The organism is Pseudomonas karstica (assembly GCF_009707515.1).
In the GTDB taxonomy this organism is placed as follows: Bacteria; Pseudomonadota; Gammaproteobacteria; order Pseudomonadales; family Pseudomonadaceae; genus Aquipseudomonas; species Aquipseudomonas karstica.
In genome coordinates, this window is sequence record NZ_WLYI01000041.1 from 1 (window position 1) to 43064 (window position 43064).

General features: G+C 58.0%; 37 protein-coding genes, 4 tRNA genes, 1 pseudogene and 1 riboswitch. Of the genes and pseudogenes, 33 read left to right on the top strand and 9 right to left on the bottom strand.

Annotated features, from left to right (window positions below; genetic code table 11):
• The first annotated feature begins 622 nt into the window (after positions 1-622).
• Entirely contained in the window at positions 623-778 is a 156-nt protein-coding gene (locus tag GIR22_RS26805) for a PIN domain-containing protein (protein ID WP_425502942.1), read from the top strand.
• A 176-nt stretch (positions 779-954) separates the two neighbouring features.
• Here GIR22_RS26805 and GIR22_RS22910 read toward each other — a convergent pair whose 3' ends face one another.
• Entirely contained in the window at positions 955-1224 is a 270-nt protein-coding gene (locus GIR22_RS22910; protein ID WP_154745552.1) for a DUF2790 domain-containing protein, read from the bottom strand.
• Positions 1225-1619: 395 nt separating this feature from the next.
• Between GIR22_RS22910 and acs the strand changes: the two genes are divergently transcribed.
• From acs to argR, 7 genes are all read left to right on the top strand, one after another.
• Complete coding sequence (gene acs / locus GIR22_RS22915) at positions 1620-3575, top strand: acetate--CoA ligase (protein WP_154745553.1); 1956 nt, start codon at positions 1620-1622, stop codon at positions 3573-3575.
• Positions 3576-4102: 527 nt separating this feature from the next.
• Entirely contained in the window at positions 4103-4894 is a 792-nt protein-coding gene (locus GIR22_RS22920; RefSeq protein WP_154745554.1) for an ABC transporter substrate-binding protein, read from the top strand.
• 90 nt (positions 4895-4984) lie between these two features.
• Positions 4985-5674 carry an ABC transporter permease gene (locus GIR22_RS22925; RefSeq protein WP_154745555.1) on the top strand — a complete coding sequence of 230 codons (690 nt, stop codon included), beginning with the start codon at positions 4985-4987 and terminating at the stop codon, positions 5672-5674.
• Complete coding sequence (locus tag GIR22_RS22930) at positions 5671-6369, top strand: ABC transporter permease (protein ID WP_154745556.1); 699 nt, start codon at positions 5671-5673, stop codon at positions 6367-6369. The genes GIR22_RS22925 and GIR22_RS22930 overlap by 4 nt, the downstream gene beginning before the upstream one ends.
• Position 6370: 1 nt before the next feature.
• A complete protein-coding gene (locus GIR22_RS22935; RefSeq protein ID WP_154745557.1) occupies positions 6371-7483 on the top strand; it encodes a succinylglutamate desuccinylase/aspartoacylase family protein in 1113 nt (370 codons plus the stop codon).
• Between the two features lie 27 nt (positions 7484-7510).
• The gene (locus GIR22_RS22940) at positions 7511-8275 is read left to right on the top strand and encodes an ABC transporter ATP-binding protein (RefSeq protein WP_154745558.1); all 765 of its coding nucleotides are present in this window, start codon (positions 7511-7513) and stop codon (positions 8273-8275) included.
• A gap of 248 nt (positions 8276-8523) precedes the next feature.
• Positions 8524-9504, top strand: coding sequence for a transcriptional regulator ArgR (gene argR, locus GIR22_RS22945; RefSeq protein ID WP_154745559.1), 981 nt, complete (start codon positions 8524-8526; stop codon positions 9502-9504).
• 9 nt (positions 9505-9513) lie between these two features.
• Here the strand turns inward: argR and GIR22_RS22950 are convergent, their stop codons facing one another.
• A complete protein-coding gene (locus GIR22_RS22950) occupies positions 9514-14571 on the bottom strand; it encodes a leucine-rich repeat domain-containing protein (protein WP_154745560.1) in 5058 nt (1685 codons plus the stop codon).
• Between the two features lie 300 nt (positions 14572-14871).
• Here GIR22_RS22950 and GIR22_RS22955 point away from each other — a divergent pair, with 300 nt between their 5' ends.
• The 7 genes from GIR22_RS22955 to astE all read left to right on the top strand — a co-directional run bounded on the left by GIR22_RS22955 (position 14872) and on the right by astE (position 22673).
• On the top strand, positions 14872-16092 hold the full coding sequence (locus GIR22_RS22955) for an aspartate aminotransferase family protein (RefSeq protein ID WP_154745561.1): 1221 nt from the start codon (positions 14872-14874) through the stop codon (positions 16090-16092).
• A 162-nt stretch (positions 16093-16254) separates the two neighbouring features.
• Complete coding sequence (gene aruF, locus GIR22_RS22960) at positions 16255-17274, top strand: arginine/ornithine succinyltransferase subunit alpha (RefSeq protein WP_154745562.1); 1020 nt, start codon at positions 16255-16257, stop codon at positions 17272-17274.
• A 70-nt stretch (positions 17275-17344) separates the two neighbouring features.
• On the top strand, positions 17345-18370 hold the full coding sequence (gene astA, locus GIR22_RS22965; RefSeq protein WP_154745563.1) for an arginine N-succinyltransferase: 1026 nt from the start codon (positions 17345-17347) through the stop codon (positions 18368-18370).
• Positions 18367-19833 carry a succinylglutamate-semialdehyde dehydrogenase gene (gene astD, locus GIR22_RS22970; protein ID WP_178122433.1) on the top strand — a complete coding sequence of 489 codons (1467 nt, stop codon included), beginning with the start codon at positions 18367-18369 and terminating at the stop codon, positions 19831-19833. Before astA ends, astD begins: the two co-directional genes overlap by 4 nt.
• A gap of 168 nt (positions 19834-20001) precedes the next feature.
• The gene (gene astB / locus GIR22_RS22975; RefSeq protein ID WP_154745565.1) at positions 20002-21348 is read left to right on the top strand and encodes an N-succinylarginine dihydrolase; all 1347 of its coding nucleotides are present in this window, start codon (positions 20002-20004) and stop codon (positions 21346-21348) included.
• Between the two features lie 23 nt (positions 21349-21371).
• Positions 21372-21656 (top strand): topoisomerase II, encoded by a 285-nt coding sequence (locus GIR22_RS22980; protein ID WP_154745566.1) that lies wholly within the window; start codon positions 21372-21374, stop codon positions 21654-21656.
• A 12-nt stretch (positions 21657-21668) separates the two neighbouring features.
• On the top strand, positions 21669-22673 hold the full coding sequence (gene astE / locus GIR22_RS22985; protein WP_154745567.1) for a succinylglutamate desuccinylase: 1005 nt from the start codon (positions 21669-21671) through the stop codon (positions 22671-22673).
• A 44-nt stretch (positions 22674-22717) separates the two neighbouring features.
• Here the strand turns inward: astE and GIR22_RS22990 are convergent, their stop codons facing one another.
• On the bottom strand, positions 22718-23227 hold the full coding sequence (locus GIR22_RS22990; protein ID WP_154745568.1) for a 6,7-dimethyl-8-ribityllumazine synthase: 510 nt from the start codon (positions 23225-23227) through the stop codon (positions 22718-22720).
• A gap of 115 nt (positions 23228-23342) precedes the next feature.
• Positions 23343-23512: riboswitch (FMN riboswitch) on the bottom strand.
• Positions 23513-23711: 199 nt separating this feature from the next.
• On the opposite strand from GIR22_RS22990, the gene ltaE reads away from it, so the two are divergent.
• The 8 genes from ltaE to mgtE all read left to right on the top strand — a co-directional run bounded on the left by ltaE (position 23712) and on the right by mgtE (position 31511).
• On the top strand, positions 23712-24716 hold the full coding sequence (gene ltaE, locus GIR22_RS22995; RefSeq protein WP_154745569.1) for a low-specificity L-threonine aldolase: 1005 nt from the start codon (positions 23712-23714) through the stop codon (positions 24714-24716).
• Positions 24717-24862: 146 nt separating this feature from the next.
• Positions 24863-27481 carry an alanine--tRNA ligase gene (gene alaS, locus GIR22_RS23000; protein WP_154745570.1) on the top strand — a complete coding sequence of 873 codons (2619 nt, stop codon included), beginning with the start codon at positions 24863-24865 and terminating at the stop codon, positions 27479-27481.
• A gap of 103 nt (positions 27482-27584) precedes the next feature.
• Positions 27585-28826 (top strand): aspartate kinase, encoded by a 1242-nt coding sequence (locus tag GIR22_RS23005; RefSeq protein ID WP_154745571.1) that lies wholly within the window; start codon positions 27585-27587, stop codon positions 28824-28826.
• A 186-nt stretch (positions 28827-29012) separates the two neighbouring features.
• On the top strand, positions 29013-29201 hold the full coding sequence (gene csrA / locus GIR22_RS23010; protein WP_154745572.1) for a carbon storage regulator CsrA: 189 nt from the start codon (positions 29013-29015) through the stop codon (positions 29199-29201).
• Between the two features lie 62 nt (positions 29202-29263).
• Positions 29264-29354, top strand: a tRNA-Ser gene (locus GIR22_RS23015).
• 109 nt (positions 29355-29463) lie between these two features.
• Positions 29464-29540 (top strand) — tRNA-Arg (locus GIR22_RS23020).
• A 72-nt stretch (positions 29541-29612) separates the two neighbouring features.
• Positions 29613-29689, top strand: a tRNA-Arg gene (locus tag GIR22_RS23025).
• 379 nt (positions 29690-30068) lie between these two features.
• The gene (mgtE, locus tag GIR22_RS23030; protein WP_154745573.1) at positions 30069-31511 is read left to right on the top strand and encodes a magnesium transporter; all 1443 of its coding nucleotides are present in this window, start codon (positions 30069-30071) and stop codon (positions 31509-31511) included.
• Between the two features lie 118 nt (positions 31512-31629).
• Here mgtE and GIR22_RS23035 read toward each other — a convergent pair whose 3' ends face one another.
• Positions 31630-31956: an Arc family DNA-binding protein gene (locus GIR22_RS23035; protein WP_154745574.1), complete on the bottom strand. Its 327-nt coding sequence runs from the start codon at positions 31954-31956 to the stop codon at positions 31630-31632.
• A 32-nt stretch (positions 31957-31988) separates the two neighbouring features.
• Here GIR22_RS23035 and GIR22_RS23040 point away from each other — a divergent pair, with 32 nt between their 5' ends.
• Complete coding sequence (locus GIR22_RS23040; RefSeq protein ID WP_154745575.1) at positions 31989-32183, top strand: hypothetical protein; 195 nt, start codon at positions 31989-31991, stop codon at positions 32181-32183.
• A 180-nt stretch (positions 32184-32363) separates the two neighbouring features.
• Here the strand turns inward: GIR22_RS23040 and GIR22_RS23045 are convergent, their stop codons facing one another.
• On the bottom strand, positions 32364-32591 hold the full coding sequence (locus tag GIR22_RS23045; protein WP_154745576.1) for a hypothetical protein: 228 nt from the start codon (positions 32589-32591) through the stop codon (positions 32364-32366).
• 335 nt (positions 32592-32926) lie between these two features.
• Between GIR22_RS23045 and GIR22_RS23050 the strand changes: the two genes are divergently transcribed.
• Both GIR22_RS23050 and GIR22_RS23055 read left to right on the top strand, forming a co-directional pair.
• A tRNA-Arg gene (locus GIR22_RS23050) sits at positions 32927-33003 on the top strand.
• Between the two features lie 405 nt (positions 33004-33408).
• Complete coding sequence (locus GIR22_RS23055) at positions 33409-34809, top strand: MFS transporter (RefSeq protein ID WP_154745577.1); 1401 nt, start codon at positions 33409-33411, stop codon at positions 34807-34809.
• A 61-nt stretch (positions 34810-34870) separates the two neighbouring features.
• On the opposite strand, the gene GIR22_RS23060 is transcribed toward GIR22_RS23055, so the two are convergent.
• The 4 genes from GIR22_RS23060 to flgA form a co-directional block, all read right to left on the bottom strand.
• On the bottom strand, positions 34871-35617 hold the full coding sequence (locus GIR22_RS23060; protein WP_178122432.1) for a flagellar regulator YcgR PilZN domain-containing protein: 747 nt from the start codon (positions 35615-35617) through the stop codon (positions 34871-34873).
• Positions 35618-35708: 91 nt separating this feature from the next.
• Positions 35709-36176 carry a flagella synthesis protein FlgN gene (locus GIR22_RS23065; protein WP_154745579.1) on the bottom strand — a complete coding sequence of 156 codons (468 nt, stop codon included), beginning with the start codon at positions 36174-36176 and terminating at the stop codon, positions 35709-35711.
• Between the two features lie 48 nt (positions 36177-36224).
• On the bottom strand, positions 36225-36548 hold the full coding sequence (flgM, locus tag GIR22_RS23070; RefSeq protein WP_154745580.1) for a flagellar biosynthesis anti-sigma factor FlgM: 324 nt from the start codon (positions 36546-36548) through the stop codon (positions 36225-36227).
• Between the two features lie 140 nt (positions 36549-36688).
• Positions 36689-37465 (bottom strand): flagellar basal body P-ring formation chaperone FlgA, encoded by a 777-nt coding sequence (gene flgA, locus GIR22_RS23075; protein ID WP_154745581.1) that lies wholly within the window; start codon positions 37463-37465, stop codon positions 36689-36691.
• Positions 37466-37545: 80 nt separating this feature from the next.
• On the opposite strand from flgA, the gene GIR22_RS23080 reads away from it, so the two are divergent.
• The 7 genes and pseudogenes from GIR22_RS23080 to GIR22_RS23110 all read left to right on the top strand — a co-directional run.
• A complete protein-coding gene (locus GIR22_RS23080; protein WP_154745582.1) occupies positions 37546-38478 on the top strand; it encodes a chemotaxis protein CheV in 933 nt (310 codons plus the stop codon).
• 43 nt (positions 38479-38521) lie between these two features.
• Positions 38522-39349 carry a protein-glutamate O-methyltransferase CheR gene (gene cheR, locus GIR22_RS23085; protein WP_154745583.1) on the top strand — a complete coding sequence of 276 codons (828 nt, stop codon included), beginning with the start codon at positions 38522-38524 and terminating at the stop codon, positions 39347-39349.
• A gap of 198 nt (positions 39350-39547) precedes the next feature.
• A complete protein-coding gene (gene flgB, locus GIR22_RS23090) occupies positions 39548-39955 on the top strand; it encodes a flagellar basal body rod protein FlgB (protein ID WP_154745584.1) in 408 nt (135 codons plus the stop codon).
• A 3-nt stretch (positions 39956-39958) separates the two neighbouring features.
• Positions 39959-40402 carry a flagellar basal body rod protein FlgC gene (flgC, locus tag GIR22_RS23095; protein WP_154745585.1) on the top strand — a complete coding sequence of 148 codons (444 nt, stop codon included), beginning with the start codon at positions 39959-39961 and terminating at the stop codon, positions 40400-40402.
• Between the two features lie 15 nt (positions 40403-40417).
• A complete protein-coding gene (flgD, locus tag GIR22_RS23100) occupies positions 40418-41137 on the top strand; it encodes a flagellar hook assembly protein FlgD (RefSeq protein WP_154745586.1) in 720 nt (239 codons plus the stop codon).
• A 31-nt stretch (positions 41138-41168) separates the two neighbouring features.
• Positions 41169-42485, top strand: coding sequence for a flagellar hook protein FlgE (gene flgE / locus GIR22_RS23105; RefSeq protein WP_154745587.1), 1317 nt, complete (start codon positions 41169-41171; stop codon positions 42483-42485).
• Positions 42486-42781: 296 nt separating this feature from the next.
• Positions 42782-43064 (top strand): annotated as a pseudogene (locus GIR22_RS23110) (hypothetical protein); the annotation flags it as partial.

Consider the following 43064-nt stretch of genomic DNA (forward strand, 5'->3'; position numbering starts at 1 on the left):
GCGGCTACTTCGCCTTCTTCTTCTTTGTCGAATTCGTCCCAGCTCAGCATGACGTGTCGTCTCCTGCGTGAGGGCCAAAGGTGCCCGTGTGAAACCGGATGGTTGGGTATTCACACGGCCCAGAGGCCGCGGTGGATCTTTAAGGAATCGTTTGTTGCAGCTAGCGCACGCATTAAACGGAATTGGGTTACGGGTGCTCTGCGTGAGACTTGAGGGGCGGAGCGAGGGCTGCTTGCTCCTGCGGGGCCTCAGGTGTGGCTCTTCATCCCACTGTAAAGGGATATTGCAGGCCCGATTTACCCGCGCATTATAGGGAAAAATTCGGGTTTGTGTTGCGGCGGATGGTCACCCGGGGCGACCAAAACCCAATGGTTTTCGGCCAGAGCAAGGGTTTATAAGGGTTTGCTGCGCCAGGATTTTTTTGGCAGGGCAAACGGACTTACCGACGGTCGCCATAGCTTACCTATGCCAGGTTGCGTCGCCAGGATCACCTATATCGAAATGCGTGATGGCAGATCGGTAAGAAAGCATCACCCAAGCATAAGATGTTGGTGGATGGGGTTGTGAAGCGCTGGACGAAGTCTTGCCTTGGGGGGTGGGCGCTGTTGACGCGACAGTCGAGGTGAAGCGCAGCCTCACTGAAGCAGGCCTGGTCATTAGCCAGAACGACACTGCCATTGCAGGGCATGCGATAGCAGCAGGCTGTACGTTGGTGACGAATAACACGCGAGAGTTCAGGCGTGTTGCAGGGTTGCCTTATGAGGACTGGGTGCACTAGACCTGTGGTGGCTGGCGCAAGCTTCTTCGGCAGTAAAAGGTGCTGTTCCTTTTTTGTATCAAGGCTCGAGTGTCAGGGACTCTTGGAAATCAGCAACTGTTTAGGTCGGCTCTTTGCCGCAAGACCGATTTCTTGCGGCGAATAAGATCAGGGTTTAAATCCGACTAACGAAATTACTATCCGTTAGAGCAGCCATTGCCCATGACCTTGTAATTAAGGATATGCCGTTGACCTTTCGAGTCTTCATATTCCATGCGCGCCGGTACCACTTCGCAAACTTCCGGAATACTGCTCATGGACAACACTTTGGCGATGTCCAACTCGGTACTGTAGGTGTACTCCTCGACAACTGCAGTGTTCTGGCTGGCTACGTCAGTCGGGGCCTCGTCGGCCAGGGCGGCGGTGGCGCACAGGCTGCTGAGTGCCATAACTAATAAAACTTTCATCTTCGTTTTTACCTGTTTACGGTCGTAAGGGGGCACGGGGCCCTTGTGAGGCCGCGTGTGTCGCGGGAATTGGAAAGTTCGGATTAACGTGCCTTCGTGGGGGCTGTTGCGTGGTTAATCACAGTGCCTTGTTGGCGGGGTTGATTTTAGGCGTGCGCGTTATATTCATATACCCGTGCTTTTGATAAACACTTTTGGCGGTTTTCGTAACAATCCGGCGGGTGAAGGTTTTTTCATGCGCCGCAAAAGCGCCGCAGCCCGCGGGGTAGAGCGTTATAGATGGGTGGCGGGGCAATATGCCGGGGCTTGTTACTACCATCGTCGAATGGTTCTATAGGGCCGGCCCGGCTACAACAGGGCCATACAACAACAACTATGTCACCGAGGTAAGAAAGATGAGTGCGGCTTCTCTGTACCCCGTTCGCCCCGAAGTAGCAGCCAATACGCTGACCGATGAGGCGACCTACAAGGCCATGTACCAGCAGTCGGTGGTCAACCCCGATGGCTTCTGGCGCGAGCAGGCTCGCCGTCTTGACTGGATCAAGCCTTTCACCACGGTGAAGCAGACCTCCTTCGATGATCACCACGTTGACATCAAGTGGTTCGCCGATGGCACCTTGAACGTTTCCTACAACTGCCTGGACCGACACCTTGCCGAGCGTGGCGATCAGGCCGCGATCATCTGGGAGGGCGACGACCCTTCCGAAAGCCGCACCATCACTTACCGCGAACTGCATGAAGAAGTCTGCAAGTTCGCCAACGCCTTGCGCGGCCAGGATGTGCACCGCGGCGACGTGGTGACTATCTATATGCCGATGATCCCCGAGGCCGTGGTCGCCATGCTGGCCTGTACCCGCATCGGTGCGATTCACTCGGTGGTGTTTGGCGGTTTCTCGCCGGAAGCCCTGGCCGGCCGGATTATTGACTGTAAGTCGAAGGTGGTGATCACTGCCGACGAAGGCATTCGTGCCGGTAAGAAGATTCCGCTGAAGGTCAATGTCGACGACGCCCTGACCAACCCGGAAACCAGCAGCATCCAAAAAGTCATCGTCTGCAAGCGCACCGGTGGCAACATCAAGTGGAACCAGCATCGCGACATCTGGTACGAAGACCTGATGAAAGTGGCGGGCACCGTCTGCGCGCCCAAAGAGATGGGCGCCGAAGAGGCGTTGTTCATCCTTTATACCTCCGGCTCCACCGGTAAGCCCAAGGGCGTGCAACACACCACCGGTGGTTACCTGCTCTATGCGGCGCTGACCCACGAGCGGGTGTTCGACTACCGCCCGGGTGAAGTCTACTGGTGCACCGCCGACGTTGGCTGGGTCACCGGCCACACTTATATCGTCTACGGCCCGCTGGCCAACGGCGCGACGACACTGCTGTTCGAGGGTGTGCCGAACTACCCGGACATCACTCGGGTGGCGAAGATCGTCGACAAGCACCAGGTCAATATCCTCTACACCGCGCCGACCGCGATCCGCGCGATGATGGCATCCGGCACCGCCGCCTGCGAAGGCGCCGATGGCAGCAGCTTGCGCTTGCTGGGGTCGGTGGGTGAGCCGATCAACCCGGAAGCCTGGGACTGGTACTACAAGAACGTCGGTCAGTCCCGTTGCCCGATCGTCGACACCTGGTGGCAGACCGAAACCGGCGCCACCCTGATGAGCCCGCTGCCGGGCGCTCACGCCCTCAAGCCGGGCTCTGCCGCACGTCCATTCTTCGGTGTGGTACCGGCGTTGGTGGACAACCTGGGCAACATCATCGAGGGCGCCGCTGAAGGCAACCTGGTGATCCTCGATTCGTGGCCAGGCCAGGCGCGTACGCTGTACGGCGACCATGACCGTTTTGTCGACACCTACTTCAAGACTTTCCGTGGCATGTACTTCACTGGTGACGGCGCCCGTCGCGACGAGGACGGCTACTGGTGGATCACCGGTCGGGTGGATGACGTACTGAACGTGTCTGGCCACCGCATGGGTACCGCCGAGATCGAAAGCGCAATGGTTGCCCACCCGAAAGTCGCGGAAGCGGCGGTGGTGGGCGTACCGCATGACATCAAGGGGCAGGGTATTTATGTCTACGTCACTCTCAAAAACGGTGAAGAACCTAACGAAGCGTTGCGCCTGGAACTGAAAAATTGGGTGCGAAAGGAAATCGGGCCGATTGCTTCACCGGATGTGATCCAGTGGGCACCGGGTTTGCCGAAGACCCGTTCGGGGAAAATCATGCGGCGTATCCTGCGCAAGATTGCGACCGCCGAATATGATGGGTTGGGGGATATCTCCACCCTGGCCGATCCGGGGGTGGTGCAGCATTTGATTGAAACCCACAAGACCATGAACGTCGCGTAAGGCGGGTTTGTAGGGAGGAGCCCTATTCGGTGTGAGCCGGATAGGGCTTTTTTGTGCACGCCAGATCAATAAATATCGGTTTTTGTTGTGGGAGGTTTCTGAATGTTACCCGGTGGTGCAAATGTGTAACCCGCCGCCCAAACATGAGGCAAAGTGCTACACCCACACCCGCAAATAGCCTGCTTTAGAGGCGCCGGTAAAGAAGTTCCTACGTCAGGCTTGCCGTGCCAGAAGGGTTTGCGAATAATAGGCCCGCAATTTGCAGTGTTAACTGGTTTAATATCTTTTGTCTCTGCATAAAAGCATGAGGCTGTCAATGGGTTTGGGCCGCTTTCTCGGTGCTTCTGTAAATTGTTGTCGCATTGAGGAAATATCGGCTTCCGGCCTGTCGTTAGAATGCCGATCACTCGCTCGCCGTCGCTGATGTTGATTACGTAGAAGCAAGCGACGCTATTTGCTTTCACTCAGTCGCATCGTGGGCCATGGCTCATACTGCTGTTTTTGCCCTATATCGATGGAGTCCCAAGATGAAGAAACTCGTGCTGTTGGGCGCCCTGGCGCTGTCTGTGTTGTCCATGCAAGCCTTCGCCGATGGAAAACCCCTGAAGATTGGTATCGAAGCGGCTTATCCTCCGTTTGCCTCGAAGGCGCCGGACGGCAGCATCGTCGGTTTCGACTACGACATTGGCAACGCTCTGTGTGAAGAGATGAAGGTCAAGTGCACGTGGGTCGAGCAAGAGTTCGATGGCCTGATCCCGGCGCTGAAAGTGCGCAAGATTGACGCGATCCTCTCGTCGATGTCCATCACCGAAGACCGCAAGAAGTCCGTGGACTTCACCAACCGCTACTACCTGACCCCGGCGCGCCTGGCGATGAAGGAAGGCACGGTTGTCAGCGACAGCCTGGATGAGTTGAAGGGCAAGAAGATTGGTGTGCAGCGCGGTTCGATCCATGACCGTTTCGCCAAGGAAGTCCTGGCTCCGAAAGGGGCTACCGTGGTGCCTTACAGTTCGCAGAATGAAATCTACCTGGACATTGAAGCCGGTCGCCTCGACGGTACCGTGGCTGACGCGACCCTGCTGCAGGAAGGTTTCCTCGATACGCCAGCCGGTAAAGGCTACGCGTTCACCGGCCCATCCTTCACCGACGTCAAATACTTCGGCGACGGCGTAGGCATCGCAGTCCGTAAGGGCGACAAGGCAAACCTGAAGCGCATCAACGCTGCTATCGCCGGGATCCGTGCCAACGGCAAATACAAGCAAATCCAGGACAAGTACTTCAACTTCGATATTTACGGCGCTGACACAGCAGCCCAGTAAACCGTCGCAGTTGTCTGTCCATAATGGCGCAAGCACCAGAACCTCTGACGTTTGCGCCATTTTTTCACCCCCTTTTCGAGGACCTGAATCATGTTGAAAGGCTACGGGGCCGTTATCCTCGATGGCGCATGGTTGACGCTTCAGCTCGCCTTGTCGTCCATGGCCCTGGCCATTGTTCTGGGTCTGATCGGGGTCGCGTTGCGCCTGTCGCCGGTGCGTTGGTTGGCCTGGCTGGGCGACCTGTACTCCACGGTGATCCGCGGGATCCCCGACCTGGTGCTGATCCTGCTGATTTTCTACGGTGGTCAGGACCTGCTCAACCGTGTCGCGCCGCTTTTGGGCTACGACGACTATATTGACTTGAACCCCTTGGCCGCCGGTATCGGTACCCTGGGTTTCATCTTTGGCGCCTATTTGTCGGAAACCTTCCGTGGCGCCTTCATGGCCATTCCCAAGGGCCAGGCTGAAGCCGGCCTTGCCTATGGCATGAGCAGCTTCCAGGTGTTTTTCCGGGTGATGGTGCCGCAGATGATTCGGCTGGCAATCCCCGGGTTCACCAACAACTGGCTGGTATTGACCAAGGCCACCGCGTTGATTTCCGTGGTGGGCCTGCAAGACATGATGTTCAAGGCCAAGCAGGCGGCTGATGCCACCCGCGAGCCTTTTACCTTCTTCCTCGCAGTGGCCGCGATGTACCTGGTGCTCACCAGCGTCTCGTTGCTGGCCTTGCGTCATCTTGAGAAACGCTACTCGGTAGGCGTAAGGGCGGCTGATCTATGATCTTCGACTACAACGTCATCTGGGAGGCCATGCCGCTGTACTTGGGTGGTTTGCTGACCACCCTGAAATTGCTGGCCATCTCGCTGTTCTTCGGTTTGCTCGCGGCCTTGCCCCTGGGCCTGATGCGCGTGTCCAAGCAACCGGTCATCAATGGCGCCGCCTGGCTCTATACCTATGTGATTCGCGGCACACCGATGCTGGTGCAGTTGTTCTTGATCTACTACGGACTGGCTCAGTTCGAAGCCGTACGCGAAAGCTTTCTCTGGCCGTTGTTGTCCAGCGCGACCTTCTGCGCGTGCCTGGCCTTTGCCATCAATACCAGCGCCTACACTGCCGAAATCATTGCCGGCAGCCTCAAGGCCACCCCCAATGGCGAGATCGAGGCGGCCAAGGCCATGGGCATGTCGCGCTATAAGTTGTATCGCCGCATTCTGCTGCCATCGGCCCTGCGCCGGGCGTTGCCGCAGTACAGCAACGAGGTGATCATGATGCTGCAAACCACCAGCCTGGCCTCCATCGTCACCCTGATCGACATCACGGGTGCCGCGCGCACGGTGAACGCCCAGTATTACTTGCCGTTCGAAGCCTACATCACTGCAGGTGTTTTCTACCTGTGCCTGACCTTCATTCTGGTGCGCCTGTTCAAGTTGGCCGAGCACCGCTGGCTGAGCTATCTGGCTCCACGGAAGCACTGATATGGAACGTATCGATCACGTGTTGCCCTGGGGGCATCTGGGTTGCGAGCGCCAACTGACGGTGTTCCGTTTCGGCAGTGGCGAGCGCAAGGCTTATATACAGGCCAGCCTGCATGCCGACGAACTGCCCGGTATGCGTACCGCGTGGGAGTTGAAAAAACGCCTGGCTGAACTGGAGCAGCAAGGCGCCCTGAATGGGGTGATCGAGTTGGTGCCCGTCGCCAACCCGATGGGCCTGGGCCAGTTGTTGCAAGGCGCTCACCAGGGGCGTTTCGAAGTCGGCAGCGGTAAGAATTTCAACCGTGATTTCGCCGAGTTGAGCGAGCCGGTTGCCCAATTGCTCAAAGGCCAATTAGGGGATGATTCCCACGCTAATATGTGCCTGATCCGTCAAGCCATGAGCGATGCACTCGATGCCTTGCCGCCGGCCGCCAGCCAGCTGCAGGGCATGCAGCGCCTGCTGCTGAGCCATGCCTGCAGTGCCGATGTGGTGCTCGACCTGCATTGCGATGCCGAGGCAGCGCTGCATATGTACGCCTTGCCCCAGCATTGGCCGCAGTGGCGTTCGTTGTCGGCGCATTTGAATGTGAAGGTCGCATTGCTGGCGGAAGATTCCGGTGGTAGCTCGTTTGACGAAGCCTGTTCGCTGCCCTGGTTGCGTTTGGCCCGGGAATTCCCTGAGGCACAGATTCCCTTGGCGTGCCTGGCAACGACCCTGGAGCTGGGCGGTCAGGCTGACACAGGGCGCGACGAAGCGATTTTTCACGCTGAAGGCATCCTCGCGTTCCTCGCCGAACAAGGGCTGATCAACGGTGAATGGCCACAAGCCGCATACGAGGCTTGCGAAGGCATGCCCTTTGAAGGCACCGAATTGTTGTTCGCCCCCCACGCCGGCGTGATCAGCTACCTGCGCAAGGCGGGTGATTGGGTGGAAGCCGGTGAGCCGGTTTTTGAAGTAATTGACCCCTTGGCCGACCGCGTCAGTATTGTCTGTGCCGGCACATCGGGGGTGTTGTTTGCCGTTGAACGGCTACGTTATGCCCAAGCGGGTTTCTGGCTGGCCAAGGTGGCGGGGCGCGAAGCGCTGCGTCATGGGCGCTTGCTCAACGACTGACCAACTGTTTTTGTGAGAACCGACCGCATGTACAAACTTGAAGTCCAAGACCTGCATAAACGCTATGGCAGTCATGAAGTGCTCAAAGGGGTATCCCTGGCCGCGGCGGCCGGTGATGTGATCAGCATCATAGGTTCCAGTGGTTCGGGCAAAAGCACCTTTTTGCGCTGCATCAACCTGCTGGAGCAACCCCATGCCGGCAAGATCCTGCTCAATAACGAAGAGTTGAAGCTGGTGGCCGGCAAGGATGGCGCGATGCGGGCCGTCGACCCGAAACAGCTGCAACGCATGCGTTCGCGACTGTCCATGGTGTTCCAGCATTTCAACCTGTGGTCGCACATGACGGCTCTTGAGAATGTCATGGAGGCGCCGGTCCATGTCTTGGGCATGTCGAAAAAAGACGCCCGGGAAAAGGCCGAACATTATCTGGCGAAAGTTGGTGTGAGCCATCGTAAGGACGCATTCCCCGGCCATATGTCCGGCGGCGAGCAGCAGCGCGTGGCGATTGCCCGCGCCCTGGCGATGGAGCCTGAGGTGATGCTGTTTGACGAACCCACCTCGGCGCTTGACCCGGAGTTGGTCGGTGAAGTGCTGAAGGTGATGCAGGATTTGGCCCAGGAAGGTCGGACCATGGTGGTAGTGACCCATGAAATGGGCTTTGCCCGTGAAGTCTCCAACCAGTTGGTATTTCTGCACAAAGGCATCGTGGAAGAACATGGCGATCCCCGTGAGGTGCTGGTCAACCCGCAATCCGAGCGTTTGCAGCAGTTCCTGTCGGGTAGCTTGAAGTAATCATCGCTGCCATGATGCACTGATATGGGGCATGCTTCGCTCTGCTTTTAACTGTAGGAGCGAGCTTGCTCGCGAAGGTCGTGAACGATAACTCTGGGGGCCTGATACCCAGTGGAGCTCTCAGGTTTTTCGCGAGCAAGCTCGCTCCTACAGAGAGCGGATCAGCATTGTTTTTGAGATTTGTGTTGGTTTACGGGCTAGCATTGGTCCTTGTCTTCATCACCGTTTTTCGCTTCGGATAGCACTCCATGACCGCCCACAAAATTGGTTTCCTGATTTGGCCCAGCACAAAAGCACTGACGCTGGCGCTGGCTGAGGAGGCCTTGCGCGTTGCCCAGCGGGTGCATCCGGACGTGGTGTATGAACTGTCGTTTTTGCTCGCCGAACCTGCAACCGAAGGCGCCTGGCAACTGCCGGGCGAACCATGGGCCGGCAAGCTCGAAGGCTTCCAGAAGCTGTTCCTGCTGGCCGATGAACCGCCCACCGTGATCGCCTCGCAACTGAGCACTGCCCTCAAACAACTGGTGCGTGCCGGTTGTGTGATCGGCGGTTTGTCGGCCGGTGTGTATCCGTTGGCCCAGCTCGGTCTGCTCGACGGCTACCGCGCCGCCGTGCACTGGCGCTGGCAGGACGATTTCGCCGAGCGTTTCCCCAAGGTCATCGCCACCAGCCATCTGTTCGATTGGGACCGTGATCGCTTGACCGCCTGCGGTGGCATGTCGGTACTCGACCTGCTGCTGGCTGTACTGGCCCGTGATCACGGCGCCGAACTGGCCGGTGCGGTGTCCGAAGAGCTGGTAGTGGAGCGTATCCGTGAAGGCGGCGAGCGCCAGCGCATCCCGCTGCAAAACCGTCTGGGCTCCAGCCATCCCAAGCTAACCCAGGCGGTGTTGCTGATGGAAGCCAATATCGAGGAACCGCTGACCACTGATGAAATCGCCCAGCATGTATGTGTCTCCCGACGACAGCTGGAGCGCATCTTCAAGCAATACCTCAATCGCGTCCCCAGCCAGTACTACCTGGAACTACGCCTGAACAAGGCCCGCCAGATGCTGATGCAGACCAGCAAGTCGATCATCCAGATCGGCCTGTCCTGCGGCTTCTCCTCGGGGCCGCATTTCTCCAGCGCCTATCGTAATTTCTTCGGCGCCACGCCCCGTGAAGACCGCAACCAGCGACGTAACAGCAGCCCGTTCGAACTGTCGTCGGTACCTTCCGAGCGCGGCTGAGTGGCGTTTTTATTGCTCCATCTCTTCCTCGGATACGTCGGGTGAGGGTAACGGGTTCATCTGCGGGTCCAGTGTGACTTCCACCACGCCAAAGTTCACAGCGGTGCGTCGGTAGTAAGTGCGCAGCATGGCGATCGTTGAGGGCGAGAAGGGGTTGCCGTTGAGGTCGAAATCGTCGGCCCAGTCAGGCGCCACTTCAAGGATGTCGGTGGGCAGCTCGGTAATCTGGTTGTCGCTCAAGTTCAAATGATTAAGCGATGGCAGATTGAATGTCCCGTGGGGTACCTCGGTAAGGCCGGCATTTTCGATCATCAACGTGGACAGTCCGGACATCTTGCTGATGTCGGGCGTGATCCCCAGCGGGTTGTCACTCAGGTCCAGGTATTGAAGGTTTTCCAGGCCGCTCAAGGCGTCTGCACTCGTGGGCGTCAAACCAATATGGCTTTGTGTCAGGCTGAGTGTCTTGAGCTTCGGCAGGTTGAACGCGTCGAGTGGAATGTCCTGCAGTGCATAGCGGTGGACCATCAGGGTTTCGGCTTGAGGGAAATGCTCAAGAAAACCCTCGGGTATCGACGTGGTTTCTTCGCCCCTCAGTTCCACCCTTGAAACATGGTTGAACTCGACATTCAGCGCTGGCAGGTCTCCCAGGACCGGGTATGTGGATACCAGTTCATGAACATCTCGCAGCGGCTCATGATTTTCATCCAGTGCCGTTTCCCGTCGCCAGCACTCCTCCAGCAGCGTCTTGAATGCCCTTCGAGTGATTTGTTGTTGCGCTTGTGTCTGTTCGTCCAGTACGGCATTGGTACGCGGGTGGCGTTCGGGGACATCCACCGCCCATTGTTCAAGGTCTGCTTGCAGGCGTTCGTAGTCTGCCTTGAGTCGGATGAGTGTCGCCATCGAGTCATCCAGGCTGCCGGGCAGCTTGAAGATGAATTGACTGGCCTGCTTGCCGGTGTAGGTGGGGTAGAGTTCATGGACCCGGCGCAGCTCGTCAAGGTTGGCGTCTGCTCCGAAGTGTTCGCCAGTGTCCTGGCAATAGCTTTGTATGCGCTCCAGTGTGACGCGTGACAGCGGGTTGCCTGAGAAGTCAAAGGCGTTGGCACTCTCCCCAGGCAGGCTGAAGAGTGCGTCTGGCAGCGCCTGGATCAGGTTGTCGCTGAGATCGGCGCGAGTCAGTTGGGGGCGATCAATCAGGCCTTCGGGGAGTTGGGAGATTTCGGTCTGGCTCAGGTTCAGTGTCTGCAAGTCGGCCATGTGTTCAAGGTTGGGCGCAAGCGTCAGTGGGTTGTTGAAGAGGTCTAGTTTTTTCAACCCGCTCAGGCTGGCCAGGTTTGCACGGCTTTGGGCGGTCAGCTTGATGGCGCCGTTGTGCAGCGTCAGTTCATTGAGGTGGGCGAGCGACGTGACCTCGGCGGGCAGTGTTCGAAGAGCTATATCGCTGATCTTCAGGCTGCGCAATCTGGGGAAGTGTGCCAGGAAACCGGAGGTACCTCGGGTGGAGGGGTAGCTTTTCAATTCCAGGTAGGAAATGTGTTCGAAGTTGGCATTCAGCGCCGGCAGTTCGCCGTATATCGGTTGGGTGAGGCGCAGCGTGTGGCCGTTGTCATCGGGGTTGGCGAAGTAGGCGTCCGCCTGGGTTTCATAGCGCCAGGCGCGAATCAGTTCCTGTTTCCAGAGTAAGCGATTGTGCAGTTCTGCGTAAAACGTCGATTGGGGCAGCGCTAGCTGGGTATCGAGATAGGTTCGAGGGGTGTTGGAGGTCCAGGCCGCCAAGTCGGTTTCCAATTGTAGAAACTCGTTTTTCAACGACTGAAGTGTGCGCAAAGGCGACCCCGGCTGGTTTCGCATGGCGTTCAGCGCATCCGTCACTTCTTCTGGGCGCAGGCTAGGATAAAGGTCGTGTAACCGCTCCTCCAGCGACACTTGCCCGCTGGGGCCGGGTGTGGGTTGGGTACCGCCATAGCCTTCCATGCCTCCCGGCAGGCGCATCAGGTTCGGGTCGTAGAAGGGTTTGCGTATAGGGTGTTTGGCCAGCAGTTTGCCAACCTCTTCCCTAGGCAGGGTATGTGGGCGTAAGGTTTGCCTGAGTAATGGGCCTTGGCCGATATGAAGACCCAGTGCGTCGCGTTGCGCGTCGGGAAGTGCCTGGAGAACGGCCGTGTAGAAGTCGGTTTCTCCGAACAGCGTGCCCTTGTCATCTTCCGGAACATAATCGCCTTCGACCGTGCGCACAAGGATGCGCTGGATCGAGGCTTGAGGGGCGCCGATGGAGTCCCGCACGTTGCCGGTGCGTGTGTAGTCGGTGACCACAAGGCGCACCTGTGGCGACCAGCCCGGCAGGTTTTCCAGTGAGTGCAGGGCGAGCCGGTGGGTGTCGCTGCTCTCCAGCGAGTGCCTGTACAACCCTTCATACGCTCGGCTGATCCTGGCTTCATGGGCAGCCCAGCGTGCGCGCTCGATCAACTGCAACGGCAGGTTGCCTTGATCGACTTCCAGCAGTTCCTGGCTGCTTGCTGTGCGCAATACTTCCTCGGCGGCACTGGTGGGAAGGCCGGGCGCGGTGTCGATGAGTTTTTGCAGGCGTGCGTTGTCGGTTCTCTCCAATCCTCGATAACGCGCGTCAAACAGTGAAGAGCGTTTGTCCTGGGCCTTGGCCGCCAAGCGTTTGCGCAGTTTGGCGGCGCGCACGTGCGGTTGCGTGACGGGGGCGCCGAACTCCTCTTCCAGAAGGGTTTTGCGTTCTGGTTCGTCCAGGGTTTCCAGAAGGGTTTTGAGCAAGTCACCATTTTTCAGCTGCGCTTCGTGAATCTGCACCACCGCGGCGTTTTCGCGGCCTTTGATCTCCCAGAGGGTTTGGCCTTTTGCGTCCAGAAACCGTAGCGTCTTGGATTCAGGCCACAGGGCGGTGTGGCTCAGTAGCCAGAGTTGGGTCTGTGGGTCGGCTTTTTGAAAGAGCCGGGGATCGTCGCTGTTCATTTGGTCGATGAAGTCTTGCAACTGCTGATCGATATTAACGCGCTTGAGCGTGTCGGCCAGCAATGGCGGCGGTGGCTGGCGGTCCATGTAGGTCTTGCGCAGGGCCGCTTCATCGGTCCCGCTGATGTGGCGGGCCTCCTCGAGATGCGCGGCGCTGAGGTTATCGGCGAGCGGGCCCAGGCGGCGTAGGAGGGTGGTGCTATCCCAGCTCAACGGCAGATCAACTTCGGTCACCCAGGCGCCCTTGCCATTGCCCATCACCCGTGGGTGGTAGGCGTGCGGGCGGGTTGGGTGTTGAAGAAAGGCGCTGCCGGAACGTTGTTCGACAGCAAAATGCAGCCCGTCGAGTGGCAGGATCTGTTTGCCCAGGTGGGTATGCAGCCCGTCGCTGTTGGCGCGTGATTCGGCGGTCAGTTGGATGTCGTGGGCGTAGGGTTTCAGGTCGGGGTTCCACAGACGGGTCTTGCCGTCGCTCGTGGTGACCGGGTTAAGCTTGTCGAAGAACGCCCATACTTCCTGGGGCAGCGCCTTTCGTAGCAGGTTTTCGGCAATCGGCGCGCCGACCGCGAACAGGCCCAACTGGATCATTTGCTCAAGGATCGACATCAGATGGCCGAATGCCTGGTTCTTGAGCCCTTCAGCCCAATCGACGATGCCTTCGATGGTTTCTTCGAGCAGTTGAAAGGCGGTATAGCCGAGCATCAGTACGCCAAGCGGCGGTATGAAGGGGGCTGCAATAAAAGCGGCAATTTCGAGAACTGTCTTGGCGATCTTTTGCAGAGTATTCCAGCGCTGCCAGCGCGCCTGGCTGTCGGCGTCTGCGGTGGGCACGGCCGTCACCCGCGCGTCATTGAGCAGCTTGTTGAGTTTGGCCTCATACAAGTGCTCGTACAGGTCGCCGGTGATTTTCGTGGCGAAAAACTGCAGCTTGGGTTCGGCATTGGACTTTTCGCGCCAGGTCGGCCGCGGGTCGCCGGGCACCGGCTTGTGCCAGACGACCTGTGACAATCGATTGTTAAGGTCGGTAAAGAAGTAACCACGGTGTTCATGGTTGACGAAGCGGCTGAAAAACTTCTGGTAATCGGCGCTGCGCAGCTTGGCGGTCAGGTCCAGCATGAACGCTGCGCCGTCGGGGTAGTACTTGAGCGGGGCCAGGGGGTCGTCGGGAATGTACGCCACCACTGGCGTTGCGTCGTGGTGCGACTCCAGGTCGGCGGCAAACAACACGATGCCGGTCAGTGGTGCGGCCATCAGGCTCAGGTCGTGGCTGAGCAGCGCCCTGCCTTCCAGCATCATGCCGCTCAGGCCCTCGACCTGGCCCCGGAGTGTATAAAAAGCCGAGTCACTCACATCCTTTTTCAGGCGCGCCATGTGCAAGCTGGCTTGAGCCTCGGCTTTCAGGCTCTGGACGACCTTGCCGAGCAGTGTTGCCTTGAGGGCCGCGTCTTCGAGCCCGAAAAAGCGCTTGAGGTAGTCTTGGTAGTGCGCGCCGATGTCCAACTCGCGGCACAACCGGATGAACTGTTCGATGCGGATCTTGCGGTTGACCGCGGGCAGTGTGTCGAACTGTCCGCTGACAGAGGGTTGGGTGGTGAAGGTCGAGTCTGGCGCGTAGGCATTTTGTTCACTCTCGGCCGCATCGAAGTTGTGCAGCGCGGCTTCTACCAACGACACGGCCCAGACCTTTGCGCCTCCCGTTGGCACGGGAAGCACCGGTGTGGTCAGCAGCGTATACAGGCGCAGGTAGGTGGCGCTGGCATCGAGTTCAAGACCAAACCGTTGTTTGAGTGCGTGTTGCAGCAGCGGCGTGGCGAACTGTTGCGGCGTCTTGAGCGTTGCCAGGGCGCTGTCCACCTGGTTTTGCGCTGCCCAGCTCGCCGCCGTCGCCTGCTTGAGAGGCGTATGTTGTTGGCGACTGCTGGCGGTATGCCAGTCGGTAAATACCGGGCGCGTGGCTTTCAATGCCTGGCGCTTGGTGCTTGAGGCGTTTCCCAGCCAGTCGGCAAGTGCGCTGTGAACACCTGCCGGGGCGGTGCGTGTGGCCTGTGTAAGGCTTTGAATGAGGAACCTTGGAGTAGGGCTCGTCATGTGGCTGATCCTTCAGTGGGTTGAGTCACTGTTATCAGAACAAGCTTCGTGGGCACCCAGGGCTCAGATAGTTAATTCCTGCTGGAAAAATCAGTCTTGCGTGCCTCTGCCTCTCAAGCCACACACCGTTTAAACTGCGCCATTGCGACGTAATTTGTCGCATTGGCGTAAACCCGTAGAAAACCGGGGTTGGCGCTATAAGAAGTTGTCGCTTGGCGGCAAGGCCGCGTTGAAAACTGTCCTTACAATCCCTGCATCGCCCGCCAGTTCCAGGCAGGCGTTCCTTTTCAGGAGACTCCGATGTCCGTTGAGCAAGCCCCGGTGCAACGTGCCGATTTCGACCAGGTCATGGTGCCCAACTACGCCCCTGCCGCGTTCATTCCTGTGCGTGGCGAAGGTTCCCGTATCTGGGACCAGTCGGGTCGCGAGCTGATCGACTTTGCCGGTGGCATCGCGGTCAACGTATTGGGCCACGCCCATCCGGCGCTGGTCGGCGCACTGACCGAACAGGCCAACAAGCTGTGGCATGTGTCCAACGTCTTCACCAATGAGCCGGCCCTGCGCCTGGCGCATAAGCTGATCGACGCCACCTTTGCCGAGCGGGTGTTCTTCTGCAATTCCGGCGCCGAAGCCAACGAGGCCGCCTTCAAGCTGGCCCGTCGTGTTGCGTTCGATCGTTTCGGCACCGAGAAATACGAAATCATCGCTGCGCTCAACAGCTTTCACGGCCGCACCCTGTTCACGGTGAACGTCGGTGGCCAGTCGAAGTACTCCGATGGCTTCGGTCCGAAAATCACTGGTATCACCCACGTCCCGTACAACGATCTGGATGCGCTGAAAGCCGCGGTTTCGGACAAGACCTGCGCCGTGGTGCTGGAACCGATCCAGGGTGAGGGCGGCGTATTGCCTGCCGAGCTTGCGTACCTGCAAGGTGCCCGCGACCTGTGCGATGCCAACAACGCCCTGCTGGTATTTGACGAAGTCCAAACGGGGATGGGCCGCAGCGGCGAACTGTTTGCCTACCAGCATTACGGCGTGGTGCCGGACATCCTCACCAGCGCCAAGAGCCTGGGCGGTGGTTTCCCGATTGCCGCCATGCTGACTCGCGAAGACCTGGCCAAGCACCTGGTGGTCGGCACCCACGGCACTACCTACGGCGGCAACCCGTTGGCGTGCGCGGTGGCGGAAGCGGTGATTGATGTGATCAACACTCCGCAGGTGCTGGCGGGCGTTAAAACCAAGCATGACCTGTTCGTTTCTCGTCTGGAGCAGATCGGCCAGCAATATGGCATTTTCACTCAAGTGCGAGGCTTGGGCCTGCTGCTCGGTTGCGTGCTGAGCGATGCCTGGAAAGGCAAGGCCAAGGACATCTTCAACGCGGCAGAGAAAGAAAACCTGATGATCCTGCAAGCCGGCCCGGACGTGGTGCGCTTTGCCCCGAGCCTGGTGGTGGAAGAGGCTGACATCAACGAAGGCCTTGACCGCTTCGAACGTGCTGTAAAAAAGCTGACGCAAGCCTGATTCACCCCCTGTAGGAGCGAGCTTGCTCGCGAAGGCCGTTAACGATGACGCGGGGCACCTGATGCCCCGCAATGCTCTCTGGTTCTTCGCGAACAAGCTCGCTCCTACAGTCGATGAAGTTCAAGACCCTGTTTTTTTATTCTGGATTTAAGGAGTGACACCATGCTGGTGATGCGCCCCGCGCAAATGGCTGATCTGGGCGAGGTACAGCGTCTGGCTGCGGACAGCCCGATTGGTGTCACCTCCTTGCCGGATGATGTCGAACGCCTGAGCGACAAGATCGCCGCAAGCGAAGCGTCCTTCGCCGCCGAGGTTAGCTTCAACGGTGAAGAAAGCTATTTCTTCGTTCTCGAAGACACGGCCACCGGTAAGCTGGTGGGCTGCTCGGCCATCGTTGCCTCGGCGGGTTATTCGGAACCGTTCTATAGCTTTCGCAACGAAACCTTCGTGCATGCCTCCCGCGAGCTGAAGATTCACAACAAGATCCATGTCCTGTCCCAATGCCATGACCTGACCGGCAATAGCCTGTTGACCAGTTTCTACGTGGTACCGGCGTTGGTGGGCTCGCCGTGGTCGGAACTCAATTCCCGGGGCCGCTTGTTGTTTGTCGCCAGCCACCCCGAGCGCTTCGCCGATTCGGTGGTGACCGAGATCGTCGGCTACAGCGACGAGAACGGTGATTCGCCGTTCTGGGACGCCATTGGTCGCAACTTCTTCGACCTCAACTATGCCGCCGCCGAGCGTCTGTGCGGGCTGAAGAGTCGCACCTTCCTTGCTGAACTGATGCCGCATTACCCGATCTACGTCCCGCTGTTGCCGGACGCGGCCCAGGAGGCCATGGGGCAGGTGCACCCGCGCGCGCAGATCACCTTCGATATCCTGATGCGCGAAGGCTTCGAGACCGATCACTACATCGATATTTTCGACGGTGGCCCAACGTTGCACGCCCGGATTTCGGGTATTCGCTCGATCGCCCAGAGCCGTGTGGTGCCGGTGAAGATCGGTGAGATGGTCAAGGGCGTCGGTCGTCAGTACCTGGTCAGCAATGTGCAGTTGCAAGATTACCGTGCGGTGATGCTGGAGCTGGACTATGCCCCAGGCAAGCCGGTGACCCTGGACCTGGCAGCCGCGCAAGCCCTGGACGTTGGCGAAGGTGCCAGCGTGCGCCTGGTTGCGGTTTAAAGCCTGATTGAGTGCTTAAAAACAGTGTTTCGCGGGTGGCTGTGACCAGCGGCCCGTTTGAGGAGATAGCATGATCGTTCGTCCCGTACGCAACAGCGATTTACCGGCCCTGATTGATCTGGCGCGTAGTACCGGCACCGGCCTCACCACCTTGCCGGCCAACGAAGAGCGCCTGACCCATCGGGTCGGCTGGGCTGAGAAGACCTTTCGCGGCGAAGCCGGGCGCGGTGATACCGACTACCTGTTCGTGCTGGAAAACGACGAAGGTCGCGTGGTGGGGATCAGCGCCATCGCTGGCGCCGTCGGCCTGCGTGAGCCCTGGTACAACTTCCGGGTCGGCCTGACCGTCAGTGCTTCCCAGGAGCTGAATATCTACCGTGAAATTCCTACGCTGTTCCTGGCCAACGACCTGACCGGCAACTCCGAGTTGTGCTCGCTGTTCCTCCATGCCGACTACCGTACAGGCCTTAATGGCCGCATGCTGGCCAAGGCGCGGATGTTGTTCATCGCAGAGTTCCCGCAGTTGTTCGGCAACAAGATTATCGCCGAGATGCGCGGCATATCCGACGAAGCCGGGCGTTCGCCGTTCTGGGAAAGCCTGGGCCGGCATTTCTTCAAGATGGAATTCAGCCAGGCCGACTACCTGACCGGTGTTGGCAACAAGGCCTTTATCGCTGAGCTGATGCCGAAGTTTCCGCTGTATACCTGCTTTCTCTCCGAGGATGCACGTAACGTGATCGGCAAGGTTCATACCGACACCGAGCCGGCCTTGAGCATGCTCAAGAGCGAAGGTTTCAGCTACCAGGGTTATGTCGACATCTTCGACGCAGGCCCTGCGGTGGAGTGTGAGACCACCAAGATCCGGGCGGTGCGCGACAGCCAGGCGCTGGTGCTGGCCATCGGCACGCCGGGAGACGACGCCACGCCGTTCCTGATGCATAACCGCAAGCGTGAAGATTGCCGTATTACCGCCGCGCCAGCACGGCTGGCTGCGGGCACCCTGGTGGTCGATCCGCTGACCGCCAAGCGCTTGCAACTGGTGGCCGGTGATCAAGTGCGTGCCGTACCGTTGTCCGCTGCCCGGGAGTCGAAATAATGAAGTCGTTGTACATCGCAGGTAGCTGGCTGGCTGGCCAGGGTGAACGCTTCGAGTCGCTGAATCCGGTGACCCAGCAGGTGCTGTGGTCTGGTAACGGCGCCACTGTCGAGCAGGTCGAGTCCGCCGTGCAGGCGGCACGCCAGGCGTTTCCAGACTGGGCCAAGTGCTCCCTGGAAGAGCGCCTGAGTGTGCTGGAAGCGTTCGCCGCCAACCTGAAAAACCGTGCAGATGAACTGGCGCGTTGCATCGGTGAAGAAACCGGCAAGCCGCTGTGGGAGTCGGCGACGGAAGTTACCAGCATGGTCAACAAGATTGCCATTTCGGTGCAGAGCTACCGTGAACGTACCGGCGAGAAGAGCGGCCCATTGGGCGACGCCACTGCTGTATTGCGCCACAAGCCCCATGGTGTGGTGGCGGTATTCGGCCCTTACAACTTTCCGGGGCACTTGCCCAATGGTCATATCGTGCCGGCGTTGCTGGCAGGTAATACCGTGCTGTTCAAACCGAGTGAACTGACGCCCAAAGTGGCCGAGTTGACGGTGCAATGCTGGGTCGAAGCCGGTCTGCCCGCCGGCGTACTGAACCTGCTGCAAGGTGCTCGGGAAACCGGAATCGCCCTGGCGGCCAATCCAGGCATCGATGGTTTGTTCTTCACCGGCTCAAGCCGCACCGGCAACCATCTGCACCAGCAATTCTCCGGGCGTCCGGACAAAATCCTCGCGCTGGAAATGGGTGGCAATAACCCACTGGTGGTGGACGAAGTGGCTGATGTGGATGCGGCGGTCTACACCATCATCCAGTCGGCGTTTATTTCTGCAGGCCAGCGCTGCACCTGTGCCCGTCGCTTGCTGGTGCCTGAAGGCGCCTGGGGCGATGCACTGTTGGCGCGCCTGGTGGCTGTGAGTTCGACGATTGAAGTCGGTGCGTTCGACCAGCAGCCAGCGCCGTTCATGGGCTCGGTGATTTCCCTGGGCGCGGCCAAGACGCTGATGGATGCCCAGGACCTGTTGCTGGCCAGCGGTGCAGTGGCGCTGTTGGAAATGACCCAACCCCAGGCCCAGGCGGCGTTGCTGACTCCGGGAATCCTTGATGTGACCGGCGTTGCCGAGCGCGCTGACGAAGAGTTGTTCGGCCCGCTGTTGCAGGTGATTCGCTACGCTGACTTCGAGGCGGCGATTGTCGAGGCCAACAACACCCAATATGGGTTGGCCGCAGGCCTGCTGTCGGACTCCCAAGCCCGTTACCAGCAGTTCTGGCTGCAGAGCCGTGCCGGGATCGTCAACTGGAACAAGCAGCTGACCGGCGCTGCCAGCAGTGCGCCATTTGGTGGGGTAGGGGCGTCGGGCAATCATCGGGCCAGTGCTTATTACGCGGCGGATTATTGTGCGTATCCGGTGGCTTCCTTGGAGACACCGAACTTGGTGGTTCCGGCAACGCTGAGCCCAGGCGTAACGCTGTAGCCGCTGCCCAGGCACGAGGCTGCGATGCGGTCCGCAGGGCCGCCCCTGGGGCCACTGCGTAGGAATGCCGCACCAAGCCCTTCGCAGCCTCATGCCTGGGCAGCGGCTACAACGGTGTATTCAAGTAATTTGATGCTTATAAAAACAGATGTTCGTGGAGCCGCGCCGATGAAATCCTGTGAAGTCAATTTTGACGGTCTAGTGGGGCCGACCCATAACTACGGCGGCCTGTCCTACGGCAACGTCGCGTCCCAGAGCAACAGCCAGCAGTCTTCCAACCCCAGGGAAGCGGCGCTGCAAGGCCTGGCGAAAATGAAGGCCCTGATGGAAATGGGCTTCGTGCAAGGGGTGCTGGCGCCTCAGGAACGACCTGACGTAGCAACCTTGCGCAGCCTCGGTTTTGTCGGCACTGACGCGCAAGTGATTCAGCAGGCGGCCAAGCAGGCTATGCCATTGTTGGTAGCAAGCTGCTCCGCGTCGAGCATGTGGGTGGCCAACGCCGCCACTGTCAGCCCGAGTGCCGACACCGAGGATGGCCGCGTGCATTTCACCGCCGCCAACCTCAACTGCAAATACCATCGCAGCATCGAGCATCCGACCAGCAGTCGCGTGCTGGGGGCGATGTTCGCTGAGCAGAAACACTTCGCCCATCACGCCGCCTTGCCGGCGGTGGCGCAGTTCGGTGATGAGGGCGCGGCTAACCACACGCGTTTCTGCCGTGACTATGGCGAGGCGGGCGTAGAATTTTTCGTGTTCGGTCGCAGTGCGTTCGACACCCGCTACCCGGCGCCACAAAAGTACCCGGCGCGGCAGACTCTGGAAGCGTCCCAGGCGGTCGCTCGCTTGCACGGCCTGCAGGACGAGGGCGTGGTTTTCGCCCAGCAGAACCCGGCGGTGATCGATGCAGGCGTGTTCCACAACGACGTGATCGCGGTGGGCAATGGTGAAGTGCTGTTCTATCACGAGGATGCGTTCCTCAACACCGGGAAAATGCTCGGCGAGTTGCAGGGCAAGCTCGGCAAACGTGGTGGTAACTTCCAGTCCATCTGCGTGCCCCGTGCCCAGGTCAGCGTTGAAGATGCCGTACGTTCCTACCTGTTCAACAGCCAGTTGCTGACCCGTGCCGACGGCTCGATGTTGCTGATCGTGCCGCAAGAATGCCGCAGCAATGAGCGCGTTTGGCAGTACCTGCAAGGCCTGATCAGCAGCGGTGGAGTGATTGCTGAAGTAAAAGTCTTCGATCTCAAGCAAAGCATGCAGAACGGTGGCGGCCCGGCGTGCCTGCGCCTGCGGGTGGCCTTGAATGAAACCGAACTGGCGGCGGTCAACCCAGGGGTTATCATGACGGCACCGTTGTACGACACTCTGACCCAATGGGTCGACAAGCACTACCGCGACAGCCTGAGTGAAACTGACCTGGCTGACCCGCAACTGCTGATTGAGTGCCGGACGGCATTGGATGAACTGACGCAAATCCTTAAACTGGGCTCGGTTTATCCTTTCCAGATCAATTAAGCGCCCCAGACGAGAACTATTTTATGACCGACACCCTGCAACTTATCCTTGAAGACACCGACGGCACTCAATTGGAAACCTCCTGCACCCGCGTCGCGGTGATCTGGCAGGGTAAGGAAGTCTGGATCCAGCACGACGGCCGTGGCCAACTGCTGATTGGTGTAGACGTTGAAGAAGGCGATGCCGAATACGCCAACCTGCTGATGCGCCCGCTGGCGACCAACCTGATGAGCCTGCAATTGGAAATGGAGCCGGCTGACGTTGGTGATGATGAAGATCACGTCCACGGTCCAGGCTGCAACCACTAAGGAAGCTGATGCATGCTCGCCCTCGGCAAACTGCTTGAACTGACCCTCGCCGGTCGTGAACCGGCGCAAAAAATTCAACTGACTGTCGATGGCGTGCAAATGCGCTGGCTCAGCGAGGGCGCGCTGGAAGTGCGCCCGCCGCAAGCGCGGGACAACGGCAGCGATGTGCTGCTGTCGTCGGGCATCCACGGCAATGAGACCGCACCGATCGAGTTGCTCGACCGGTTGCTGCACGACATCGCCCGCGGCGACCTCAAGCCGCGCGCACGTATCCTGTTCCTGTTCGGCAACCCCGAAGCCATGCGTCGGGGCGAGCGTTACCTCGAACAGGACGTCAACCGGCTGTTCAACGGCCGTCACGAAAAAAGCATCGGCCCGGAAGCCATGCGCGCTGGCGAACTCGAGCAATTGTCCCGCAGCTTTTTCAGCGTGCCTGATCGCAGCCGCTTGCATTACGACCTGCACACCGCCATTCGTGGTTCCAGGATCGAACAATTCGCCTTGTACCCATGGGCAGACGGCCGTCAGCACTCACGCAGGGAATTGGCACGCCTACGGGCTGCCGGCATGGAAGCTGTGCTTTTGCAGAATAAAGCGTCGATCACGTTCACGGCCTTCACCTATGAGCAATTGGGTGCCGAGTCCTTCACCCTGGAACTGGGCAAGGCCCGGCCTTTTGGGCAGAACCAGGGGGTGGACGTGTCTCGCCTGGAAACCCGCCTCAAGCAAATCATCGAGGGCAACGAGCCTGAAACCGAAAGCCTGGACGGTTTGCAGTTGTTCAGCGTTGCCCGGGAAGTGATCAAGCACAGCGATGCGTTCATCCTGCACCTGCCGGCGGATGTGGAAAACTTCTCTGAACTGGAAAAGGGCTACCTGCTGGCCGAAGATGTGGCCAAGACCCGTTGGGTGATCGAGGAGGAGGGCGTGCGGATTATCTTTCCCAACCCTAAGGTGAAGAACGGCCTGCGGGCGGGAATATTGATTGTGCCGACCACCGATAAAGATTTGGCTTGATCATTCCCACGCAGAGCGTGGGAATGATCTTTCGGCGGTGTTGCCTAGACCGCTACAGCCCGTGGCTCATTGCGACGCAACGAACGAATTTTTTGCAAGGTATCGGCACAGGTCTTCGCCGCTTCCTTGCCCTTGTGCACAAAGTGCTCAAAGAAGAAGGTCTGGTGCTCGCTGCCAGCATGGAAGTGATGCGGGGTCAGGGACACCGAGAACACCGGCACTTCGGTTTCCAGTTGAACCTGCATCAAGCCACTGACCACCGATTGGGCCACGAACTCATGACGGTAGATCCCGCCGTCCACTACCAGTGCGGCAGCGACGATACCGGCGTAACGGCCGGACTTGGCCAGCAGCTTGGCGTGCAAGGGCATTTCAAAGGCACCGCCGACTTCGAAGAAGTCGATATCCGATTCCTGGTAGCCCTGGGCGATCATTTCGGCGAGGAAACCTTTACGGCTCTGATCGACAATATCCTTGTGCCAGCAGGCCTGGATAAACGCGATACGTTCGCCGTGGTGGTTTTTGCTTTTGCTGTCAATTGCGGTGGGTTGCATGTTCTGACTCCTGTTTATGAAAAAAACAGGGCGTTATGAATCGAATGGGATTTAAGGGTACGGCTCCAACCCGTCATGCAGGCATGATCGATTGCGCGCGGCCCTTAGGCGTTAATCCCGTTCTCTCTTCATCCGGACTATGACCGTCGGCCCCGGGATCACACCGGGTCTGCTGACCTTGTCGCCGTCCTGCCTGAGCAGTTCGAGGCGCCAAGCGCTCGCGGGCTATGCACATTGCGCGCAATTACCGCCGGTGGGGAGTTGCACCCCGCCCTGAGAACGTTGCCGCCAGAACCCTGGCGGCGGTCAGTTTTTACCATATATGTCGGAAGTCTGCATAGACTGCTTTTCGATAATTACTATTGATTATATTGGTAAGTCTCTTTGTGGGTGCTTGCCTTGGTAAAAGGACTTGATATTCAACTGCCATGCCCGCAGTAATCGTTATCAAAAGGAAATACTCATTCATCAAGAGGTTTGCTTCATGACCGTGATTGACCTTCGCAGTGACACCGTGACCCAGCCGACCCCAGGGATGCTCGATGCAATGGCTACGGCAGCCAGCGGCGACGATGTGTACGGTGAAGACCCCAGCGTCAATCACCTGGAAGCGGAACTGGCCAAGCGCTTGGGTTTCGCCGCTGCGTTGTTCGTGCCCACCGGCACAATGAGCAACCTGCTGGCGTTGATGGCGCACTGTGAGCGTGGCGAGGAGTACATCGTCGGCCAGCAGGCCCACACCTACAAATACGAAGGGGGTGGCGCGGCAGTGCTGGGTTCTATCCAGCCCCAGCCGCTGGAAGTCCAGGCCGATGGTTCCCTCGACCTGGATCAGGTGGCGGCGGCGATCAAGCCCGATGACTTTCATTTCGCCCGTACACGGCTGCTGGCGCTGGAAAACACCATGCAGGGCAAAGTCTTGCCGCTAGCCTATCTGGCGGCAGCACGAACGTTCACCCGCGAGCATGGCTTGGCCCTGCACCTGGATGGCGCGCGCCTCTACAACGCGGCAGTCAAGCTGGGTGTGGATGCCCGGGAGATAGCCCAGTACTTTGATTCGGTCTCGGTGTGCCTGTCCAAGGGGCTCGGTGCGCCGATTGGTTCGGTGTTGTGTGGTTCCACGGCCTTGATCGCCAAGGCTCGCCGCCTGCGCAAGATGGTCGGTGGCGGCATGCGTCAGGCTGGGTCATTGGCAGCGGCAGGGCTATATGCCTTGGACCATCAAGTCGCGCGCCTGGCCGATGACCATGCCAACGCCCAATGGCTGGGGGATGAGTTGCGCAAGGTTGGCTACACGGTGGAGCCAGTGCAAACCAACATGGTCTACGTGCAGGTGGGCGATCAGGCCGAGGCCTTGAAGGCCTTCGCCGCTGAACGCGAGATCAAGTTGAGCGCTGCACCGCGTCTGCGTATGGTCACTCACTTGGACGTCAGCCGGGCACAGTTGGCGCAAGTGGTCGAAACATTCGTCGCGTTTTCCCGAAAATGACAGTGCAGACCGTCTAATTGACTGTTTCTATCACATAAACACGCTGTACCACGTGCAAAGGGCCGATATAATGCGGCCCTTTGCCGTCGCTCCGTCTGATGACGTTGTGCACTGGCCTTTGGCCGCAGCCTCCGTGGAAGAACCTAATGAAAAGCGCAGAAATCCGTGAAGCCTTCCTTCGCTTCTTCGAAGAGCAAGGCCACACCCGTGTTGCCTCCAGCTCCTTGATCCCAGGCAATGACCCTACCCTGCTGTTCACTAACGCGGGGATGAACCAGTTCAAGGACTGCTTCCTGGGCCAGGAAAAACGCGCCTATTCCCGCGCCACCAGCAGTCAGAAGTGCGTACGCGCCGGCGGCAAGAACAGTGACCTGGAAAATGTTGGCTACACCGCTCGCCACCATACGTTTTTCGAGATGCTGGGTAACTTCAGTTTCGGCGACTATTTCAAGCGTGACGCCATTACCTTTGCCTGGACGTTCCTGACCGGTGTACTGAAACTGCCGAAAGAAAAGCTCTGGGTCACCGTCTACGCCACTGATGACGAAGCCTACGAGATCTGGACCCAGGGCATCGGTGTGCCGGCCGAGCGCATGATCCGCATTGGCGACAACAAGGGCGCGCCTTATGCGTCCGACAATTTCTGGACCATGGGCGATACCGGCCCGTGCGGCCCGTGCACCGAGATTTTCTACGATCATGGCGCCGATATCTGGGGTGGCCCACCCGGTTCTCCGGAGGAAGACGGCGACCGCTATATCGAAATCTGGAACAACGTGTTCATGCAGTTCAACCGCACCGCCGATGGCGTGTTGCATCCGCTGCCTGCGCCGTCGGTCGATACCGGCATGGGCCTGGAGCGGATCAGTGCGGTGATGCAGCACGTTCACTCCAACTACGAAATCGACCTGTTCAAGAATCTGCTGAGTGCTTCAGCCGTTGCCATTGGCTGCGCCAACGAAGACCAGTCTTCACTCAAGGTGGTGTCGGACCATATCCGTTCTTGCGGCTTCCTGATTGCCGACGGCGTGCTGCCGTCCAACGAAGGCCGTGGCTACGTGTTGCGCCGTATCATTCGTCGAGCCTGCCGTCACGGTAACAAGCTGGGTGCCACTGGTAGCTTCTTCTACAAAATCGTTGCGGCTCTGGTGGCCGAGATGGGCGAGGCCTTCCCGGAACTCAAGCAGCAGCAAGCCACCATCGAGCGTGTACTCAAGGCTGAAGAAGAGCAGTTCTCCAAGACCCTGGAACACGGCCTGAAGATTCTGGAGCAAGACCTGGCTGAGCTCAAAGGTAGCGTGGTGCCGGGCGACGTGGTGTTCAAGCTTTACGATACTTACGGCTTCCCGATGGACCTGACTGCCGACATCGCCCGTGAGCGCGAACTGACGGTCGATGAAGCCGGTTTTGAACGCGAGATGGAAGCCCAGCGGGTACGTGCCCGTTCCGCCAGTTCCTTTGGCCTGGACTACAACACCTTGGTCAAGGTTGATGTGGCGACCACTTTCACCGGTTATCACGCCACCGTCGGCTCGGCCAAGATCGTTGCTATCTATAAGGACGGCAAGTCGGTCGACGTCTTGAGCGAAGGCGAGGAAGGCGTTGTGGTCCTCGATCAGACACCGTTCTATGCCGAGTCGGGTGGGCAGGTGGGTGATTGTGGTTTCTTGAGCTCGACGTCCGGTCGTTTTGATGTGCGTGACACCACCAAGACCGGCGGTGCTTTCCTGCACCACGGTGTGTTGGTATTGGGCAACTTGACCATCGGCGCGCCAGTAGACACCCAGGTCGATGCTGATGTACGGCATGCAACCGCTTTGAATCATTCGGCCACTCACTTGCTGCACGCCGCGTTGCGCCAGGTGCTGGGTGAGCATGTGCAACAGAAGGGCTCGTTGGTCGATAGCCAGCGCCTGCGCTTTGACTTCAGTCACTTCGAGGCGATCAAGCCTGAGCAGTTGAAGGCGCTGGAAGACATCGTCAACGCTGAAATTCGCAAGAACACTGCGGTGCAAACCGAAGAAACCGATATTGAAACCGCCAAGAAAAAAGGCGCCATGGCGCTGTTTGGCGAGAAATACGGCGACGAAGTGCGTGTACTGAGCATGGGCGGTAGCTTCTCCGTGGAGCTGTGCGGTGGTATACACGCCGACCGTACCGGTGACATCGGCCTGTTGAAAATCATCAGCGAAGGCGGTGTGGCTTCCGGTGTGCGTCGTATTGAAGCGGTGACGGGCGCAGTGGCCCTGGCTTACCTTAATGCCGGTGAAGAGCAACTCAAGGAAGCGGCCAGCCTGGTCAAGGGCAGTCGTGACAACCTGATCGACAAGCTTGGCGCTGTACTGGAGCGCAACCGTCAGTTGGAGAAGCAACTGGAACAGCTGCAAGCCAAGGCTGCCAGTGCTGCGGGCGACGATCTGTCGGCCTCTGCCCTGGACGTCAAGGGTGTCAAGGTGCTGGCGGTACGCCTGGATGGCCAGGATGGCAAGGCGCTGTTGGCTCTGGTCGATCAGTTGAAGAACAAGCTCGGCCGCGCAGTGATCCTGCTCGGCAGTGTCCATGAAGAAAAGGTCGTGTTGGTTGCCGGTGTAACCAAGGACCTGACTGGCCAACTCAAGGCCGGTGATTTGATGAAGCAAGCCGCTGCGGCAGTGGGCGGGAAGGGCGGTGGTCGTCCGGACATGGCGCAGGGCGGTGGTACTGACGCAGCTGCCCTGGACGTGGCCCTGGCTCTGACCGTGCCGTTTGTCGAGGCAGGTATTTAAGACGCTGCGTAGCTCGTGGACTAGCCCTTATGGGCTAGTCGCGGGCGGGCAGTGCTGGTTGATTGAATATTGGGCGGCCCTTACGGGCTGAGGCGGCTTAGAAATGGCTTTGATCGTACAGAAATTTGGAGGCACCTCGGTCGGCTCTGTCGAACGAATCGAGCAGGTTGCCGACAAGGTTAAGAAATTCCGCGATGCCGGCGACGACCTGGTGGTGGTGCTGTCGGCCATGAGTGGCGAGACCAATCGTCTGATCGATTTGGCCAGGCAAGTCAGTGGCGATCAGCAACCGGTTCCCCGTGAGTTGGACGTGATCATCTCCACGGGTGAGCAGGTGACCATTGCGCTGTTGACCATGGCGTTGATCAAGCGTGGCGTGTCGGCGGTGTCCTACACTGGCAGTCAGGTACGCATCCTGACCGACAGTGCGCACAATAAAGCGCGCATCCTGCAGATTGATGATCAGAAAATTCGCGGTGACCTGAAGGCTGGTCGCGTGGTTGTCGTCGCCGGTTTCCAGGGCGTCGACGAACACGGCAATATCACCACCCTCGGTCGTGGCGGTTCGGATACTACTGGTGTGGCCCTGGCGGCAGCCCTGAAGGCAGACGAATGCCAGATCTACACTGACGTTGACGGTGTCTACACAACTGACCCGCGGGTTGTACCTGTGGCTCAGCGCCTGGACAAGATCACCTTTGAAGAGATGCTGGAAATGGCCAGTCTCGGCTCCAAGGTGTTGCAGATTCGAGCGGTGGAGTTCGCCGGCAAGTACAACGTTCCGCTGCGCGTATTGCACAGCTTCAAGGAGGGTCCGGGCACCCTCATTACTATTGATGAAGAGGAATCCATGGAACAGCCGATCATTTCCGGCATCGCTTTTAACCGCGATGAAGCCAAGCTGACCATCCGTGGCGTGCCAGACACCCCGGGCGTGGCCTTCAAGATTCTCGGGCCAATCAGCGGCGCTAACATTGAAGTCGACATGATTGTGCAGAACGTCTCGCACGATAACACCACCGACTTCACCTTCACTGTGCACCGCAACGAGTACGAAGCGGCTCACCGTATCCTGGAGAACACCGCTAGCGAAATTGGCGCCCGTGAAGTGGTTGGCGATATCAAGATTGCCAAGGTGTCGATCGTTGGCGTGGGCATGCGTTCCCATGCCGGTGTTGCCAGTCGCATGTTCGAAGCCCTGGCCAAGGAGAGCATCAACATCCAGATGATCTCTACTTCGGAAATCAAGGTGTCGGTAGTCATCGAAGAAAAGTACCTGGAACTGGCTGTACGCGCACTGCATACCGCTTTTGAGCTGGACGCTCCAGCCCCTCAGGGCGAGTGATGCGTTACCAGGAGGGCGTGGCTTGGCCGCGGCTTTCATTTTTTTGTTTGGCGCGTGTGCAGACCTGTTCGTTTGCACCCGCTCGACAATACTAAGGCGGGTAGGGCTACGGCCATCTGGTTGTAGGTCGAATGCCTTTTTTTTGCAGACTGTTGTTCCTGAACTGAAATGCGTAAGGAGAAAGGTATGCTGATTCTGACTCGTCGATGCGCGGAGAGCCTGATTATTGGTGATGGCGAAATCACCGTGACCGTGCTTGGCGTCAAAGGTAATCAAGTACGAATCGGGGTTAACGCTCCGAAAGAGGTGGCTGTCCACCGTGAGGAAATCTACCAGCGGATCAAGAAAGAGAAGGACGAAGAACCAAGCCATTAATTTTTATCGTTTTTTATGTTTGCAAACGGGGATGAAGCTGGTTAATATACGCCCCGTGTTGCGGAGAGCTGGCCGAGTGGCCGAAGGCGCTCCCCTGCTAAGGGAGTACACCTCAAAAGGGTGTCGGGGGTTCGAATCCCCCGTTCTCCGCCATTATTTGCTTAGTACGTTGCAATCTGGATTTTTTCGGTAAGTTGTTGAAACTGCTAGAAAAAATAGCTTTACATAGAGATTGAACGGCCTATAATGCGCGGCAACAAATGCACTCGTAGCTCAGCTGGATAGAGTACTCGGCTACGAACCGAGCGGTCACAGGTTCGAATCCTGTCGAGTGCACCATTTAAGAGTTAGTTGCAGTAATGCAGGTAGCTTGGCTTCAACCAGTTGTGGTCTGGTTTAAAAACACAACTTGCACTCGTAGCTCAGCTGGATAGAGTACTCGGCTACGAACCGAGCGGTCACAGGTTCGAATCCTGTCGAGTGCACCAAACAACAAAAAGCCCGCCTAGTGCGGGCTTTTTGCCGTCTTGGATTTTTATTTCCTCTCGTCGATCCGGAACACTGTCGTAGGCTTGATCCCAAGCTAAACCTTTTTCTCTGCGCCTATGTGTTTTCTATTTGGCAGACGTCGTCGCAGTTTCATATGTGCGATTAATACTCAGGTTTGCTTCGCAAGCGCTTGTTCTTTCCAGTTTTTTGACGTTTAAAACGGCCAAGCGGTGTATCATTGCGCTCGTCAGCCCCGCCGGGGCTTGTGGAATACCTCCATGGACTTACCCAGTAGTTACTTAATTTCTCGTTTTACCAATCATGAATTGACTGATTGATTCTTCCGGCGTGCCCTGCTGCTGGGAGTGGAGCTCGCCTATGACCGAAGTTGAAGTAAAGAAAACACAAGAAAGTCTGCAGGATCGCCTGGCTCAGGTGGTCGAGTTGCTGCAGCGCCAGCGTGTGGTCGAAGACCTGACCCATCGCCAGGAAGGTCCGAATCACGATCGGGTCGAGAACCTGGTCCACCGGCAAAACCTCGTCGAGTTGCAGCGTAAACTCGATGATCTGCACTCCGCCGACGTTGCCTACATTCTTGAGGCCTTGCCTCTGGATGATCGACTGACCCTCTGGCAGTTGGTCAAGGCTGATCGCGACGGCGACATCCTCCTTGAAGTATCCGACTCGGTGCGTGAAACCCTGATCGCCGACATGGACGATCATGAACTCCTGGCCGCGGCCAAGGAGATGGATGCCGACGAACTGGCTGATCTGGCTCCTGAGCTACCCCGTGACGTTGTCCATGAGTTGATGGAGGCTCTCGACGGCCAGCAGCGTGAGCGTGTGCGCTCCGCGTTGTCCTATGACGAGGATCAGGTCGGCGCACTGATGGACTTCGAGATGGTGACCATTCGCGAAGACGTCAGCCTGGAAGTCGTCCTGCGTTACCTGCGTCGGCTCAAGGAACTGCCGGGTCATACCGACAAGCTCTTTGTGGTCGACTCCGAAGGCATTCTCAAGGGCGTGCTGCCGATCAAGCGCCTGCTGGTAAACGATCCGGAGAAGAAAGTCGCGGACGTCATGGCCAGCGACCCGGTGAGCTTTCACCCGGACGAAGATGCTTACGACGCCGCTCAGGCGTTCGAGCGTTACGACTTGATCTCGGCTCCAGTAGTCGATAAGAACGGCAAACTGATCGGCCGGTTGACCATCGATGAAATGGTTGACCTGATTCGTGAGGAAAGCGAAAGCGAAGTCCTCAATATGGCGGGTCTGCGTGAAGAGGAAGATATTTTTGCGTCAGTCTGGAAGTCTCTGCGTAACCGCTGGGCCTGGCTGGCGGTCAATCTGATTACTGCGTTTTTCGCTTCGCGAGTGATTGGGTTGTTCGAGGGTTCTATCGAGAAGCTGGTGGCGCTGGCGGCACTGATGCCGATCGTGGCCGGGATCGGGGGCAATTCGGGCAACCAGACGATCACCATGATTGTTCGCGCCATGGCGCTGGATCAGGTGAGTACGGGTCATGGCTCGCGGCTGCTGCGCAAGGAGCTGGCAGTCGCCTTGATCAATGGCTTGGTGTGGGGCGGGGTTATCGGCATTGTGGCTTACCTGCTTTATGGCAGTTGGTCCCTGGGGGTGGTCATGACTGCCGCCATGACGCTTAACTTGCTATTGGCTGCATTGATGGGGGTGCTGATCCCTATGACCCTGGTACGCCTTGGGCGCGACCCTGCCATGGGCGCCAGCGTGATGATCACCGCCATGACCGACAGTGGCGGCTTCTTTATCTTCCTTGGCCTGGCGACCATCTTCCTGCTCTGATCCCGTCTGTGGCGAGGGGCCTTGCCCCTCGCTGGGTGTGCACCCACCCCAACGACCTCCCAAGAAACCCAGGCAAAAAAAAGCCAGCACATGGCTGGCTTCAGCTTTCAATTGAAAATCAGTTGGCGTTTGCTGCAGCCTCGGCATCGTGGGCGATAAGCGACACGAGAGCGTTTTGCTGACGGTGAGAGAGCTGACGGAAGCGCTGCAGCAATTCGCGTTCGTGCAATGACAGCTCTGGGCTGTCCAGGCGCATGCTCAGCTCGTCACCCAGCGCACCTTCCTGAATAAGGCTTTGCTCCAGGCGCGCGATGATTTCGGAGTTCATGCTGCGGTGATGATTGCGAGCCACCTCGGCAATGCGTTCCCGCATTCCGTCTGGCAGACGTACGACGAACTTGTCAGCCGTACGGCTGGAATAAATTGCCTGTTTCAATGGGCGCATATATTTAACCGGTTAGTTCAGGGGAGCGGTTTTTGGAATTGGCCGCAAGATGTCTTTTAGGACAAGGTTTGCCGCCAAATGTTCAACCGGAATTGCAAAGAGGCCGCATCATGCCCCAAATTTGCCATTCCATTGGCGTCAAATCTGTGACAAATATTGAACTGGCTAAAGGCTTTATGCCAGCACTCATTCTCAAATTTGCGGACTGGTTGGAAAACTTTTTGTGAGGCGCCTCAACGAGCGACGAAGCCGCAGACCCTAGGTGCCATGGGCTTTCTGGGCGAGCATCCTGTCGCAATATGGCATTTCGCCTGTCTTTTTAAGAGTGATGGCAGTTTGATATTTTTTCTAGGGCGGGGGGGAATAAGATCGAGCGCCTGGACGGGGAAAATCCACAGGATCAGCGGTTAGAAAATCAAGTGGTCAGACGAGGGGGCGGCTTGGGTATCTTGAGCTGCTTGCATTGCCGATTGGGTCTTGGCTGTCATGACTGCCAACTGCGGGCGCTGTTGCAGGCGGTGTGAGCCAGCCTGGCTGACGTTTACCACGGCATTACCGACATCGGATTGAATATGGAACATCATCAGTACGGCCAGTGCCACGGCATTGAGCGCTAGCAAAAGTGTACTGTTCATGACTGTGTTCTCCATGCGCTGGTGTGATTGGCTGGATTTACAAAGATGATGATTGCAGGGTATGTGCCAGTCTTTATTGTGTAAAAAAACGTTTTAAATCATAAAGTTAATCTATTTTTAGAAATATGGTTTATTGCAATTTGCAATGATGGCATTTTAAGGTCGTGCGTTTTGCACGGTGGCCTGTATCCCTCGTCATTGTTGAAGGAACCCTGCTGGCCCTTGAGAGGTTCGGCTTACACTCAAAAAGCCTACGGACGACATGACAAAACCCAGCCCGGCCGTTAACATGCACGCCGTCCGTCGCAGTGCTTTTGGCACAGTGACTATCATTTGTCCCAGTAGCTCAATTGGATAGAGCATCCCCCTCCTAAGGGGAAGGTTGGCCGTTCGAACCGGCCCTGGGACACCATATTGAGGTTCTGCTTTTTTTCGAAAGGGCAAAGGACATCAAGAAAGCCCCGTTCAGTTCACGCTGGCGGGGTTTTTTTGTGAGCGGGTGTTGGGTGATCGCTGCACCGCTGATCGAGCGAAACGTCTGAGTATTCAGGTATTTTTGATCGCGCTGCGAACCTTGCCGAGGCTTGAGGTTCACAGGGGAAGCCAATAGCGGGGTGGTGCGAGTTTTCGTCTGTGCATTGTACCTTTGCGGTCACGATGGAGCGTCTGAGACGTAGCCCCATGGCGCTGCTACTGTTTTAAACAACTTACTCCCTGAAACCCAGGTATTTTGGCTTCTGGGGCCTGACGACACTGCGCCGTCGGACTATCATTCCGATAGCCTGACACCCACTGCAAGGAGCCGCTCGGAACGCCGATGCGCCAAATCTTGAAATCTTTTCGAGCCCTGTATTTCGCCTCCTTGATGATGCTGATCGGCTCCGGTTTGTTGAGTACGTACCTGGCCCTGCGCCTGGCGGCAGATAATGTCGACAGTCTGTGGGTGGGTGCACTGATGGCGGCCAACTACTTCGGCCTGGTGTTGGGGGGCAAGATCGGTCACCGCCTGATTGCCCGTGTGGGGCATATCCGCGCGTACGCTACCTGCGCCGGGATTGTCGGTGCGGCAGTGCTGGGTCACGGCCTGGTCGATTGGCTGTCGGCCTGGATCGTGCTGCGGGTGGTCGTGGGCCTGGGCATGATGTGCCAGTACATGGTGATCGAGAGCTGGCTCAATGAGCAGGCGGAGGCCAAGCAGCGAGGTATGGTCTTCAGCGGCTACATGATTGCCTCTTACCTGGGCCTGGTGCTGGGCCAACTGATACTGGTCATGCACCCACAATTGGGCCTTGAGCTATTGATGCTGGTGGCGCTGTGCTTTGCCTTGTGCCTGGTGCCGGTGGCCATGACCCAGCGTATTCACCCGGCGCCCTTGCATCCTGCGCCGATGGAACCGCGCTTCTTCATCAAGCGGGTGCCGCAGTCCCTCAGTACGGTGTTGGGCGCCGGGCTGATCGTCGGCTCCTTCTATGGCCTGGCGCCGCTCTATGCGTCCCAGCAAGGCCTGACTACCGAGCAAGTCGGCCTGTTCATGGGTAGCTGCATTTTTGCCGGGTTGGTGGTGCAGTGGCCGCTGGGCTGGTTGTCGGATCGTTATGATCGGGCGTTGTTGATTCGTTGCTTCGCATTGTGCCTGGCGGTGGCAGCGTTGCCGTTGGCGATCATGAGCCAGGTGCCGCTGGAGGTATTGTTTATTGCCGGTTTTTTCTGTTCCCTGGTGCAGTTTTGCCTGTACCCGCTGGCAGTGGCGTTTTCCAATGACCATGTCGAGGGCGATCGTCGGGTTTCCCTGACAGCCATGTTGCTGGTGACTTACGGCGTCGGCGCCAGTGTCGGGCCGCTGTTGGCAGGTGTGGTGATGAAGCTGTTCGGCAGTCAGATGCTTTATGCGTTTTTCAGCTTGTGCGCGCTGATCCTGGTCTGGCGTATCCGGCCGAAGGCTGTGACCAACCTGCATCAGGTGGACGATGCGCCGCTGCATCACGTGGCGATGCCCGACAGCATGTCCAGTTCGCCGCTGGTGGCTGCCCTCGATCCTCGGGTGGATGAGCAGGTGGTGCAGGACCAGATGCAGACGGCAGTTCCGGACCCTGGGCCCGAAGCTGAAACCGAGGTCAATCCTGAGTCGGGGCTGGACGAGCCGGAGCCCGTTGCAGAGCCGCCTGAACATCCAGACCCGGATGATCATCCGCATGACTTGAGCAGGGCGCGTCCCTGAAACAAAAAAACGGGCAGTTCCTGAAGGGGGCGCCCGTTTTTTTTACCGCGACCGTCAGCGCTTAAAGGTCATCATCCTGGTCAAGCCGTCGCGCCTCGCGCTGCAGTTGGTAGACAAAGCGCTCAACCTGTCGTTGTACCAGCCCGCTCATATTGTGAAAACGTACACCTGCAAAAGTGGTGTCGATCTTTTCTTCGAAGTGCAGGTGACGCAGTTCCACAGCAGTGGACATGTTGCCGAAGGGCAGGGCGGCTATAAAGCGCTCATAAACCTGGCCCAGTTGCAGGTGCATGGAGATATCGCCGTCAAAGCGCAGTTTGCAGCCGGTGGCGGAAATATCCAGCAGCTTGCCACTGATGGGAGACTTGAGTTTTTCGCCGCCCAGGTCGACGCTCACCAGTTGCGTCAGTTTCAGCGCTGCACGGAAGGCATTGCGGCGCTGATGGTAGACCACCTCGTCGGGCATGCTGCCGTAATAGCTGCGCTGACCATCTTTTTCACTGAGGGTCAGAGTGCCGTTGCTTTCCCATGCTATCCGCACGCCATCGTGAAAACCCTCGACGCGGAAGGCTTCGCCATTCTTAAGGTAGCGTTCGCCGTCATGGGGGATCATTTCGTCCAGGGCAAGGCTTTTGCGCTCTCGGTCTACGTCCACCAGATAGCTTTGAAAGCGCTGGTTGCGCTCGTGGAAGGTGATGATCAGGGGATCATGGCTCTCTTGCAGCAGCCGCAAGGTTCCGGCAATTTCCAGGGGTGTGGTGAGGACCTTGGGCTGCGGAGCATCTTCCGCGTTGAGGGCGTTGAGCACGGTTCTTCCATCTCCAGGCAAATACGGCAGGCGATAGATATCATTTTGCCATCATGTGGCGTGCCTTGATAGAGCGGGTGATAAACCGGTGTCAGGCTTGGCTGAGGGTGCTGGGTTTGACCAGGCGCGAGGTAGAACCCTGGGCATTGTACAGCGCCGCGGGCTCACCGCCGTGAAGGATACGCAACTGGTTGGCGGTCGTAGCTTGCTGAAGCTGGATCGACTGGCCATTGAGCATATTGACTTGCTGGCATTGGAGCAGCAGCTCGTTGAGAGCTGTGCTCTGGCTCAACAATTGATCGCCGACCGAGGAATGGCTGGCCAATTGCTCAAGGCCGTCGTGGTCAGCCGGCAGCCCCAGGCTGAGCAGAATCTGGCTGCGCTTCTTGCCATGCTGTTCCAGCAGGATGATCAGCGATTGTTTGCGCGCCAGAATATCTTCCAGCAGACGCATGTCCCGGCCATGTAGGGCCAGGGACTCTTCCTGAAGCAGCTTAAGCAAATGCTGGGCTGGCGTCAGGTCTTCAGTAATCAGTTGTAGCAAGTTTTCGTCGTGCATGGCTGGCCTTGGTTTTTAAGCGTCCAAAAGCCTGGCGCAGGCCTTTGCCTAGCGCTCGGCTTCGAAGTTAAGCAGTTTGCTGGCTACACGGGTGCTGTCGACTTTGTAACTGCCATCGGCAATCGCCTGCTTCAATTCGGCCACGCGGGCTTGATTGACAACCGGTTGATCGCGCAGCGAGTCGGTGACCTTCTGCAACTGTTGAGCCTCATTGCTCAGGTGTACCGATTCCCCACTCTGGCTTGCACTGGCCTGTTCTGCCTTGGCGGGCAGGGACTGAGGCTTGGCTTCAACGCTGTCTTTGGCACTGTTGGTGCGCGTATTGGCAGGTGTTGCCTGGGCGTTATTCAAACGACTGAAATCAATGACCATGTTAAAAAACCTCTGGGTATTTGGACGCTTGCCATGTTTTCGGCCATACCCGGATAAACTTTAGGCTCGATTGACAATAAACCTATACATGATGACGTCTGCGCACAGTGTAGGAAAAGCCGGCGTCCCACGCCAGTTATCTATAGCGCGACTTCCACCTGGCCCGGAGCGATCACCCGTGCCTTGATCACCCGGTTGGAGTTGAGGTTCTTGACCCGTATTTGTTCGTTCAGGCCGCCATTGGACAGGGCTTCTCCGGGCATCTTGACACTCAAGGTGCCGCTGCTGGCGGAGATTACCACCTGATCGCCCTTGCGTACGACTTCGGCCTGTTCGAGATAGACCAGGGTGATGACTTGGTCGGTGACCATTGGTCGAGTCAGTTTCTGCCCAAGCGCCTGGTCCACGGAGGTCAGGTACCCCTGATTAATCTGGCTGATGTCCCGTTCACGCAGGGCAACGTCCTCGAAATCGAGGATCCCGGTGCGTTTCAGGGGGCGGCTAGCGACGACTACATCACGAAACAGTTTGACCTGGGCAGGCACAAACACCGTCCAGGGCGAAGCTCCATCGCAACGGACCCGTACAGTGACGCGGCCTATGGGTTGGGCCGGGCTTTCCAGGGTAGCTGTCAGTTCCTTGTCGCACATGGGCATGCGTAGGCGTGGGTCAAGTTGCTTGACCTGGATTTCATAGCGCCCTGGGGTCTGGGTGGTGGCCAGATAATCTTCGACGGTAAATTCAAGAAAGCCTTGGGTGACGCCGATAAGCAGATCAGGCAGGGTGACATTGTCGGCATGGGCCGGGTGGCCTGCGACGAAAGCAAGCGCTGCCAGGCAGCCGCAGAGAAAGCTGCGGCACTGGTTAAAGTGCCGTAGTGGGGATCTGCGTCGGGAAACTGTCGGTTTGATGTCCATGGTCAACTAAAAAGCAAAGCTCGTGCCGTTTAGTGTTGGGTATGCATCGTACCCGTAGGTTTTAGTGTAGGAGTCTGGGCATGGCGGGTGTAATGGATGCAGTGAACCAGCGCACACAGCTGGTAGGGCAGAACCGCCTGGAGCTACTGCTGTTCCGTCTGGATGGGAAGCAGCTTTACGGTATCAATGTTTTCAAGGTGCGGGAGGTGCTGCAATGTCCCAAGCTGACAATAATGCCCAAGTCCAACCCCGTGGTGTGTGGCGTGGCCAGCATCCGTGGTGCGACGATTCCGATCCTTGACCTGGCGATGGCTACCGGTTTCGCGGGTTTGCAGGACCGCGCGAATCCATTTGTGATCATCACCGAGTACAACACCAAGACCCAGGGTTTCCTGGTGCGTTCGGTGGAGCGCATCGTCAATATGAACTGGGAAGAAATCCATCCGCCGCCCAAGGGTACCGGGCGTGATCACTACCTCACGGCAGTGACGCGGGTTGACGACCAGTTGGTGGAAATCATCGACGTGGAAAAGGTCCTCGCAGAAGTGGCCCCGACTTCAGAGGCTATCTCTATGGGGGTGGTGGATGCCGAAACCCAGCACAAGGCAATTTCCCTGCGGGTGCTGACGGTGGACGATTCCTCGGTGGCGCGCAAGCAAGTGTCCCGTTGCCTGCAGACGGTTGGTGTCGAGGTGGTGGCCCTCAATGATGGTCGTCAGGCCCTGGATTACCTGCGCAAGCTGGTGGACGAAGGCAAGAAGCCGGAAGAAGAGTTCCTGATGATGATTTCCGACATCGAGATGCCGGAGATGGACGGCTACACCCTTACGGCCGAGATACGCAATGATCCACGCATGCAAAAGCTGCATATCATCCTGCATACTTCGTTGTCGGGTGTATTCAATCAGGCAATGGTCAAGAAGGTCGGCGCCGATGATTTCCTGGCCAAGTTCCATCCTGATGGCCTGGCATCCCGGGTGGTTGACCGGATCAAGGCAGCAGATCACGGCTAGGGGCTTTTTCCCTTGCGGTCACGCTATTTAAGAGGCGGTATCATTGTCTACGGGTAATTTGGATTTCGAACAGTTCCGGGTCTTCCTGGAAAAAGCCTGTGGCATATTGCTCGGTGAAAACAAGCAGTACCTGGTATCCAGCCGTCTCAACAAATTGATGGAGCAGCAGGGGATCAAATCCCTGGGCGAGTTGGTCCAGCGGATCCAGGGACAGCCACGTGGCGGGCTCAAGGAGATGGTGGTCGATGCCATGACCACCAACGAAACCCTGTGGTTTCGTGACACCTATCCTTTTGAGGTGCTCAAGAACAAGGTTTTGCCCGAATCGATCAAGGCCAGTCCCGGCCAGCGCCTGCGCATCTGGTCGGCGGCGTGTTCTTCGGGGCAGGAACCCTATTCGCTGTCGATGTCCATTGATGAGTTCGAACGGACCAACCTGGGCCAGTTGAAGGCAGGCGTGCAAATTGTGGCCACCGATTTGTCCGGCACCATGCTCAGCAACTGCAAGACCGGCGAGTATGACAGCCTGGCTCTGGGGCGTGGTTTGTCCCAGGAGCGCTTGCAGCGATACTTCGACCCCAAGGGCGCTGGGCGCTGGGCGATCAAGGCGCCGATCAAGAGTCGGGTGGAGTTTCGTTCGTTCAACCTGTTGGACAGTTATGCCAGCCTGGGCAAGTTCGATATCGTATTTTGCCGCAACGTGTTGATCTACTTCTCGGCCGAGGTGAAGAAGGACATTTTGTTGCGTATCCACAGCACCCTCAAGCGCGGTGGCTATCTGTTTCTCGGCGCATCGGAAGCCTTGAACGGCCTGCCGGAGCATTACCAGATGGTGCAGTGCAGCCCTGGAATCATTTACCAGGCCAAGTAATACGCGGATCAAAATGTTCGATAGCGGCAACTCCCATTGCCGCTTTATTGGCGTCACGCGGAAGCCCGTTGCCGCTTTCTGGCATTGCCGCCCGGCAATCTTCTCGCAACCCATTGATTTATTGTGCTTAAACCCATTGGCATGGCCCTTGCTTTAACCCTGTTACGAAAAGCAGGTCAGCCCCTAAAGGTTTCCGTCATGAGCATCAGCTTCGATAAAGCGCTCGGTATCCACGAACACGCCCTGGGCTTTCGCGCCCAGCGTGCCGAAGTCCTGGCTAACAACATCGCCAACGCCGATACCCCTAACTACAAGGCTCGGGACATGGACTTCTCCGCGGTGCTTGCCGCGCAGCAAGACAAGACCAGCAACGGCACCTTCGCCTTGAACATGACCAATACCCGTCATATCGAAGCGCAGGGCCTGGGTAATGGCAACGAGTCGCTGCTGTATCGCACGCCGATGCAGCCCTCGATCGACCAGAACACCGTGGACGCGCAACTGGAGCAATCGGCTTACGCCGAAAACTCGGTGAATTTCCAGGCCAGCTTCACCCTGCTCAACAGCAAATTCAAAGGGCTGATGTCTGCCCTGCGTGGAGAGTAAGTCATGTCTCTAGCCAGTGTTTTCAATATTGCCGGTAGCGGTATGAGCGCCCAGACCACGCGTCTGAATACCGTCGCCAGTAACATCGCCAATGCCGAGACAGTGTCCTCGAGCATCGACCAGACCTACCGTGCCCGTCACCCGGTGTTTGCCACTATGTTCCAGGGTGGCCAGAGCGGCGGCAGCGATTCGCTGTTCCAGAACCAGGATGCCGCAGGGCAGGGTGTCCAGGTGCTGGGCGTGGTTGAAGACCAGAGCAATCTGGAGGCGCGTTATGAGCCTAACCATCCTGCCGCCAATGAAAAAGGGTACGTGTACTACCCCAACGTCAATGTGGTCGAGGAGATGGCTGACATGATTTCCGCCAGTCGCTCGTTCCAGACCAACGCGGAAATGATGAGCACCGCCAAAACCATGATGCAGAAGGTCCTGACCCTGGGTCAGTGATAAGGGGCGTAAAAAATGGCCGTCAGTGATGTGACCAATAACACGGCGATCCAGGACCTGTTCAACTCCAAGGTCCAGGATGCCTCAAACAATGTCGGGGACGTTTCCAAAGCGGCCACCGGCAACCAGTCGCTGGGCAAGGATGCGTTTTTGCAGTTGCTGGTGACCCAGTTGAAAAACCAGGACCCGTTGTCGCCCCAGGATAACGGAGCGTTCGTCGCGCAACTGGCGCAGTTCAGCAGCCTGGAAGGCATCAACACCCTGAACGACTCGGTGAATGCAATTTCCAGCAACTTCAGTTCGTCCCAGGCGCTGCAAGCCTCTTCGTTGGTGGGCCGCTCGGTGATCATCCAGACCGACAAGACGATGGTCGATACCAGCAAGAGCCTTACTGGTGCAGTGAACGTCACTTCGTCGGTGGGTAACGTGACTGTCAAGGTCACCGACAAGGACGGCAACCTGATCAAGACCATCGACCTGGGTGCCCAGGGCGCCGGCAAGGCGGACTTTATCTGGGACGGTAAAAACGAAGCCGGCGAAACAGTCGACTCCGGTACCTACACCTTCAATGCCACCACCAAGAATGACCAAGGTGACGCCGTGGTCTTGACCACCTCGTTACCGGCTACGGTCACCAGCGTGACCCTTGGCCAGAACGGTGGCGAGATGCAGCTCAACCTGGCGGGCGGCATGGGCAGCATCAAACTTTCGCAAATTCAAGTTATCGGTACATAGAGCCGGCTAGATACGGCAAGAGGAGAGAAACATGTCTTTTAATATCGGCCTTAGCGGTCTCTATGCGGCCAACAAACAGCTGGATGTGACCGGCAACAACATCGCCAACGTCGCGACCACCGGCTTCAAGTCGTCCCGTGCGGAGTTCTCTGACATCTATGCGGCCTCCAAGCTGGGCACTGGCAGCAATACCATTGGCAATGGCGTGAACCTGTCGGCGGTGTCCCAGCAGTTCACCCAAGGCGACGTCAATGCCTCTGGTGGCCTGCTGGATATGGCGATTCAGGGTGGCGGATTTTTCGTGCAGAAGGGCAGTGACGGCTCGCTGGAGTACACCCGCGCCGGTACCTTCAAGACCGACAAGGATGGTTACATCACCAACAGCACCGGCACCTCGCGCCTGCAGGGTTATATGGCAGACACGGACGGCAAGGTTACCCAGGGCGCATTGAGCGACCTGCAGATCAACCTGTCGAACCTGCCGCCCAAGGCGTCTACCAAAGTGGACTCCACCAGCAACCTGAAATCGTCGGAGCCGGTGATTGATCAGGCGACCAAGCCGTTCGACCCAGCCGATACCTCGACCTTCACCACCCAGTACCAGACAACCTTGTACGACACCCAGGGCAACTCGCACCCGATGGTTCAGTACATGGTCAAAACCGACTCCAACACCTGGAAGTCCTACACCTTGATTGATGGTCGTAACCCTGATGGCACACCGATCAGTGGCACCGGTGCCGTGGCGCCGGTGGCTTCGACCCTGACGTTTGATACTGCCGGTGCCCTGCAGGGTGTGGTCACACCGCCCAGCACGGTGTCCAATACCACGCTGACCATCGGCGACTGGAAGCCAGGCGTGCTGGACAATGATGTGTGGAAAGATAACGGCGCGGCAGCGAACCCGGGGGGTATTGCTATCAACATGGGCAACATCACCCAATACAACTCGGCCAGCTACCGTAACCCGCCGATTACCGACGGTTACGCCACGGGGGAAATTACCGGGCTGAGTATCGACGGTAATGGTGTGCTGTTCGCTACTTTCAGCAACCAGCAAAGCAAGGCCGTTGGCCAATTGTCACTGGCCAGCTTCAATAACGAGCAAGGCCTGCTGCCGGCTGGCGGCAGCACCTGGAAAGAAACGTTCGCCTCGGGGCAGCCAGGCTACGATACCCCTCAGTCCGGTACCTTGGGCTCGATTGTGCAAAAGTCCCTGGAGAACTCCAACGTCAACCTGACCAGCGAACTGGTAGACCTGATCAAGGCCCAGAGCAACTACCAGGCGAACGCCAAGACTATCTCCACCCAAAGCACCATCATGCAGACCATCATCCAGATGACGTGACGCTCCTGGTTTAGCGCGCTTCACTGCGAAAGCCCCTCCTTGAGGGGCTTTTTGCGTTATTGGGCCAATACCGGCTTTGTCGATGCGGGTCCTGTAACAAGACGGTACGCGCCGGTTGGAACGCCTCACGCCCGCCTCACCACTTACCAAGCCAAGAGCCATCGAGCTCGATAGGCGATCTGCCCTATCCGTTCGGGTGGCTGAAGTCGTCCGCGATCATTGGGTGGTGAGAAATGGTGAGTTCGAGATTGTCTGGTAATGGGGTTGAATGGGGCGCGGGCCGACATGGCTTGGCGATGTCACAAAGTAGCCTGTGGCAAGGCGGCAAGGCTGAGTATGGGAAGAATCAGGCAGAGCAACCGACCGACAGCGCGACAGTCAAGCAACTGCTAACGGAGCTGTCTGAGGCCGAGGCAACATCCAAGACCCAAACCGCCCGTGACTTGCGCAACAAGCTTAATGACGTGCGAGAAAAATTGGGTGATGAGAAGTTCAAGGAAACCCTCAATGAGCTGATTAAAGACCCCCAAGCCTCTGAGAAGTGGCTGGAGTATCTCAGGGCGCTGATGAAGCTGTGGT

Coding starts and splice junctions, on each gene's coding strand:
- astB (WP_154745565.1), top strand. CDS start 20,002: ATGAAATCCTGTGAAGTCAATTTTGACGGTCTAGTGGGGCCGACCCAT.
- flgD (WP_154745586.1), top strand. CDS start 40,418: ATGGCCGTCAGTGATGTGACCAATAACACGGCGATCCAGGACCTGTTC.
- flgA (WP_154745581.1), bottom strand. CDS start 37,465: ATGGACATCAAACCGACAGTTTCCCGACGCAGATCCCCACTACGGCAC.
- mgtE (WP_154745573.1), top strand. CDS start 30,069: ATGACCGAAGTTGAAGTAAAGAAAACACAAGAAAGTCTGCAGGATCGC.
- alaS (WP_154745570.1), top strand. CDS start 24,863: ATGAAAAGCGCAGAAATCCGTGAAGCCTTCCTTCGCTTCTTCGAAGAG.
- ltaE (WP_154745569.1), top strand. CDS start 23,712: ATGACCGTGATTGACCTTCGCAGTGACACCGTGACCCAGCCGACCCCA.
- GIR22_RS22955 (WP_154745561.1), top strand. CDS start 14,872: ATGTCCGTTGAGCAAGCCCCGGTGCAACGTGCCGATTTCGACCAGGTC.
- flgC (WP_154745585.1), top strand. CDS start 39,959: ATGTCTCTAGCCAGTGTTTTCAATATTGCCGGTAGCGGTATGAGCGCC.
- GIR22_RS22990 (WP_154745568.1), bottom strand. CDS start 23,227: ATGCAACCCACCGCAATTGACAGCAAAAGCAAAAACCACCACGGCGAA.
- GIR22_RS23035 (WP_154745574.1), bottom strand. CDS start 31,956: ATGCGCCCATTGAAACAGGCAATTTATTCCAGCCGTACGGCTGACAAG.
- GIR22_RS22930 (WP_154745556.1), top strand. CDS start 5,671: ATGATCTTCGACTACAACGTCATCTGGGAGGCCATGCCGCTGTACTTG.
- csrA (WP_154745572.1), top strand. CDS start 29,013: ATGCTGATTCTGACTCGTCGATGCGCGGAGAGCCTGATTATTGGTGAT.
- flgB (WP_154745584.1), top strand. CDS start 39,548: ATGAGCATCAGCTTCGATAAAGCGCTCGGTATCCACGAACACGCCCTG.
- GIR22_RS22910 (WP_154745552.1), bottom strand. CDS start 1,224: ATGAAAGTTTTATTAGTTATGGCACTCAGCAGCCTGTGCGCCACCGCC.
- GIR22_RS23055 (WP_154745577.1), top strand. CDS start 33,409: ATGCGCCAAATCTTGAAATCTTTTCGAGCCCTGTATTTCGCCTCCTTG.
- argR (WP_154745559.1), top strand. CDS start 8,524: ATGACCGCCCACAAAATTGGTTTCCTGATTTGGCCCAGCACAAAAGCA.
- GIR22_RS22940 (WP_154745558.1), top strand. CDS start 7,511: ATGTACAAACTTGAAGTCCAAGACCTGCATAAACGCTATGGCAGTCAT.
- GIR22_RS22920 (WP_154745554.1), top strand. CDS start 4,103: ATGAAGAAACTCGTGCTGTTGGGCGCCCTGGCGCTGTCTGTGTTGTCC.
- GIR22_RS23065 (WP_154745579.1), bottom strand. CDS start 36,176: ATGCACGACGAAAACTTGCTACAACTGATTACTGAAGACCTGACGCCA.
- GIR22_RS22935 (WP_154745557.1), top strand. CDS start 6,371: ATGGAACGTATCGATCACGTGTTGCCCTGGGGGCATCTGGGTTGCGAG.
- aruF (WP_154745562.1), top strand. CDS start 16,255: ATGCTGGTGATGCGCCCCGCGCAAATGGCTGATCTGGGCGAGGTACAG.
- GIR22_RS22925 (WP_154745555.1), top strand. CDS start 4,985: ATGTTGAAAGGCTACGGGGCCGTTATCCTCGATGGCGCATGGTTGACG.
- flgM (WP_154745580.1), bottom strand. CDS start 36,548: ATGGTCATTGATTTCAGTCGTTTGAATAACGCCCAGGCAACACCTGCC.
- acs (WP_154745553.1), top strand. CDS start 1,620: ATGAGTGCGGCTTCTCTGTACCCCGTTCGCCCCGAAGTAGCAGCCAAT.
- GIR22_RS23080 (WP_154745582.1), top strand. CDS start 37,546: ATGGCGGGTGTAATGGATGCAGTGAACCAGCGCACACAGCTGGTAGGG.
- flgE (WP_154745587.1), top strand. CDS start 41,169: ATGTCTTTTAATATCGGCCTTAGCGGTCTCTATGCGGCCAACAAACAG.
- GIR22_RS22950 (WP_154745560.1), bottom strand. CDS start 14,571: ATGACGAGCCCTACTCCAAGGTTCCTCATTCAAAGCCTTACACAGGCC.
- astA (WP_154745563.1), top strand. CDS start 17,345: ATGATCGTTCGTCCCGTACGCAACAGCGATTTACCGGCCCTGATTGAT.
- GIR22_RS22980 (WP_154745566.1), top strand. CDS start 21,372: ATGACCGACACCCTGCAACTTATCCTTGAAGACACCGACGGCACTCAA.
- GIR22_RS23045 (WP_154745576.1), bottom strand. CDS start 32,591: ATGAACAGTACACTTTTGCTAGCGCTCAATGCCGTGGCACTGGCCGTA.
- GIR22_RS23005 (WP_154745571.1), top strand. CDS start 27,585: ATGGCTTTGATCGTACAGAAATTTGGAGGCACCTCGGTCGGCTCTGTC.
- astE (WP_154745567.1), top strand. CDS start 21,669: ATGCTCGCCCTCGGCAAACTGCTTGAACTGACCCTCGCCGGTCGTGAA.